Below are 54,575 nucleotides of genomic sequence, written 5' to 3'. Positions count from 1 at the left end.
GGGAGGCTCTGGTAGTGGGCCCGGGCGGCCTCGAGGGGAAAGGCCCGGAGAAGCTCCTCCCCCTTGCCCAGAGGCCGCCCCTTAAAGAGGGTGGCAAAAAGGCCGTAGAAGCCGAGAAGCTCCTCCGTGGCCCTGGGGTCGGCGCTGGCCCCCAGGTAGACCCCGCTTTGCAGGCTCCCGTAGCCCAGAAGGGCCATCTCCCGCCGGAAGCGCTCCCTCTCCCCCCGCTCCCTGGGGCCTTCCGGCAGGACCAGGAGGAAGCTCCCGTCCCAGGGGGGAAGGGGCTCGTAGAGGCGGCGGCGTACCTGGCGCACCTGCCAGAAGACCCGGTCGGAGAGGGCGTAGTGGACCACCCGGCCCCGCCTTTCCGGCGCCACCCAGCCCCGCCTGGCGCTCCGGGAAAGGGCCGCCCGCACCGCCGCCTCCGAGAAGCCCAAGGCCTCCATCATGGCGATGAGGGCCTTAAGGGGCGCCCGCCTTTCCGGGTAGACGTGCTCCACGAAGAGGGTGAAGATGGTGGAGCGGGCCCTCATCCGAAGACGGGTTCCAGCCGCCTTTCCCGGTACTCCCTGAGGGCGCCCTCCACGAAGGTGAAAAGGGGCATGACCCCCAGGTTGCCCCGGTGGCGGCGGCGCACGCTCACGGCGCCCTCGGCCTTCTCCTTCTCCCCCACCACCAGCACGTAGGGGACCTTCTTCAGCTCGGCGTCCCGGATCCGGGCCTGCATCCTCTCGGGCCTGGTGTCGGCCTCGGCCCTGAGGCCCGCCTCCTTGAGCCTATGGGTTACCTCCAGGGCGTAGTCCTCCTGCTTTTCCGATACCGGCACCACCACCACCTGCACCGGGGAAAGCCAGAGGGGAAAGTCTCCGGCGAAGTGTTCTATGAGGATGCCGATGAAGCGCTCCAGGGAGCCGAAGGGGGCCCGGTGGATCATGACCGGGCGGTGCTCCTCCCCGTCCTTCCCCACGTAGGTGAGGCCGAAGCGTTCGGGGAGGTTGTAGTCCACCTGGATGGTGCCCAGCTGCCACTCCCGTCCCAGGGCGTCCTTGACCACGAAGTCCAGCTTGGGGCCGTAGAAGGCGGCGTCCCCCTCCTCCACGGTGTAGTGGAGGCCGGCCTCGAGGGCCGCCTCCTCAATCTGCCGCTCGGCCAGGGACCACCGGGCCTCGTCCCCCACGTACTTGTCGCTCTTCGGGTCCCGGGTGCCGATGCGGGCCCGGAAGTCCTTTAGGCCCAGGGTGGCGAAGACCTTGAGGACCAGGTCCAAGACCCCAAGAAACTCCCCCTTCACGTCCTCGGGGGCGCAGAAGATGTGGGCGTCGTCCTGGGTGAAGCCCCGGACCCGGGTGAGGCCTAAAAGCTCCCCCGCCTTCTCGTAGCGGTAGACGGTGCCGAACTCGGCCAGGCGCAGGGGAAGCTCCCGGTAGGAGCGCTTCTTGTGGGCGTAGATGCGGATGTGGTGGGGGCAGTTCATGGGCTTGAGGAGGTACTCCTCCTCCTCGCCCCGCTCCTTGAAGCTGATGGGGGGGAACTGGCTTTCGGCGTAGTAGGGGTAGTGGCCCGAGGTCTTGTAAAGCTCCAGGCTGCCGATGTGGGGGGTGGTGACCAGCTGGTAGCCCCGCTTGATCTGCTCCTCCCGCATGAAGGCGATGAGCTCCTCCCGGATCACGTTGCCCTTGGGAAGCCACAGGACCAGACCCTTGCCCACCATGGGGTCAATGAGGAAAAGCTCCAGCTCCCGCCCCAGCCGGCGGTGGTCCCGCTTCTTGGCCTCCTCCAGCTGCCAGAGGTACTCCTTGAGCTCCTCGGCGGTGCGGAAAGCCACCCCGTAGACCCTCTGGAGCATGGGCCTCCGCTCGTCCCCTCGCCAGTAGGCTCCGGCCACGTGGGTCAGCTTGAAGTGGGGGGGGATCCTGCCCGTGGAGGGCACATGGGGGCCCCGGCAGAGGTCGGTGAAACCAAACGCCTCGTCCCCCTGCTGGTAAAAGCTGATTTCCTCGCCCTCGGGGAGGTCCAGGATGAGCTCGGTCTTGTAGGGGTCCTTGCCCTGGTAGCGGGCCAGGGCTGCCTCCCGGGGGAGGACGTAGCGCTTTAAGGGGAGGTCCCGCCTAAGGATCTCCCGCATCTTCTCCTCAATCTGGGGCAGGTCCTCGTCGGAGAGGGGCTCAGGGGCGTCTATATCGTAGTAAAAGCCCTTTTCAATGACCGGGCCCACCCCAAGCCTCACGCTCTCCGGGTCGTAGCCCTTCTCCCGGAAGAACTCCTTGACCGCCTGGGCCAGGACGTGGGCCAGGGTGTGGCGGAAGAGGAGCTGGTACTCGGGGTCCTTCTCCGTCAGGATGCGCACCGTGGCCCCCGGCGGGAGGGGTTTGAGGAGGTCGTAGACCTCCCCGTTCACGATGGCCCCCACCGCCCTTTTAGCCAGCCCGGGGCCGATGCGCTCGGCCACCTCCTTGGCGGTGGCCCCCTCGGGGACCTCGAGGGCCTTCCCATCCGGCAGGTAAACCGTCATGGGCCTTACTATACCCCCTTTTCCCGCTCCGCAGCTGGGTTTGCCTTGCAAAGGTCGGGATAATGGGTGTATATTCATTCCTACCCTGATGGGCAAGCGAGGCTTCCTTCGCAGGGAGGCAAGCCCCAAGGAGGTGCTGGAACACTGCCTGCGCCTGGCCCGGGAGGTGGCTCCACCCACCCCCAAGGGCCAGCGGGGCCGCCCCTGGCGCTACGACCACGGCCTTTACCTGGCCCTTCTTCTCAAGGTGTTCTCCTGACGGAGAAGCAACTTCCGCGCCTTCTTCCACCTCACCTACCGCAAGACGGAGGCTCTGCTTCAGGACCTCATGGAAGCCCCCTTCCCCTCCCATCAGTCCTTGGTCTGCTACGCGGTACAGCGCCTGGACCTCAAGCTCCTGGAGGCCCTACTGGAGAGGCTTTCCCGGGAGCTGGTCCGGGGGCACGCGCGGCTTCTGGCCCTGGTGCGGTGGGAGAGGGAGAGGAGGTTGCTCCTGCCCTGGGGTGGGGTGGCGGGGAGAGGTTACGCCCCGGACCCCCGGCTTGGGGGGAAGGCCAGGGAGGGGGCGCGGGTACGGGCGCGGGAGGGGTGGGACTCCGAGGTGTACCGGTTTCGCGGGGTGGTGGAGGGGTTGTTTGGGGGGATGAAGACCTGGCTGGGGGGGCCTACCTTTGGGGAAGCCTTGGACGGCCATGGTGCGGGCGTTTTTGGAGCTCATCGCCTGCGGCCTTAGGGTCCTTCTCTCCCTTCTGCCGCCGCCCCCTGGGTACGAGGCGGTTTGCTAGGCAAGCCCACCTGGGAACGGAGGCCTGCTTGACTTGATAACGCATTCTCAGTATTATCACCCCTGGAGGTGGAGGCATGTTCCGCAGCGCCCTCTCAGCCCTTTTCTTGACCCTCGTTTCCCTAGGCCTAACCCACGGCGCGGTCCCCGAGGCCCCAGAGGCCTACAGTTCCGAAGCCCGGCTCTTTGCTCTGGACAACCGCCCGCAGCACGCCCGCCTCCTGGCCTTGGACCTCCCTAGAGGCCAGGTGGTGGCCGAGCTCAGCCTTCCCCCAAGGGGGATGAGCCTGGTGGCCACCCCTTCGGGCCGGTACCTCCTGGTCTCTCGGGGCCGGGACACAGACCGGCAGTGGCTCACCGTGGTCTGGACCGGCAAGGAGGAGGGACGCTGGAGCCGGCCGGTCATCGCTAAGAGCCTCCTTCTGGGGCGGGGGTGGAACATCGGCCACGGGAGCGAGGCCTACACCCACGGGGGGCGGCTCCTGGCCTTTGCCGAACGGGACGCCGTGGCCTTCCTGTTCTCCGAGGAGGGCCTGGCCCCCGAGGCCGCCTTCCAGGCGGAAAGGGTCCGGCTTCCCAACCCCGACCACTACCACGTGGTGGAGGCCCCTGAGGGCACCTACCTCACCCTCTTGGCCCGGGGGCAGGTGGTCCTCTACCCCAAGGGCCTCGGGGGGGAGGAGGCCGGGCGCTTCCCCTGCCCCCTGGAGCACGGGGAGGCCTTCCACCCGGAGACGGGCCGGAGCTTCTTCGCCTGCGCCCGGGACGTTCTGGTCCTGGAGGGGGGCAAGGAGCGGGCCCGCCTGGCCTACCCCGTGGCCGGGGAGCGGATCGGAGCCTTCCTGAAGGGTGAAGGGGCCTTCTTCGGCTACTCCGACGGGGTGAAGCACCTCCAGCGCCTGGACCCCACGACCCTTAGCCTTACCCCCATCCCCCTGGGCGGGGTCTTCATCCGGGGAAAGTCCGATGGGAAACGGCTCTACATCCTCCTCACCGACGGCAGGCTCCAGGTACGGGAAGCCAGGAACGGGAACCTTCTCAAGGAGGTGCGGGTAGCGGCCAAGCCCTATCCTGAAATGGACGAGGACACGGGCGGGGCTATCTATCCCGACATAGCCCTCTGGCCCGAGAGGGGCCTCGCCTACGTGAGCCTGCCCCACCTGGGCCTGGTAGCCGAGGTGGACGTAGAGCGCGGCCGTGTGGCCCGCTACCTGCGGACCGGGGGTAACCCCACCCGCCTGGTCCTGGTCCGGCCATGAACCCCATGCCCGTGGTCATGTACCTCATGGGCCTCGAGGCCGAGCACGGCCTCCTCACGGAGCTGGGCTTCGCCAAGAGGCCCCACCCCGAGGGGATAGGCTCCAGCCTCTACCTAAGGGAAGAGGCCCTCCTCCACTCCACCGGCCTCTGGTACCGGGGGGTTCTCTACCACCGCCCCAGGGAGCGCTTCTACCGGGCTCCCATCCCCCCCTATCCTCCGGCGGTCCACCCCGAGGCCGAACCCCTGGACTTCGCGGAGGGCCTAGCCCACTTCCTCCCCTTCTTAAAGGCCTACGAGGACGCCGTGGCCCAGCTTCGGGGAGAGGGGCGGGAGCGCTTCCTCAGGCGGCTTCCCCCGGGAGCCAGGCGGCACCTCAAGGACTGGAAGGCCTTGTTCGCGGGAGGCACATATGCGCAGGCCTCTTAGCCTTTTGGCCTTGGCCCTGGGCTTAGCCCTGGCCCAGGCCCCGGTTGTGGCCACTACCCCGATCCTGGCCAGCATCGCAGGGGAGGTGGCGGGGAACCGGCTCCAGGTGGAGAGCGTGATCCCCATGGGGGCGGACCCCCACGCCTTTGACCTCCGGCCCTCCGTGGCCCTTCAGATCTCCCGGGCGAGGCTCCTTATCGCTAATGGACTGGGGCTGGAGCCCTACTTACCCAAGCTTAGGAACCTCCTTCCCCGTGGGGCTCGGGTGGTGGAGCTGGCCCCCCGGATGCCGGACCCTATCTGCGGCCTCCTGGGCCTCCGGGAGAAGGGAGTCCATCTCCACGGGGATTGCGACCCCCACATGTGGCTGGACCCTGCCTACGGTGTGCGGTACGCCGAGGAGCTGGCCAAGGAGCTCTCAGCCCTAGACCCCCGGGGAAGGGAGATCTTCCATAGAAACTTGGAGGCCTTCCGCAAGCGGGCCATGGAGGAGGATGCGCGCCTCCAAGCCTGCCTTGGGGAAAGGCGGCTTAGGGTGGTGGTGGCCCACCTTGCCCTTTCGTATCTGGCCCGCCGCTACGGAATGGAAATCGTAGGGGCCCTCCGCGACACCCACGGGCGGGACGAGGGGGTGCGGTCCCGCATCGCCCTCATCCGGGAGGCGGAGCTTAGGGGCGTGGACCTGGTGGTGGCCGAGCCCCAGTACGACCCTGGCCCCCTGCGCCTCCTGGCCCAGGAACTGGGGGCCAGGCTGGTGGTCCTCTACACGGATGTCCTGGACCGGAGGGTGCCCAGCTACATGGAGCTCCTCCGTTGGAACCGGGAAAGGATCTGCGAGGCGGTGAAAGGAGGTTAGGCATGTGGAAGAAGGTGGTCAGACAGGTTTTGGATATAGCGGTCCTGCAGGTTTTAGGCGTAGCGCTCCTGGGCCTTGCCCTAGCCCACGGTGAGGAAGAGCTCTTCACCCGCATCGCCGTGGCCGACGCCAAGGCGCCTGTGGTGGTGGTGCTGAACGAAGACGGCAAGGAGCTGGGCCGGTTTACGGTGCCCTCTCCCGCTACGCTCTACCCCGTACCCGGAGGGCAGTACGTTCTCACGGTCCACACCGAGGGCAACGCCGTGGGTTTCCTCTGGGGCGGCCTGCGCCTGGAGGACCACGGCGACCACAGTGACGTGAAGGAGGAAAACCCTTACGTGGCCGCCACCTTGCGCACCGGGCCCAAGCCCGCCCACGCCTTCGTAAGCCGGGAGTGGGTGGCCGTCCATCACGACGGGGACGGAACCGTGGCCCTCTTTGACCTCCGGCGGCTGGGCGTGGAGTTTACACCGCGCCTTATCCCCACGGGCGGCGCGGACCACGGGTCGCTGGCTGTTTTGGGGGAGGCCCTTCTGGTGGGAGGCATGGAAAGGGGCCGCCTCGAGGCCTACACCCTGGGGGGCCAGCGGGTCCTCGCCTTCCCCCAGGCCTGCCCCGGCCTTCATGGCCAGGCTGTCTTAGGGGAGTGGGCGGCTTTCGGCTGCGCTGACGGCGTCCTCCTGGTGCGGAGCCAAGGTCGGGGCCTAGTGGCGCAGAAGATCCCTAACCCGGCCAACGCTCCCCAAGGGGCCCGGGTAGGACGCCTGGTGGCCCACCCCAACCAGCCCTTCTTTGTGGGCAACTTCGGCCGCGGCTTGGCCTTCATCCACCCCCGGGAGGGCCGCATGGAGCCCTTCCCCCTCCCCGCCCCGCCCTGGCGCTCCCCCTACTCCATCCGCTTTGACCTCGAGGGCGAAGCCCTTTATGTGCTCACCGAGGACGGGAAGCTCCACAAGATAGACCCCGGGGCCAAGCGCCTCGTCTGGAGCCTGGAGGCCGTTACCCCCGCCAAGGAAGGGGCCCCTCGGGTAGGGATGGCCGTGGCCCACGGGGTGGCCTACCTCACCGACCCCCAGAAGGGGGAGGTGGTCAAGGTGGACCTGGAGGAGGGGAAGGTGAAAGCCCGCTTCCAAGTCGGAGGGGCGCCCTCGGGCATCGCCCTTTTCCAGGTGGAGGGAGTGAAGCACTGAGGAGGTGGGGGATGCGAGTGGCCTACATCCTGGCAAGCCCGCGGGCCGCCAGCCACAAGCTGGGCCAGATGATCCTACCCCAGCTGGAGGCGGGGATCCACGGCGTGGAGGTGGCAGGCATCTTCTTCTTTGACGACAACACCATGGTCTTGCAGAAGGGGAACCCCATTGGGGAGAGGCTCGCTCGGGTGGCCCGGGAGAAGGGTATCCTCCTCATGATGTGCGACTCGTGCGCCCTGGAAAGGGGTCTGGCCACCGGGGAACCCCGGTGGTGCACCCCAGGAGGGGAAGGGCGGAAGGAACCTGGGGACTGCCGGGTGGCCCCCCACGTGGTGGAGGGAGTGGAGGTGGGGTGCTTCCCCGACCTCTACGCTGCCTTGGCGGGCAAGGTGGACCAGGTGATCACCCTCTAGGGGGAAGGGAAACCCCGGGGGCGGCGGCCCCCGGGGCGGTTTTTGGGGCTAGGCGGCCCCCTTTTCACCCAACCTCCCTCCTCTTCTCCAAACCCTCCCATCCTGCTGTCAAAAGCCTATAGCTGTGGCGGGCCAGGCGGAGAAGATTTAGGTCGCAAAGCCCGAACTTCTGCCGGAGCCCCCTGAGGTGAAAACGGACCTGGTGCCCCTGCATCCCCGTGGCCTGGGCGAGATGAGTGGTCCTTAAGGAGCCCAGTCTGCCCATAGCCTCCCAGAGAACCCGCTCCCCAGGCCTCAGGGCAAGACCTGTCTGGCCCCGAAGGAGAGCCCGGGCCAAGCTCGTCGGATCGTCCTTGCGGGTAAGGAAAACCCAGTACCGGGCATCCCAGGCCCGGATGCCCTGAGGGGTCCGCCAAAGGACCACCTGGCCCTTCTCCATGTGCTCCAGATCCGCCAGAGCTTGGCCGCCTTCTTCTCGCCAAAGGACCTCAATCCCGTGCGCCATCAAAGCCCCCGCTACCAGGGCGTAAAGCTCCAGCTCACTCGCAAAGAGGGTAACCCGCAACGCCACCACCTCCCTTCGTCCAAAAGCCGAACCTTCCCAAAACCACCGCTTGGACGTGGGAGGGGGGCGGGGGGCCAAGACTTCCGGGAGGGGCTGGGAGTGGCCCAACCTGGCGAGGGGCTTAGCCCTAAGCCCCCTCGAGGGCCCAGAGGGGACCGGCTCCTCCACGAAAGGGAGGCCCGGGGCCACCTGAAGGCCGCAAAAGAGGGAGTGCTCCAGCGGCTTTTCCTCCCCCGGTGCCTGGCACAGGTCGGAACGAAGGGAAGGGTTTTGCACCTGCATGAGGTACATCTGCAGGGCCACCCCGGTGGAAGACGCCAGGGTGAGGGCTATGTAAAGCCCAACCAGGAAAAGCCTTTTGGAGCTTTTGGATAGCACCTCACACCCCAGGGTAGGGGGTCAAGGTGGGACGTTTGTCCTTTTTCCCCGTAAGGTTAGGTGCCCCTGGCACCTGCCCTACCCTAGGCGTAGGGTCCAACAGTGGGGACCTTCAAATGGAGGTGAAGAATGTACCCGGTCTGGGAAGGCTACCTAATCCACTCGGCCATAGTGGTGGCCATCATCGCTGTGGCTCACGTGCTCTTCTCCCACGTGACCGTGGCCGCCACTTGGTTCAACTGGTGGGTGGAGCGGAAGGCGCTTTTGGAAAACAAGCCCTACCTCCAGGACTACCTGAAAGCCTCCGCCCTGAGGCTCCTCATGCTGGCCTACACCCTTGGGGCCATGTTTGGGGTAGGCATCTGGTTTTCGGTCACCGCCAGCAACCCGAGGGGCATCTCTACCCTTATCCACAACTTCGTCTTCTACTGGGCAGCGGAGTGGTTTTGGTTCATCATTGACGTCTTCGGCATCGCCGTCTACTACTACACCTTCGGCCGGGTTACTCCCAAAACCCACGCCCGCATTGGCCTCATCCTGGCCCTAGCGGCGAGCGGCACCCTGGCCATCATCGTGGGTATCCTGGGCTTCAAGCTCACCCCAGGGGCGTGGCTCCAGACTGGCCTGAGCCTGGACGGCTTCTACAACCCCAGCTTCTGGCCCATGCTCTTCGCCCGCTTTGCCCTTATGTTTGCCCTCACCGCCCTGTACGCCCTCTTGGTGGCGGGCAGCCTCCCCAAGGACCATCCAGCGCGACAGGAAGTCATCCCCTTGGCAGGGAAGGTGGGGCTTGTAGGGCTACTGTTGGGCTCGGCCCTGGTGGTGTTCTGGTACGTGCCTAGCCTCCACGAGCACGCCAAGACTCTGCTCCGCATTCCTCAGGCCATCCAGCCCGTCTTCTACATCAAGATGGCGGCGGGGGTCATCGCCTCTGGTTTAGTGCTCATCACGGCCATCCTGTCCCCGAAGAGGGTCAGCGCTCCCTTGGGCTACCTGGCCTTGGCTCTGGCCTTCTTGGGGCTTTTTGGTGCGGAAAGGACCCGGGAAGTCCTCAGAAAGCCAGACGTGATCTATGGTTACATGGGCTCCAACCAGATCATCTTCGCCGAAAAGGCCCCTCGAGGGATCAAGGCCGAAGCTCCCCGGCTCAACGAAGAAGGGGTTTTGCAGCGCCTGCCTTTTGCTGTGGCCCCAGGAGCCAAGGGAGCCGGGCCCACAAGCGGTCAGGACCCTGTGGAGGCTGGGCGGGTCTTGGTAACCCTGCAGTGCTCCAGCTGCCACACGGTCAGCAAGAATACCGCCTTCCTAGGGGGTTTGCGCCCCTTGCCGGCCCTCCTGAAAAGGCGGGGGATGACCGATGCCCCGGCTATCCGCGCCTATCTGGAGGCGATTGGGGGGTTCCCCTACATGCACCCTACGGTTGGAACATCTGAGGAAAAGGAGTACATGGCCATGTACTTGGAGAGGCTGGTCAAGGAGTTTTTCCCCGAACTCAGGACGGAAGGAGGTGCCAAGTGAACCCGGAAGCCCTTCTATCCATGCGGGACCCGTTGGGAGCTCCCATCCACCCCCTGCCCATTCAGATTCTTTTGGTCGTCACCTACGTCCTGCACATCTTCTTTGTGACGGCTGCCATCGGTAGCCTGGCCGTGGGGCTGTATGGCCTCAGCCGGTCGGAGGAAAACTGGAAGCGCCTCGCCCAAGTGGCTGTGAGGCTGGCCACCCAGGCCACAGGGCTCGGCATCACCATGGGGATTGCCCCCCTCCTTTTCGTGCAGGTGATCTACGACCCCGCCTGGTACACGGCCACCACGGTCATGGGACTTTGGACCACCCTCTTCATCCCCGCCGTGGCCCTAGGCTACCTGTTCCTCTACATCCTGTACCTGAGGGGGAACATTGTCGGTGTGGGATACGTCTCCCTCCTTCTCCTCCTCCTGGCAGGCTGGATCATGCACAACCTATCCAGCTTCGGCCTTTACCCCTCCCGGTGGGTGGAGTGGTACGCCCCAGGCGGGGTGCCGGACACCCGCGGCGTGGCCTTCCACGGATACAACCTCCCTCGCTTCGGGGCCCTGCTCTTCGGCCAGGCCGCCCTTTCCTTGGGAGTGATGCTCTTCCTTTTCGCCTGGTACTTCCGCCGCCGCGAAGACGTGCCCCAAGCCTTTTTGGCCTTTGTGGAAAGCCAAGCCCGGGGAGCCCTGCGCCTGGGGTCTATCCTCTTCGGTCTCTTAGGAGCCGTTTGGGCCTTTAGCCAAGGGGCCGAGTTGGGAATGGCCCTCCCCGTTCTCATCGTCACCCTAGCCGTGGCCGCCACGTTCTTCCTCCACAGCCAGAAGGCCAGTTCCGAGAGGGCTTTGTCCACGTTGGGCCTTTACGGGCTGGCCCTCCTGGTAGTGGGAATCCTGCGGGAGGGGATGAGGACCGCAGCTTTGGGAAGGATGGGTTACGGCGTCTTGCAATACCCCTTTGTTTGGGACTGGGGTTCCATCCTCTTCTTTGTGGCCACGGCGCTGGCGGCTGTGCCGGTCATCGTCTACCTGGCCCAGGTGATTTACGCCTCCGGACTCAAAAAGGAAGGCGCTGACCCGGCGCCTAGCGTGGAACGGTTTGGGGATCTGGGAGTGCGCCTCCTGGTGGGGTGGTTCATCTTCTACTTCGCCCTTGGGCTTTACGTGCTGGCCCGCACCTTTTGAGAAAACCCGGGTCTGGGCCCTGGCCAAAGGCCAGGGCCCCTTCTATTCGGAGGGCTCCGATGAGACGGAAAAGGGCAGGCAAGGCCGGGAGTACGGCCCCCAAGCAGGTGGGGATAGCCTTGGGGTTGCCAGGCAGGTTGAGAATGGGGCTTTGTCCCCGCACCCCCGCTACCCCCCGGTAGAGGATGGCGGTGGGGGTGTCCAGGAGGCTCGCAGCCCGGATAGCCTCGGGCAGGCCGGGCATGGGCTTTTCCAGGAGGGGGAGGGTGGCCTCCGGGGTCACGTCCCGGGGCGCAGGCCCCGTGCCCCCCGTAGTCACCACGAAGCCCGAGGAGGCGACCAGGTCCAGAATGGCCCCCTGGATGGCCTCCACCTCGTCGGGGACCAGCAGGTAGCGGAACTCCAGGCGGTAGGGCAGGGCGCCTTCCAGGTAGGCCCGCACCGCGGGTCCGGAAAAGTCCTCGTAGACCCCCTGGCTGGCCCGGTCGGAAACCGTCAGGATGCCCACCCTAAGCAAGGGTTTTCCCTTCACGTCGCACCTCCGAAGACCCGCCTGGCCCCTTCGTCTAGGCTCCTGCGGTCCAGCCCCTCTCCGATGAAGACCAGGTGGTTCAGGCCGTCCCTGGCCTCGGCAAAACCCAGCTCCAGGTGGAAGACCAAGGGCTTGGGGGCCTCCCGGAGCCGGACCACCCCCTTGCCCCGGAGGAGACGGGAGCCGTGCAGGAGGAGGAGGACCCCTTTGAGCCAGGCTTCGAGGTCCCCCAGGGAGGCCTCCCCTGGGAGGACCACCACCCGGGCGTGGGCGTGGAGGTGGACCCCAGGGTGGAGGATGCGCAGGCTCCGGGGCGGGAAAAGGACCTCCTCCACCCCCACCCCCTCCCCCCGGACGATGGGCCGAACCTGGGCCGTGGGGTTCAACGCCTTGAGCCGGTCCAAGGCCTCCTCCCCTCTAGGGGCCAGGTCCACCTTGGAAAGGAGATCAGGTCGGCCAGGGCCAGCTGAGCCACGGCCTCTGGGTAGGCGAGGTGGGCCTCGAGGTGGAGGGCATCCGCCAGGGTCACCACCCCCGCCAGCCGGTAGGCCTCCTTGACCCCGGGAGAGGCCAGGGTGGCCAGCACGGGGCCGGGGTGGGCTAGGCCGCTGGTCTCCAGCAGGAGGTGGCCGGGGGGCTCCCCTCGGGCGAAACGGGCCAGGGCCCAGACCAGGTCCTCCGAGCGCCCACAGCACACACCCATCCGCTAGAGGGAGCACCTTTTCCCCGGCAATCAGGTCTCCGTCCAGAGGCACCTCTCCGAAATCGTTGACCAAGACCGCCATCCCAGGCCGCTCCCGGAGGAGGCGGTTCACCAGAGTGGTCTTGCCGCTTCCCAAAAAGCCTGTGATCAGGGTTGCGGGAATCCGCCCGCCTCCTCCCCCTTTGTCCGCGGCCATGGCCGAGCCTTCCCCCATTTGAGAAGAGATTATCATAATCATCCCGGGAAGACCAGGAGGGATAATGGGGCCATGCGGGTGGCGAGCCTGGTCCCCTCGGGAACCCTGATGCTCCGGGCCCTGGGCGTGGAACCCGTGGGGGTGAGCCACAGCTGCCCCAACCCCACCGGCCTTCCCGTGCTCACGGAAAGCCTCATCCCCGAGGGGCTCTCCCAGGAGGAGATAGACCAAAGGGTGCGGGAGGCCTACCGGAAGGGGCTTTCCCTCTACCGGGTGCGGGGGGAGGTGCTCTCCGCCCTGGCCCCCGACCTCCTCTTGACCCAGGGCGTCTGCGAGGTCTGCGCCCCCACCCCCAAGGAGGTGGGCCTGGCCCTGGGTTTCCTGACCCAGGCCCCCAAGGTGCTGGAGCTTCGGGGAACGCGCTTGGAGGACCTTTTCCGAGACCTGGAGGCCCTGGGCCGGGCCCTGGGCCGGGAGGACGAGGCCTTGGCCCTGGCGAGGGCCTTAAAGGAGAGGCTTGCGGCCCTCCCCCCACCCCCTTCCCCCAGGCCCCGGGTGGTCTTCCTGGAGTGGCTGGACCCCCCCTATTTGGGAGGCCACTGGGTGCCCGAGATGGTGGCCCTGGCGGGCGGGGCCTACCTGGGCCCGGGCCCGGGGGAGGCGAGCCGGAGGGCGAGCCCAGAGGACCTTCCCCAGGCCCAGGTGGTCTTCCTGGCCTTCTGCGGCTACGGCCTGGAGGCGGCCCGGGAAGCAGTGGAGGCCCATCTGGCCCGGGGCGGCTGGCTGGGGGAGTACCTAAAGGGGAAGAGGGGCTACCTCCTGGACGCCGCCCCCTTCCAGGCCCTCACCCCCTTGGTGGTGGAAGGGGTGGGCCTTCTGGCCCGGCTCCTGCGGGGGGAGAGGGTCCTCGGGGCCCTGGAGCTTAGCCTGCCCTGAGGGGTTTTGGAGGTGGTGAAGTGTTCGTGACCATGAACCGCATCCCCGTGAGGCCGGAGTACCGCGAGGCCTTTGAGGAGGCCTTCCGCCAGCGGGCCCGCCTGGCGGACCGGGCGCCGGGGTTCCTGCGCAACCTGGTCCTGAGGCCCAAGAACCCCGAGGACCCCTACATCGTCCTCACCCTCTGGGAGAGCGAGGCCGCCTTTTGGGCCTGGATGGAAAGCCCCGCCTTCCGCCAGGGTCGTGTAAGCATTTTGTGCGGCGGGGAGGCCGGAGCAGGTGGCTACCGATCAAAATCGCGGGCGTGGAGGCCCGAGTGTAAGGGCGGTAGGACCTCCCTCAGGGGGCAAGATACATCCAGTAAGGCTTCCTCAGCGGCTTGGCTCACGAGGACGTAGGTGTTCCCCCAGGGGGGCAGGTGGGGTAGACTGACCCCATGCTGCGGCTGGACACCCGCTTTCTGCCCGATTTTCCCGAGGCCTTGAAGGCCCACGCCCCCCTCCTGGAGGAGGCCCGAAGAAGCCTTCTGGCCAAGCGCAAGACCCCGGGGAGCATGCTGGGCTTTTTGGACCTCCCTGAGGACACGGAAACCCTTCGGGAGATCCGCCGCTACCGGGAGGCGAACCCCTGGGTGGAGGACTTCGTCCTAATCGGTATCGGGGGAAGCGCCCTAGGGCCCAAGGCCCTCGAGGCCGCCTTCAACGAGAGCGGGGTGCGCTTCCACTACGTGGACCACGTGGAGCCCGAGCCCGTCATCAAGCTCCTCCGCGCCCTGGACCCCAGGAAGACCCTGGTCAACGTGGTCTCCAAATCCGGCACCACCGCCGAGACCCTGGCCGGCTTCCTCGTCTTCCTGGACTGGCTCAAGGGCGCTCTGGGGGAGGCCTGGCGCCGCCACCTGGTGGTGACCACCGACCCCGAGGCGGGCCCCTTGCGGGCCCTGGCCGCGCGGGAGGGCTTGAGGGCCTTCGCCATCCCCAAGGAGGTGGGGGGGCGGTTTTCCGTCCTCTCCCCCGTGGGCCTTCTCCCCCTGGCCTTCGCCGGGGCGGACCTGGAGGCCCTCCTCATGGGGGCAAGAAAGGCCAACGAGACCGCCTTAGCCCCCGTGGAGGAAAGCCTCCCCTTGAAGACCGCCCTCCTCCTCCACCTCCACCGCCACCTGCCCGTCCACGTCTTCATGGTCTACTCGGAGAGGCTAAAGCACCTCCCCGAGTGGTTCGTCCAGCTCCACGACGAGTCCTTGGGGAAGCGGGACAAGGAGGGCAACCGGGTGGGCACCACCGCCCTCCCCGCCCTAGGGCCCCAGGACCAGCACGCCCAGGTCCAGCTCTTCCGGGAAGGCCCCCTGGACAAACTCCTGGCCCTGGTCGTCCCCGAGTCTCCCCTGGAGGACCTAAGGATTCCCCCCGCTGAGGGCCTCGAGGCTGCCTCCTACCTCTTCGGCAAGACCCTCTTTGGGCTTCTGAGGGCCGAGGCCGAGGCCACCTACCAGGCCCTGGCCGAGGCGGGGCAGAGGGTCTACGCCCTTTACCTCTCCCAGGTCTCCCCCTACGCCGTGGGCTGGCTCCTCCAGCACCTCATGTGGCAGACGGCTTTCCTGGGGGAGCTTTGGGGCGTCAACGCCTTTGACCAGCCCGGGGTGGAGCTGGGTAAGCGCCTCACCCGGGCCTTCTTGGAAGCGTGGAAATAAGCTCGTGATAAGCTAAACATAAGGAGGCGGCCATGCAGCGCCTGGAAAGCATTGGTATCAAGCCCCAAAAGCAGGTCTTCTGGAACACGGTCTCCCCGGTTCTGGTGGAGCACACCCTGGCCCGGGGGGAGGGGTTTTTGGCCCACAAAGGCCCCTTAGTGGTGGACACCACCCCCTACACCGGGAGAAGCCCCAGGGACAAGTTCGTGGTGCGGGAGCCGGAGGTGGAAGGGGAGATCTGGTGGGAGGAGGTGAACCAGCCCTTCCCGCCCGAGGCCTTCCAGGCCCTCTACGAGCGGGTGGCCGCCTACCTCTCCGGCCGGGACCTCTACGTCCAGGACCTCTACGCCGGGGCCGACCCCCGCTACCGCCTGCCGGTGAGGGTGGTCACGGAAAGCCCCTGGCACGCCCTCTTCGCCCGCAACATGTTCATCCTGCCCCGCCGCTTCGCCGAGGACGATGAGGTGGAGCACTTCGCCCCTGGCTTCACCGTGATCCACGCCCCCCACTTCCAGGCGGAGCCCGAGCGGGATGGCACCCGGAGCGAGGTCTTCGTGGGCATCAGCTTCGCCAGGCGCCTGGTCCTCATCGTGGGCACCAAGTACGCCGGGGAGATCAAGAAGAGCGTCTTCACCGTGATGAACTACCTCATGCCCAAGCGGGGGGTCTTCCCCATGCACGCCTCCGCCAACGTGGGGAAGGAGGGGGACGTGGCCCTCTTCTTCGGCCTCTCCGGCACCGGCAAGACCACCCTCTCCACCGACCCCGACCGCCCCCTGATCGGGGACGACGAGCACGGCTGGAGCCAAGAGGGGGTCTTTAACTTTGAGGGGGGGTGCTACGCCAAGGTCATCCGCCTCTCCCCGGAGTTTGAGCCCCTCATCTACAAGGCCGCCAACCAGTTTGAGGCCATCCTGGAAAACGTGGTGGTGAACCCGGAAAGCCGCCGGGTAGAGTGGGACGACGACACCAAGACCGAGAACACCCGCGCTTCCTACCCCATCACCCACCTGGAGAACGTGGTGGACTCGGGAAGGGCGGGCCACCCCAAAGCCATCTTCTTTCTCTCCGCCGACGCCTACGGGGTCCTGCCCCCCATCGCCCGGCTCTCCCCGGAGCAGGCCATGTACTACTTCCTCTCCGGCTACACCGCCCGGGTGGCGGGAACGGAGCGGGGGGTCACCGAGCCCAAGGCCACCTTCTCCGCCTGCTTTGGGGCGCCTTTCCTCCCCATGCACCCCGGGGTTTACGCCCGGATGCTGGGGGAGAAGATCGCCCAGCACGGGCCCAGGGTTTACCTGATAAACACCGGCTGGACCGGGGGGCCCTACGGGGTGGGGCACCGCTTTCCCCTTCCCGTGACCCGGGCCCTCTTAAAAGCCGCTCTGAATGGTCTTCTGGACGGGGTGGCCTACCGGAAGGACCCCATCTTCGGCTTTGAGGTGCCCCTCGAGGTTCCCGGGGTGCCCGCCGAGCTCCTGGACCCCCGGGGTACCTGGGCCGACAAGGAGGCCTACGACCGCCAGGCCCGGAGGCTTGCCCGGCTCTTCCAGGAGAACTTCCAGAAGTACGCCGACGGGGTACCCGAGGCCGTGCGCCAGGCGGGTCCTAAGGCGGGGTAGGCGCGCCTTTGGGGGTCGGGTCTGTGGGCCCGGCCCTTGTCCAATAGGGACCGGGGGTATTAGGCTTGGGGCCGGTGTGGGGCGAAGGGACAAATGTACCTCACCCTCGAGGACCTCTTTTTGGCAGAATGGAGGGCGCTAGCGCCTTGGGGAAGGGTGCCGCTATGAGCCAAACCTGGTTGAGCCGCTACGCCTGGGGGGTCTTGGTCTGGAACGCCCTGGTGGCCCTTTTTGGGGCCTACGTGCGGGCCACGGGCTCAGGGGCCGGGTGCGGGGCCCACTGGCCCACCTGCAACGGGGAGATCGTCCCCCGCGCCCCCCAGGTGGAGACCCTTATTGAGTTCACCCACCGGGCCACCTCGGGCCTGGCCTTCCTCTCCGTTCTCGCCCTTTTGGCCCTGTCCTTGCGGCTTCTGCCCAAGGGGCATCCCGCCCGCTTTGGGGCGGGCCTCGCCTTCCTCTTCATGATCACGGAAAGCCTGGTGGGGGCCTCCTTGGTCCTCTTCGGTTGGGTGGCCCACAACGTGAGCCCGGAGCGGGCCGTGGTGCAGATGGTCCACCTGGCCAACACCTACTTCCTCCTGGCCGCCCTTACCCTCACCGCCTGGTGGGCCTCTGGGGGTGCCCCCTTGCGCCTTCGGGGCCAGGGGGCGGTGGGCCTCGCCCTCCTTCTGGGCTTTCTCGCCCTCCTCTTTTTGGGCATGAGCGGGGCGGTCACCGCTCTTGGTGACCTCCTCTTCCCCGTGCGGAACACCCTCGAGGCCCTGGAGCGCTCCTTGACCCCGGGGGAGCACTTCCTGGTGCGCCTTAGGGTCCTCCACCCCCTGATCGCCGTGAGCGTGGGGCTTTACGTGGTCTTCGCCGGGTATCTGGTGGCCCACCTGCGCCCCTCGGAAAAGACCCGCCTCTTCGCCCATCTCCTGGCCTACCTCTACGGGGCCCAGCTCCTGGCGGGTCTGGTCAACGTGGCCTTGAAGGCCCCGGTCTGGATGCAGATCCTCCACCTCTTCTTGGCCTACGCCGTCTGGATTCTCTTCGTTCTCCTCTCAGCCGCCGCCTTGGCCCAGGGGGCCAGGCGGGTGGAGCTAGGCGAGGGGGGTGGCGAGGTCCACCGAGGGACCGGCGGGGCTACCTGGAAGGACTACCTGGCCCTCACCAAGCCCCGGGTCATCAGCCTCCTTCTCCTCACCACCCTCCTTTCCATGATCATCGCCGCCCAAGGCTGGCCGGGCACGGGCCTCTTTCTCCTGGTGGCCCTGGGGGGGTACATGATGGCAGGGGCCGCCAACGCCATCAACATGGTGGTGGACCGGGACATTGACGCCCGCATGAAGCGCACCGCCCAAAGGCCCACGGTCACCCAGAAGATCGGAAGCCGGGAGGCCCTCCTCTTCGCCTTCGTCCTGGCCCTCTTGGCCTTCCTCTTCCTCTGGTGGGGGGCCAACCTCCTGGCCGCCACCCTGGCCCTTATGGGCCTCATCTGGTACGTCCTGGTCTACACCTTCTACCTGAAGCGGCGCACCTGGCAGAACATCGTCATCGGGGGGGCGGCGGGGGCCTTCCCGCCCCTGGTGGGCTGGGCGGCGGTGACGGGGGAGCTCAACCTCTTCGCCTGGTACCTCTTCGCCCTCATCTTCTTCTGGACCCCCGTGCACTTCTGGGCTTTGGCCCTCATGATCCAGGACGACTACCGGGCCGTGGGGGTGCCCATGCTCCCCGTGGTCCTGGGGGAGCAGGTCACGGTGATGCAGATCGCCCTCTATGCCCTCCTCACGGCCATGATTTCCCTCATGCCCCTCTTTATGGGGGAGCTTGGCCTCCTCTACCTGGTTCTCAGCCTGGTCCTTAACGGCTTGCTTATCCTAAAGAGCTTGGCCCTCTACCGCCAGCCGGAGCGCAGGACGGCGGTTTCGCTGTATAAATACTCCATGCTCTATCTGGCCCTGCTCTTCTTGGGCATGGCGGTGGATCGGGCGCTATAGGGAGGGAGTGGATGAGAAGAGGTGTAGCGGCGCTGAGCTTTTTAGGTCTGGGTCTGGCCCAGGAAGCGCACCGGGTGGGCATCACCCGCCCCGGGGGCTCCTTCAACCAGGAGGTGGCCTTTCTCTGGCCATGGGTTTACTTCTTCTCCATCGTGATCTTTCTGGTGGTGGCCGGGGCCTTGGCCTACGTCACCTGGAAGTTCCGGGCCAGGCCGGGGCAGGAGGGGGAGCCGCCCCAGGTCCACGGGAACGACCGCCTCGAGGTCATCTGGACCCTCATCCCCTTGGGCATCATCCTGGTCCTCTTCGGCCTCACGGCCAAGGCCCTCATCCAGGTAAACCGCCCCATTCCCGGGGCCATGAAGGTGGAGGTCACCGGCTACCAGTTCTGGTGGGACTTTCACTACCCCGCCCTTGGCCTCAGGAACTCCAACGAGCTCATCCTGCCCGCTGGGGTTCCCGTGGAGCTGGAGGTCACCTCCAAGGACGTGATCCACTCCTTCTGGGTGCCGGGGCTTGCGGGCAAGCGGGACGCCATTCCGGGACAAAAGACTCTGATTCACTTCACCCCTAAAGAAGTCGGGAACTACTACGGCTTCTGCGCCGAGCTCTGCGGCCCCAGCCACGCCCGCATGCTCTTCCGGGTCCTGGTGGTGCCCAAGGAGGAGTTTGACCGCTTTGTGGAGGCGGCCAAGGCCTACACGCCCCCCGTGGCCGACGCCCGAGGCCATGAGGTCTTCCAGCAGAACTGCATGGCCTGCCACGGGGTCCAGGGCAAGATGCCCCCGGCGGTCATCGGGCCCGAGCTGGGCTTCGTGGGCAACCGCGTGAGCCTGGGGGCGGGGATCGTGGACTACACCCCGGAGAACCTGAAGGCCTGGATCAAAGACCCCGCCAGCATGAAGCCGGGGGTGAAGATGCCGGGCTTCCCCCAGCTGTCCGAAGAAGATCTGGATGCCCTGGTCCGTTACCTGGAGGGGCTTAAGGTGGAGGGCCTGGACTTCAAGGCTCTGCCCAAGTTCTAGGAGGTAAGGATGGCCATTACCGCCAAGCCAAAAGCCGGTTTCTGGGCGGTCCTTTGGGACCTCTTAACCACGGTAGACCACAAGAAGATCGGCCTCATGTACACGGCCACCGCCTTCTTCGCCTTCGCCCTGGCGGGGGTCTTCTCCCTCCTCATCCGGGCGCAGCTAGCGGTGCCCAACAACGGGCTCCTGACCGGGGAGCAGTACAACCAGATCCTCACCCTGCACGGGGCCACCATGCTCTTCTTCTTCATCATCCAGGCGGGGCTCACCGGTTTCGGCAACTTCGTGGTGCCCCTGATGCTGGGGGCCAGGGACGTGGCCCTGCCCCGGATAAACGCTTTCAGCTACTGGGCCTTTCTGGGAGCCATCATCCTAGCCCTCATGAGCTACCTCTTCCCCGGCGGGGCTCCCAGCGTGGGCTGGACCTTCTACTACCCCTTCTCCGTGCAGTCGGGGAGCGGGGTGGACTTTTACATGGCGGCCATCCTCCTCCTGGGCTTCTCCAGCCTCCTGGGCAACGCCAACTTCGTCGCCACCATCTATAACCTCAGGGCCCAGGGGATGAGCCTTTGGAAGATGCCCATCTACGTCTGGAGCGTCTTCGCCGCCAGCGTCCTCAACCTCTTCAGCCTGGCGGGGCTCACCGCCGCCACCCTCCTGGTCCTCCTGGACCGGAAGATCGGCCTCACCTGGTTCAACCCGGAGATCGGCGGGGATCCCGTTCTCTTCCAGCAGTTCTTCTGGTTCTACTCCCACCCCACGGTCTACGTGATGCTCCTGCCCTACCTGGGGATCCTGGCTGAGGTGGCCTCCACCTTCGCCCGTAAGCCCCTTTTCGGCTACAAGCAGATGGTCTGGGCCCAGATGGGCATCGTGGTCCTGGGGACCATGGTCTGGGCCCACCACATGTTCACCGTGGGGGAGAGCACCATCTTCCAGATCGCCTTCGCCTTCTTCACCGCCCTCATCGCCGTGCCCACGGGGGTGAAGCTCTTCAACATCATCGGCACCCTCTGGGGCGGGCACCTGCAGATGAAGACCCCCCTCTACTGGGTGCTGGGCTTCATCTTCAACTTCCTCCTCGGGGGGATCACTGGGGTCATGCTCTCCATGACTCCCCTGGACTACCAGTTCCACGACTCCTACTTCGTGGTGGCCCACTTCCACAACGTCCTCATGGCGGGCTCGGGCTTTGGGGCCTTCGCTGGGCTTTACTACTGGTGGCCCAAGATGACGGGCCGCATGTACGACGAACGCCTGGGCCGGCTCCACTTCTGGCTCTTCCTGGTGGGCTACCTCGTCACCTTCCTGCCCCAGTACGTCCTGGGCTACCTGGGCATGCCCCGGCGCTACTACACCTACAACGCCGACATCGCCGGCTGGCCCGAGCTGAACCTGATCTCCACCATCGGGGCCTTCATCCTGGGGCTGGGCGGCCTGGTCTGGATCTACAACATGTGGAAGAGCCTGCGCTCCGGGGAGAAGGCCCCCGCCAACCCATGGGGCGGCTACACCCTGGAGTGGCTCACTGACTCCCCGCCCAAGGCCCACAACTTTGACGTGAAGCTCCCCGCCGACTTCCCCTCCGAGCGGCCCCTTTACGACTGGCAGAAGAAGGGGGTGGAGCTGAAGCCGGAGGACCCAAGCCACATCCACCTGCCCAACAGCTCCTTCTGGCCCTTCTACTCGGCCGCCACCCTCTTCGCCTTCTTCGTCAGCGTGGCGGCCCTGCCGGTGCCCAACGTCTGGATGTGGGTCTTCCTGGCCCTCTTCGCCTACGGCCTCGTCCGTTGGGCCCTCGAGGACGAGTACAGCTACCCGGTGGAGCACCACACCTTAACCGGCAAGTCCAACGCCTGGATGGGGATGGCCTGGTTCATCGTCTCGGAGGTGGGCCTCTTCGCTATCCTCATCGCCGGGTACCTGTACCTGCGCCTCACCGGGGCGGCCACGCCCCCTGAGGAGCGGCCCGCCCTCTGGCTCGCCCTCCTCAACACCTTCTTCCTGGTGAGCTCCTCCTTCACCGTCCACTTCGCCCACCACGACCTGAGGCGGGACCGTTTCAACCCCTTCCGCTTTGGGCTCCTCGTCACCATCATCCTGGGCGTTCTCTTCTTCCTCTTCCAGGCCTGGGAGTTCTACCAGTTCCACCACCACTCCTCCTGGCAGGAGAACCTCTGGACAGCGGCCTTCTTCACCATCGTGGGCCTCCACGGTCTGCACGTGGTCATCGGTGGCTTCGGCCTCATCCTGGCCTACCTCCAGGCCCTCCGGGGCAAGATCACCCTGCACAGCCACGGCACCCTCGAGGCCGCCAGCATGTACTGGCACCTGGTGGACGCGGTCTGGCTCTTCATCGTGGTCCTCTTCTACATCTGGTAGCGGTCCTAACCAGGCCCCCTGCCCTAGGGGCGGGGGGCTTTGCTATTTCTTGAGGCATGCGGCTTCTGGTGGTGGACTTTGACTACTTCTTCCCCCTGCCCCAGGGCCCCGATCCCCTTTTCGCCTGGGCCCACTTTGAGACCCCCTACTATCTCCTCGAGGCCTGGGAGGAGCGGGCCCTGGCCTTTCTTCTGAGGGGGCTTCCCCTGCCGGAGGCCCGGGGGTGGGAGGGGTTTTGGGACCGCTTCGCCTTCGCCCCGGGGGCGGTGCTCTACTATGCCGATTCCAACGCCTTGGCCTTTCACGAGAGGGTGCGCCAGGGGGTGGAGGAGGTGGTTCTCTTTGACCCTCACCACGACGCGGGCTACCGGCCCCTGGGAACAGAGCCCGCCTGCGACGACTGGATGGTCTACTACCACCGCCTGGGAGCCCGCCTAAAGGTCTTTTACCCGCCCTGGCGGGACCCGGCCCAGGAGCCCGAGCCCAGGGTGCCCCTAAGGCGGGAGGTGGACCCAGGGGGCAGGGTGGAGGGGGTCTTCCACCGGGTCTTCCTCTGCCGGAGCGGGGCCTGGGTGCCTCCCTGGGTGGATCCAGCCTTCTTCGCCTTCTTGGAGTCGGCCCCCCTGCCCAAGGAGGCCCTGGAGCCCCTGGCCCCCCGCCCTTTTGACCTGGAGGCCCTGAGGTCCCGGGCCCGGGAGGAGGCCTTGGGCCTCTTCATCATGGAAACCTTGCGCAGGTCCTCTTAGCCCCCTATAATCGGGAAGGCCTTGGGCCGTTAGCTCAGCTGGCAGAGCAACCGACTTTTAATCGGTAGGTCGCAGGTTCGAATCCTGCACGGCCCACCACCTGCCCCCTTCTAGGGGGCCCGCTTTTTGGGAGTTGCGGGTCCGGCCCCAAGGCCCTAAACTGGGTAGGCGCGTGGGCCCTTTGGGTGTGCGTGGCCCCATCGTCTAGCGGTCAGGACGCGGCCCTCTCAAGGCCGAAACGGGGGTTCGATTCCCCCTGGGGTCACCATGGGCGGCTAGCTCAGCTGGTCAGAGCGCTCGCCTTACAAGCGAGAGGCCAGAGGTTCAAGTCCTCTGCCGCCCACCAGGGTCTGGTCTTTCCCCCGCCCCTTGGGCGGGGTTTTTGAGTACCCCACTGCGGTTTTCGCCGCGGTGGGGGCCCCAGAAAAGCCTTTAGGCCCGACTTGGGCGCCCTACGGTGCGCCACCAAAGTGCGGGCACCTAGGACCTCTGTAGGAGGCTTCTGATCCCTTCGGGAAGGGGTTCCTCGGGGAAGAGGGCCTGGAAGCGCCGGGCCAGGTCCTGGAGGAGGGGCCTAAGGGCCTCGTCCCGAAGGGCCTCGGGGTAGAGGTCCTGCATCTCCCTAAGAAGGGCTTCCCGGGCCAGGTGCCGGGCCACCAGGAGGGCCTCGCCTTCTAGGGCGCTCGCCCTTCCCCGCTTGAGGCGCTCCGCCTCCTTGCGCACCCAGGGGGCCTCGAGGAGGCGGCGGCAGGTGGGGCAGGGGTGGGTTTCGCTGGGCGTTTGGCAGATGGGGCAGGGGCTTCCCCTCTGCCTACCAAAGAGGGCCAAGGCGGCCCGGGCCACGGCCTCCCGCATCTCCGGGGGGGCCTTTTGCGCCAGCTCCAGGGCCTTGCGGCCCGCCTCCGGGCCTGGTCCGGAAGAAGGGGCCTCGGCCTCTTTCCTTGGCCTTGGGGCCTCGCTTCCCACCTGAAAGCGGATCTCCTTGACCATCCCGGGAAAGCGCTCCTCGTAGCGCCTGAGGAGGGCCAGGCGGCTGTAGGTGAGCTGGTGGGCCACCACGGGGTCGGGCACCTGGACCAGGAGGACCCCCCCTTCCAGGGCCACGGGCTCGGTGATCTGGGCCAGCTCCCGGCCCACCACCTCCCGCCAGGCGGCCAGGACCAGACCCCGCTTGAGCCTCTCCTTTCCCCCGGCCCGCTTCAGGGCCTCGGGGATGACCTCCTTCACCCGCCAGGGCACAGGACCACCCCCTCCTGCACCCAGCATACCGGCACCCCCTCCGGGGCCAGAAGCCCGGCCAGAATGGCCTGGGGAAGGCTTTTGGCGTAGGCCAGGAGGGCGGCGCGGCGGGCCTCGTCCAGCTCCTCGCTCCACTCGTCCACCAGAAGGAGGGGAGGCTCCCCGTGGTGCTCGCTGAGGAGGCGGTGCTCCGCCAGGCGCAGGGCCAGGGCCAGGGCCTTGGCCTCCCCCCGGCTGGCGAAGCGGTGGGCGGGGCGGCCCCCAAGGAGGAAGACCAGGTCGTCCCGGTGGGGCCCCACCAGGGTCTGGCCCCGGAGGCGCTCCTCCTCCCGCCTGGCCGCCAGGGCCTGCAGGAGGCCCTCAGGGGCGGTCTCCTCCAGCCTAAGGCCCACCTCTCCCGGGGCCAGGGTCTGGTGGACGCTCTGGAAGAGGGGCAGGAAGCGCTTCAGGAAGCGGCGCCGCAGAAGCGTGATCTCCTCGCCGTAGCGGGCGAGCTCCTGGTCCCAGACCGAGAGGCTGTTGCCCCCCGTCTTCAGGAGGGCGTTTCTCTGGCGGAGGGCCTTCTCGTAGGCGGAAAGGAGGGCGGCGTAGCGCCGGGAAAAGCGGGCCAGGAGGTGGTCCAAAAACCCCCGCCTTTCCTCTTTGGGACCCAGGACCACCTCCACGTCCTCGGGGAGGATGAGGACCGACCCCGGAAGCTCGTAAAGGGCCCTGAGGCCGACGGGCCTTTCGTTTAGGCGGATCTCCCGGCCCTCGAGGCCGATTCGCTGCTCCACCCGAAAGACCCCGAGCTCCGTCTCCACCTCCGCCTGAAGCCAGGCCTCCTTCTCCCCAAAGCGGATCAGGTCCTCGAGGGTCCCCCGCACCTCCCCCCCCAGGGCCAGGTGGATGGCCAGGAGGAGTCCCGTCTTCCCCTGGGCGTTTCCCCCCACCAGGGCCAAGGGGCCAGGAGGGGGGCGGAACAGGGAGAAGGCCAGGTTGCGGAAATGCCGCTGCCGAAAGGCCAGAAGCCGCATCAGAGCCGAACCCTGCGGAAAAGGGCGGGGAGGAAGAGGAGGGTGAGGGCAAGGAGGATGGCCCCCAGGAGGTAGGGGGCCTCCGGGGCCAGGCGGTAAAGCCCCGTGCCCAGGATGGGGCCCAGCATCCGCCCCAGGGCCTGGGCCGAGCCGTTGAGGCCCGCCACCAGGCCCTGCTCCCCCTCACCCACGGCCAGGGAGAGGCCCGCCGTGACCCCAGGCCCGGCCAGGGCCGCCCCTGCCCCCTGCAGGGCCAGGCCCAGGGTGAGGGCGAAAAAGCCCTTCGCCTGGACCAGGATCAAAAAGCCCAGGATGCCCACGGGAATCCCCGCCAGGAGGAGCGTCTTGGGCGGCCAGGAAAAGCGGCGCACCAAAAACCCCTGGATGAAGACCGCCACCAGGCCGTAAAGGACCAGGGCCGTTCCCACCGCCTTGGCCGTGGCCACCCCGGAAAGCCCCAGGCGGTCTTGGAAGTAGAAGGCGATGGTCTGCTCCAGGGCCACGCTGGAGACGTTCAGGGCGAAGCCCAGAAGGAGCAGGGGGAAGACCCTGGGGTCCAGGGGGGAAAGCCCGCCCACTCCTTGGTGTCCGCCCGGCCTGGACTCGGGAAGGACCAGGTAGACGAAGAGGGCGTTTAGGAGGGCGATCCCCGCCGAGAAGAAGACCGGGGCCAGGAGGCCCAAGGCCGCGGCGAGGCCCGCGCCTAAGGCCGGCCCCAGGATCACCGCCAGGCCAAAGGCCGCCCCCAGAAGGGCCATGCCCCCGGTGCGGCTTTCCCGGCCCGTGATGTCGGCCACGTAGGCCTGGGCCGTGGGCAGGGTAGCCGAGCTGAAGGCCCCGCCGAGGAGCCGGGTGAGGAGGAGCAGGGGGAAAAGAAGGCCCTGGGGAATAAGCCCTTTCTGCCCCAGGAGGGCGAAGAGGCCAAAGAGGAAAAAGCTTAGGGCAAAGCCCAGGATGCCCAGGAGGAGGATGGGCTTACGCCCCCGCTCGCTCCGGCGGCCCCAGTAGGGGGAGAGGAGGAACTGCATGAGGGCGTAGCCCGTGGAGAAGAGGCCCACCTGGACCTCGCTTAGGCCCAGCTCCCGGGCCAGCGGCCCCAGGATGGGGAAGAGGATGGATAGGCCCAGGATGCTGTTGAAGAGGGTCAGGAAGAGGAGGCCCAAGGGCGACATGCCGGGCGACATGCCCAAGAGTTTACCCGAAGCGCCCGGTGATGTAGGCCTCCGTGTAGGGGTGTTTGGGCTTGGTGAAGATCTCCTCCGTGGGCCCCTCCTCCACCAGCACCCCCAGGTGCATGAAGAGGGTGCGGTCGGAAACTCGGGCGGCCTGCTGCATGTTGTGGGTGACGATGATCACGGTGTAGCGGCTCTTGAGCTCCAGGATCAGGTCCTCAATGGCCTGGGTGGCGATGGGGTCCAGGGCGCTGGTGGGCTCGTCCATGAGGAGGAGGGGGGGCTCCACGGCGATGGCCCGGGCGATGCAAAGGCGCTGTTGCTGGCCTCCGGAGAGCCTCAGGCCGCTTTGTTTCTTGAAGACCTCCCTCACCTCCTCCCAAAGGGCCGCCCGCTTCAGGGCCGCCACCACCCGGTCCTCCAGCTCGCTCCCCTTTACCCCCATGAGGCGCAGGCCGAAGGCCACGTTCTCAAAGATGGTCTTGGGGAAGGGGTTGGGCTTCTGGAAGACCATGCCGATGTGCCGGCGCACCGCCACCGGGTCCACCCGGGGATCGTAGATGTTCACCCCCTCGTAGAGGACCTCCCCCGTGACCCGCACCCCGGGGATGAGGTCGTTCATGCGGTTGAGGGAGCGCAAAAGGGTGCTCTTGCCGCACCCCGAGGGGCCGATGATGGCGGTCACCTGGTTCCTGGGAAAGCGCACGCTGATGTCAAAGAGGGCCTGCTTGTTCCCGTAGAAGAGGCTGAGGTTGCGGACATCCACCAGGGCCTCGGCCTCGGGGACGGGAGCGGTGCGCACCGTCTCGTGGTTTTGCAGAATCTCTAGCTTCACCATTCCCTCCTGAAGCGGTTCCTAACGTACAAGGCGGCCAGGTAGAGCCCCGAGAGCACCAGGAGCATGACCAGGATGCCCGCTGCGGCCACCCGGGCGAACTCGGGCTGGGGCTGGCTGACCCAGAGGTAGATCTGCACCGGGATCACCGTGTACTCGGAGAGGACTCCGGTGGGGTAAAAGGGCACGTAGGCGGCGGCGCCCACCAGGAGAAGGGGGGCGGCCTCGCCGATGAGGCGGGCGGCGGAGAGGATGACCCCGGTCACCACGCCGGGGAGGGCGGCGGGGAGGACCACCTGGAAGACCACCTGCCTGCGGGTAGCCCCCAGGGCGAAGGCCGCCTGCCGCTGGGACTCGGGCACGGCCCTCAGGGCCTCCCGGGCGGTCACCGTGATCACGGGGATGCCCAAGAGGGCCAGGGTGAGGGCGGCGGCCAGGACCGTGGGGCCAAAGCCCATCTCCCGCACGAAGAAGGCCAGGCCCAAAAGCCCGTAGACGATGGAGGGCACCCCGGCCAGGTTGCGGAGGTTGACCTCGAGGATGCGGTTCAACCTACCCTCCCGCAGGTACTCCTCCAGGAGGATGGCCGTGCCCACCCCCACGGGGATGGCGATGAGCAGGGCCAAGGTGAGCACCCAGACCGTGCCCGCCACGGCCACCCCCATCCCGGCGATCAGGGGGTTCCGGGAGGGAAAGCGGGTGAGGAAGGTCTGGTCCAGCCAGGGGTTGAGGACCAGGCGCTCCCCTTCCCCCAGGCCCGCCTTGAGCTCCTCCCACCGCCTTAGGCCCTGGAGGAGGGGGAGGTCCAGAACCCGCTCATCGTAGGAGCCCGTGACCACGTAGCGGAGGGGCCCCTCGTGGGTGTTCCACATGAGCTCCACCCGGTTTTGGTTGAGGAGCGCCCGGAGCTCCTTGGGGTCCTTCAGCATGGCCTCCGCTTCCTCTTCCGTGTACCCCTCCTGGAGGAGGGCCGCTCTTAGGGCCTCCTGCCAGGCAGTGCCCAGGGGAAAGGTTTGGGAAAGGCCCACATCGGAGCGCACCACCTGCACGGAGAAGCTCCGGTAGAGGGTGTCCAGGAGGAGCCAGGAGAGGAGGGCCAAGGCCAGGAAGAGGGGAAGGACCAAGGCGCGGGCGAAGACCCGGTCTATCCGCGCCTTCCAGGGGTCGCCGCCTTGGGTCTTTGACAAGAGGGGCTCACTCATAGCGCTCCCGGTAGCGTTCCACCACGTACTGGGCCAGGATGTTGAGGCCCAGGGTCATGAGGAAAAGCGTGGCCCCCACGGCAAAGAGGGCCAGGGAGGCCGTGGAGCCCGCGGGCTGGTCCCCCGTGGCCGCCTGCACGATGAAGCTGGTCATGGTGGCGATGGTCTCCCGGGGGTCCAGGGTGAGGGTGGGGCGCTGCCCGGCGGCGATGGCCACGATCATGGTCTCCCCGATGGCCCGGCTGGTGGCCAGGATGATGGCGGCGATGATGCCGGAGATGGCCGCGGGGAAGACCACCCTTAGGGCCACCTCGTAGGGCCTAGCCCCCAGGGCGTAGGCGGCCTCCCGGATGGCCCGGGGCACGGACTGCATGGCGTCTGCGGCCACGTTGGAAACGTAGGGGATGATGGCGAAGCCCATCACCAGCCCTGCGGAAAGGGGGTTGAAGATCTGCAGGCCGGGGATGAACTTCTGCAGGAAGGGGGTGACGGTGAGGAGGGCGAAGTACCCCAGGACCACCGTGGGGATGCCCTCAAAGAGCTCCAGGACCCCCATGACCCGGGCCCGCACCCGGTGGGGGGCCACCTCGGAGATGTAGATGGCCAGGGCGAGCCCCAGGGGGATGGCCACCGTGAGGGCGATGGCCGTGACCAAGAGGGTTCCGGCGATGAGGGGGGCGATGCCGTAGCGGGGCTCGGCGAAGAGGGGGGTCCATTCCGGGGCGAAGAGGAACTCCGTGAGGGGCACCCTGCGGAAAAACTCCACCACCTCTCCCAGGAGGCTCAAGACCACCCCCAGCGTGGTGAGGAGGGTCACGGCGCCGAGGAGAACCAGGAGGGCGAAGGTGAGGACCTCCTTGGGGTTGCGGGAAGGGGCTTGGCGTAAGAGCTCCATGCCGTCGTCCATTCTAAGGGGGGTGGGGGCGGGGCTTGCCCCCACCCCCACCCTTGCCCGGCTTACCTCAGTTCCTTCCTAAGCTCCTCCACGAACTTGGAGAGGGGGGTGCCGATGGGCAGGTCCATGAAGAAGGTGCCCGTCTTCCTCCGCTTCACCAGCTCCTGGCCGATGGCGTAGGCCTCGGCGGGGAGCTCAATGTACCCCGTGCTGCGGATGGCCCGCCGGGCCGCAGGGGACAGGTAGAAGTCCACGAAGTCCTGGACCTCCTTGCGCTCCAGGCTCTTCACGTTCACGTAGATGAAGAGGGGTCGGGCGAGGGGCTGGTAGGAGCCGTCCAGCACGGTTTCCCTAGTGGGAAGGACGCACCCCTTGCCGTTATCAATGGCCACGGGCTTCACCTTGCCCTTGTTCTCCTCCACATAGGCTAGACCCAGGAAGCCCATGGCGTAAAGGCCTGCGGCAACCCCCCGGATGGTCACGTTGTCGTCCTCCGTGGGCTGGTAGTCCTTGCGGATAGCCCCCGACTTGCCCATGATGGCCTCGGTGAAGTAGTCAAAGGTGCCGGAGTCCGTGCCCGCTCCGAAGAGGACGATGCGGGCTTTGGGCCACTCCTTGCGCACGTCGGACCAGAATTGCACCTTGGAGTTGGGCTCCCAGATGGCCCTGACCTCGCTCGTCTTCAAGCAGGTGGCCCAGGTGTTCCTGGGGTTCACGATGACGGAGAGGGCATCGTAGGCCACGGGGATTTCAATGAACTTGATCCCGTTCTTCTCGCACTCCTCCAGCTCCGCCTTTTTGATGGGGCGGCTGGCGTTTTGGATGTCGGTTTCCCCGCGGCAGAACTTCTTGAACCCGCCCCCGGTGCCGGAGAAGGCCACGGCGACCCTGACCCCGGGGTTCCGCTGGGTAAACTCCTCCGCCACCGCCTGGGTGACGGGGTAGACGGTGGAGGACCCGTCTGCCCGGATCTGGGCCATCCCCAAGCTAGCCAGCACCGCCATCAACAGTCCCGCTACCAGTTTCTTGCCCATAGCTAACCTCCCGAACTAAAGGATGCCAACCCTTTGTCAGGAGAGTGTCAGGGCTACGTTCGTCAAGGCTTCGTCAAGGCCCGCCAGGTTGTAAAGCCCCCGCCGGATCACCGCCCCGCCCAGAAGCCTCTCCCCGCGGTAGAAGGCGGCGCTCTGCCCCGGGGTCACGGCGAAGACGGGGGTGAGGAAGCGGAGGCGAAGAGGGCTTGAAGACTCCACCACCGCCCTCACCGGGGGCGTGCGGTAGCGGACCTGGACCTCCACCTCCTCCGGGAGTTCCTCGAGGAGGTTTTCCCCTTCGGCCTCCATCCCCTCCCAAAGGGCGGCCTCCTTGGGCCCCACGTAGACCACGTTCCGCTCCACGTCCAGGCCCACCACGTAGCGCTCCAGGTGGGTCTTCCAAAGGCCCAGGCCCTTCCGCTGGCCTAGGGTGTAGAGGCTCGCCCCCTCGTGCTGGCCCACCACCTCCCCGGTAAGGATGTCCACCAGGGGGCCGGGCCGCGCCTTCAGGCGCTCCTTAAGGAAGCCCTTTAGGTCCCCGGCCACGAAGCAGAGGTTCTGGCTTTCCGGCTTCCTGGCCGTGGGGAGGCCCGCCTCTTGGGCGATCTGCCGCACCTCCTTCTTGGTCAGGTGGCCCACGGGGAAGAGGAGGTGGGGAAGGGCCTCCTTGGGGGTACCCCAGAGGAAGTAGCTCTGGTCCTTCTCCTTGTCCAGGCCCCTCAGGAGGGCCTCGCCCTTGCGCCGCACGTAGTGGCCGGTGGCCACGTAGTCCAGGCCCAGGCGCCTGGCCTGCTTCAGGAGGGCGCCGAACTTGACGAAGGTGTTGCACCGGGCGCAGGGGTTGGGGGTGCGCCCCCGGGCGTAGTCCTCCAGGAAGGGGGCGATGATGGCCTCCTCAAAGACCTCCCGGTAGTCCAGGAGGTAGAAGGGGATGCCCAGGAGGTCCGCCACCCTCCTCGCCTCGTAGGCGGCGTCCGGGGTGCAGCAGCTCTCCCAGGCCCGGGCCGCGCCCGTTTCCAGGCTCACGGGGGGCAGGTCGGGCCAAAAGCGCATCATGGCCCCCACCACCTCGTAGCCCGCCTCCTTCAGGAGGTAGGCGGAAACGGAGGAGTCCACCCCTCCGGACATGGCCACCAGGACGCTTCGCCTCATGCCACCACCTTTTCCCCCACCGCCGCCTCCGTGCTCCTGATGGCCACCTCCACCATGTCAGGCGTGGGCTCGGCCACGGTGAGGGCCTGGAAGCGGAAGCCTAGCCCCCGGAGGAGGCGGGAGACGGGGTCGTCGTGCCGGGCGGAGAAGTAGAGGAGCTCAAAGGCCAAGGCCGCCACCAGGGGCAGGAAGAGGACCCGGGCCAAAAGCCGCCACCAGAGGACCTCCGGGGCGGGGATGAGGCTGTAGACCAGGACGGAGACCACGATGACGAAGGCGATGAAGGTGGTGCCGCACCGGGGGTGGAAGCGGGGCTGGGCCATGACGTTTTCCACCGTGAGGGGAAGCCCCTTTTCGTAGGCGTGGATGGCCTTGTGCTCCGCCCCGTGGTACATGAAGAAGCGGCGGATCTCCGGCATGCGGCCGATGAAGAGGAGGTAGCCCACCAGGATCCCCACCTTGATGAGGCCCGCCAGGAGGTTGTAGAGGACGGGGTAGCGGGCCGGGTCCAGAAGAAGGCCGGAGAGAAAGCCGGGAAGCACGATGAAAAGCCCCAGGCCCAGGAGGAGGCTGAAGGACACGGTGGCCCAGAGGGCCCCCTTGGGCATCTCTTCCTCTCCGCCCGCGAGCTCGGCGCTCCGGGCCAGGGCCCGGTAGCTGACGGAGAGGGCGTCAAAGAGGGCCACCACCCCCCGGAGGAGGGGGAGCCTGGCCCAGGGGTAGCGCTCGGATAGCGCCTTTTCCTCGTGGCGCTCCACGTGGATCTGTCCGCCGGGGAGGCGCACCGCCAGGGCCCAGGCCCAGGGGGCCTTCATCATGACCCCCTCGAGGGCCGCCGCCCCGCCGAGAGCCGCCTGCTTGGCCAGAAGAAGAAGCCGCATCCCCCCCATTCTGCCACGCCCGGGCGTGGTATAACCCAGGGCGTGATCACGCTGACGCGCGCCGAGGGTTCTTTGGCAGAAGGCCAGGCGCCCCTCAAGGTGGCCTGGGTGAAGGAGGGCCGGCTCCTTTCCAAGGGGGAGGCCCTGGACGCCCGGCTGGGTGGGCTTTTGCGGCGGGCTCTGGAGGGGGTCTCCCTGAAGGAGGGGGAGAGCCTCCTGGTGGCCGCGCCGGAGGAACAGGTCCTCCTCTTCGGCCTGGGGGAGGACGCCAGGAGTAGCGGGGGAAGGCTGGCCCAGGCCCTCCTGAGGCTCCGCTTCCCCGAGGCCCTGGTGGAGCCCTTGGAGGATGCTTACGCCCTGGCGGAAGGCCTCCTCCTTGGGGCCTACCGCTTCCAGCGCCACAAGTCCGAGAAGGAGGAAAAGGCCCTCACCCTCCGCCTCCCCGGGGTGACGGAGGGGGTCCTGGAAAGGGCCAGGAAGGTGGCGGAAGGGGTCTATCTGGCCCGGGACCTGGTGAACGAGCCCCCGAACCTCCTCACCCCGGAGGCCCTAGCGGAAAGGGCCCTGGAGCTTCGGTCCCTAGGCGTTGAGGTGGAGGTCCTGGACGAGGAGGCCATCGCCAGCCTGGGCATGGGGGCCTTTTTGGCCGTGGCCCAGGGCTCGGCCAACCCGCCCCGCTTCATCCGGCTCCGCTACGCCCCTCCTGGCGCCAGGGCCCGGCTGGACCTGGTGGGGAAGGGCCTCACCTTTGACTCCGGGGGCTACTCCCTGAAGCCCACCGAGAGCATGACCACCATGAAGGGCGACATGGCCGGGGCGGCGGCGGTCCTCGGGGCCATGAAGAGCGCCGCCCTTTTGGGCCTTCCCGTGGAGATCAGGGGCTACATCGCCGCCTGCGAGAACATGATCTCCGGCCGGGCCTACCGGGTGGGGGACGTCCTCAAGACCCTCTCCGGCAAGACGGTGGAGGTGATGAACACCGACGCCGAGGGCCGCCTCACCCTGGCGGACGCCCTCTTCTACGCCGAGCGGGAAGGAGCGGAGCGCATCCTGGAGCTCTCCACCCTCACCGGGGCCGCCGTGGTGGCCCTGGGGGAGGAGGTGGCGGCCCTCTTCGCCACCGAGCCCGCCTGGGGGAGCCTGGTCCAGGAGGCGGCCCATAGGGCAGGGGAGAAGGTCTGGCCCATGCCCCTGGAGAAGGCCTACCGGGAGAAGCTCAAAAGCCCCGTGGCCGACCTGAAGAACGTGGGGGACCGGAACGGCGGGGCCATCACCGCCGCCCTCTTCCTCTCGGAGTTCGTCCGCGTGCCCCTGGCCCACCTGGACATCGCCGGCCCCGCCTTCGCCAAAAAAGGCCACCCCCTGGGCCCCGAGGGGGGAACGGGCTTTGGGGTGCGGACCATCCTGGAGGTGGCCCAGGCCCTGTAGAAAAGGCCCGGGGGCTTCCCCGGGCCCTAGGCCTTTTCCGGCTACTTCTGGCAGTTGGGGCACTTGCCCCTGAACTCCAGCCGGAAGCCCTCCAGCGCCCAGCCCGAGCGCTCCGCCGCCGCCTGCATGGCGGGGCTGAGGTCCAGCTCGGGCAGGTTCTTCAGGAGGAAGTCCTCCACCTTGCCGCAGGAGGTGCAGACCAGGTGGACGTGGGGCTCGGTGTAGCCGTCGTAGCGGGTGTAGCCCTTGGGGTCCTTGAACTCGTAGATGAGGCCGTGCTCCCGGAGGACGTGGAGGTTCAGGTAGACGGTGGAGAGGCCGATGTCGTAGCCCCGCTTCTTCAGGCCCTGGTAGAGCTCCTCGGGGGTGGGGTGGACGTTCTTCTTGTCCAGGAAGCTCAGGATCCGCTCCCTGGGCAGGGTGTGCCGCAGACCCACCGCCTTTAGCCGCGCCCGGTAGTTCTCCTTTTCCTTGGTCCTTGGCATAGCTCCTCCTTCCTTTCGGTTCCAGTATACACCTGGGGTGTGCAAATGCAACATCCCTAAGGTTCTCCAGGAGATAAAATCAAAGATTTTTGCCCATCTGATGGGCTTTCTGCACCTGTTCCTTCCGGACGCCCTATTGCTATTTTGAAGGGAATCCCTGTTCTTTGCAAGGCGCGAAGAGGGTATAATGGGGCCACCTTGGAGCGGCCCATCTACCGCCTCCTCCACCTGGTCTTCGCCCTGGGCCTGGCCCACGCCCTCTTCCTCCTGGCCCAGGAGGGGGTGCGGGCCCAGAAGCTGGCCCAGGAACGGGCCCGCCTCGAGGCCGAGCTTGAGAAGAAGCGGGCCGCTATAGCCCGCCTTGAGGCCCTGGTGGCCGCCGCCAAAGACCCCGAGCACCTGGAGGCTCTGGCCAGGAGGCTTGGCTTTGTGGGCCAAGAGGAGATACTGAAGAGGCGATGAGGGAGGACCCCGCCCACCTTCTCCTGGAAGACGAGGCCCTGACGGAGGGCCTCACCGACGAGGAAGCCCAGGTCCTGCTTTCCTGGCTTCTGGACCTGGCCAAGGACGCCGACCCCGCCCAGATTGCCCACCTGCGCCGCCTGGGCCACGAGATCACCCGGCTTTCCCTGGACTACGGGGTTCCCGTGGAGGAGGTGATCGGACTGGTGGAGCTGGCCTGGGGCGGGGATGAGGTCCAGGGCCTAAAGGCCTAAGGGGCCCAGGCCCGGAGGAGGGCCCGCACCTCGCCTAGCCTCGGGGGCGGGGGGTCTTTGCGGTAGATGAGGGCCACCTGCAGGCTGGCCTCCTCCTCCAAAGGCCGCAGGACGGTGCCCGGGTGGGGGAAGACCCGGTAGGGGGCCAGGGTCAGGTGGACGCCCAACCCCGCCGCCACCAGGCTCACCGCCTGGGAGAAGCGGGAGACCTCCCGCACCACCCGGGGGGCGAAGCCTGCCCGGCGGAAGACCTCCAGGAAGGCCTCGTGGAGGGGAGGGAGGGTCTCCCGGGAAAGGAGGAGAAAGGGCGCTTCCCTTAGCTCTGCCAAAGGGACCCGTTCCTGCCCCGCCAGGGGGTGGTCCTCGGGGAGGAGGACCACGATGGGCACCTTGAAAAGGGGCTCCTCCTCTATGGCGGGGTCCGCCACCTTGAGGCCCGCCAGGCCGTAGTCCAGCCGCGCCTCCTTGAGGGCCTTGACCTGCTCGGGGGTGTGCATCTCCAGGACCTCCACCGCCTCCCCCAGCCCCCGGCGCAGGTGGTCCAGAAGGGGCATGAGGTCGGGGAGGAGGTTCTCCGGCACCCCAAAGCGCAGGCTCTCCCGCCCCGCCCGGCGCACCCTTTCCTTCAGGGCCTCCACCTCCCGCAAAAGGGCTTTCCCCTCCCGGGCCAGGGCCTCCCCCGCCGGGGTCAGGCGGAAGGGGCGGCGCTCCAAGAGCCTCACCCCCAGCTCCCGCTCCAGGGCCTGGATCTGCTGGGAGAGGGCGGGCTGGGAGAGGTAGGCCCGCTCCGCCGCCCGGTGAAAGTTTTTCTCCTCGGCCAGGAGCAGAAAGAGGCGGAGCCGCCGCAGGTCCATGATAGGAAAATCTTATCACCTGCCCAGCCCCTTGGCTATTGGACAAAGGGGCCCCGTCTGCCCCAGACTGAAGGGTGGGTCGGTGTAGTGTACTTTTGGTCAAGGGGGGAGCATGACGGAACGGGAGCTTAAGGAAGCTTGGGCCAGGCTTTCGCCGGAGGAGCGGGCCCGGCTTAAGGAGATAGAGAACCGGGAGTGGCGGGAGTCCTTGGAGTACGTGCTTAAGGTGGAAGGCCCGGAGCGGGTGGAGGAGCTTCTGCGCCACCTGGACGAGTACCTCTACCTCCAGGGCTTCTTCCCGCAGAACCGCCTCAACACCCCCTACCTCAACACCATCCCCAAGGAGCTGGAGCCCCCCTATCCCGGGAACCTGGAGCTAGAGCGCCGCATCGCCAACATCCTCCGCTGGAACGCCGCCATGATGGTCGCCCGGGCCAACAAGAAGGCGGACGGCATCGGCGGCCACATCTCCACCTACGCCTCCATCGCCGAGCTCTATGAGGTGGGCTTCAACCACTTCTTCCGGGGGCCGGAAGCGGGTCTGGACCGGGACCTGGTCTTCTTCCAGGGCCACTCCTCCCCCGGCATCTACGCCCGGGCCTTTCTGGAAGGCCGGCTTTCTCAAGCGGACCTGGAGAACTTCCGCCGGGAAGTCCACCCCCCGGTGCCGGGAGGCCGGGGGCTTTCCAGCTACCCCCATCCCTGGCTCATGCCGGACTTCTGGGAGTTCCCCACGGTCTCCATGGGGCTTGGGCCCATCCAGGCCATCTACCAGGCCCGCTTTATGCGCTACCTGGAGGACCGGGGCCTGAAGCCCAAGAGCTCCGCCAAGGTCTGGGCCTTCCTGGGGGACGGGGAGCACGACGAGCCCGAGACCGTGGGGGCTTTGCACCTGGCCGCCAGGGAGAACCTGGACAACCTCATCTTTGTGGTGAACTGCAACCTCCAGCGCCTGGACGGGCCCGTGAGGGGCAACTCCAAGATCATCCAGGAGCTGGAGAGGCTCTATAGGGGTGCGGGCTGGCGGGTCATCAAGGTGGTCTGGGGCTCGGCCTGGGACCAGCTCCTCGCCAAGGACCGGGAGGGGCACCTCCTCCGCCGCTTTGAGGCCCTGGTGGACGGGGAGAGCCAGCGCTACGCCGCCTTCGGGGGGAAGGAGCTTAGGGAGCGCTTCTTCAACACCCCGGAACTCAAGCGCCTCATAGAGGGCATGACGGACGAGGAGCTCACCGAGCTCACCCGGAGCCGGGGCGGCCACGACCTGGAGAAGATCTACGCCGCCTATAAGGCGGCGGTGGAGCACAAGGGGAGCCCGGTGGTCATCCTGGCCCGCACCATCAAGGGCTACGGCATGGGGCCCACGGCCATGGCCAAGAACGTGGCCCACCAGGTGAAGAAGCTCACCGAGGAGGACCTGAAGGAGGCCCGGGCCTTTTTGGGGATCCCCATCCCCGGGGAGAAGCTGGCCGAGCTCCCCTACTACCACCCCGGGCCGGACTCCGAGGAGGTGCGGTATCTCCTGGAGAGGAGGAGGGCCCTGGGGGGCTTCGTGCCGGAAAGGCGGGTGCGCTTTACGGGGGGCCTCGAGGTCCCGGGGGAGGAGTTCTTCCGGGAGTTCTACGAGGGCTCGGGCGGCCGGGAGATCTCCACCACCATGGCCTTCGTGCGTATCCTGGCCAAGCTGCTCCGCCACCCCGTCATCGGCAAGCTCATCGTCCCCATCGTTCCCGACGAGGCCCGTACCTTCGGCATGGAGGCCCTGATCGCCCAGGTGGGGGTCTACTCTCCCCAGGGCCAGCTCTACATCCCCGTGGACGCCGGCACCCTCACCGCCTACAAGGAGAGCAAGGAGGGGCAGATCCTGGAGGAGGGCATCACCGAGGCCGGAGCCATGGCGGAGTTCATCGCCGCCGGCACGGCCTACGCCCACTATGGCATCCCCACCATCCCCTTCTTCATCACCTACTCCATGTTCGGCCTGCAGAGGATCGGGGACCTGGTCTGGGCCGCCGCCGACCAAAGGACCCGGGGCTTCTTCCTGGGGGCCACGGCGGGGCGGACCACCCTGGAGGGGGAGGGCCTGCAGCACCAGGACGGCCAGAGCCACATCTACGCCCTGGCGGCCCCCAACCTCCTGGCCTACGACCCGGCCTTCGCCTACGAGCTCGCCGTGATCCTGGAAGACGGCCTCCGGCGCATGTACAAGGAGGGGGAGGACGTCCTCTACTACATCACCATTGAGAACGAAAACTACCCCCACCCCCCCATGCCCGAGCCCCGGGAAGGGGTGAAAGAGGGGATCCTCAAGGGGCTTTACCTCTTCCGCCAAGGGGAGGGGAAGGGCAAAAGGGTGCAGCTCTTCGGCACCGGCCCCCTGCTCAGGGAGGCCTTGAAGGCCCAGGAGCTCCTTTTGGACTTCGGGGTGGTGGCCGACGTCTGGAGCGTTACCAGCTACAAGGCCCTGTACCTGGACGCCGTGGAGGCGGAAAGGGAAAGGCGGCTTCTGGGGAAGGCCCGCAAGCCCTACGTGGCCCAGGCCCTCGAGGGCCACGAGGGGCCGGTGGTGGCGGTGACGGACTACCTGAAGGCCCTGCCCAGCCTGGTGCGGGACCATGTGGGCCGCCCCTTCTGCGCTCTGGGCACCGACGGCTTTGGCCGATCGGACACCCGGGAGGCCCTGAGGGACTTTTTTGAGGTGGACGCCCGGCACATCGCCTACGCCGCCTTGGCCCTTTTGGCGGAGGAAGGCCAGTTGCCCGAGAAGACCCTGAAGGCGGCCAAGGAGCGCCTTGGGCTTAGGCTGGAGGAGAGGCCGCCCCACAGGCGGTAAAGGCAGTACAGGAGGCGGTATGGAGCTTAGGATTCCCGAACTGGGCGACAACGTGGCCGTGGCCACCGTGGTGGGGGTTCTGGTCCGGGAGGGGGACCGGGTGGCCCCCGGCCAGCCCCTTTTGGAGCTGGAGACCGACAAGGCGGTCATGGAGGTGCCCGCCGAGGTGGGCGGGGTGGTGAAGCGGGTTCTGGTCCAAGTGGGGGAGGAGGTGCGCCCTGGACAGCCCTTCCTGGAGCTTGCGGAGGAGGAGGCTCTGGAGGTTTCCCAGGTCGCCCAGCGTGCGCCCGAGGCTAAGTACCCCACCGCGGCTTTTGCCGCGGTGGGGGCCCCAGAAAAACCTTTCCTCAGCCCCGACTTGAGCACTCCCTATGGCGAAACCAAAGCGCAGGCACTAAGGCCCGAGCCCGCTCCCGAACTGGCGCTGCCCAGGGCCCCCCAGGCGCCCTCTGAAGGGCGCCTCGTCCCCGCCGCGCCCTCCGTGAGGCGGCTCGCCCGGGAGCTGGGCGTGGACATCCGGGAAGTGCGGGGGACCGGCCTCGCCGGGCGCATCACCGAGGAAGACGTGCGCCGGGCGGCGGGGCTGGCCCCGGCGGCCCTCGAGGCCCCGCCCCCCACGCCCAGGCTTCCCGACTTCAGCCGGTGGGGCCCGGTGCGCCATGAGCCCATGAGCGGGGTGCGCAAGGCCACCATGAGGGCCATGGCCCAGGCCTGGGCCCAGGTGCCCATGGTCACCCACTTTGACGAGGCCGACATCACCGAGCTCGAGGCCCTGCGCAAGGGCTACGCCAGAAAGGCCGAGGAAAAGGGCTTCCGCCTCACCCTCACCGCCTTCTTGCTCAAGGCCCTGGCCCTCACCCTGAAGGCCTTCCCCAAGTTCAACGCCTCCATTGACCCCGAGAAACAGGAGGTCATCTACAAGGACTACGTCCACATCGGCGTGGCCGTGGACACCCCCCACGGCCTCCTGGTGCCGGTGATCCGGGACGTGGACAAGAAGGGCATCCTGGCCCTGGCCCAGGAGCTTCAGGAGGTCTCGGAGAGGGCCAGGGCCAGGAAGCTTTCCCCCGAGGAGATGCAGGGGGGCACCTTCAGCCTCTCCAACCTGGGAGGGATCGGGGGCACGGGCTTCACCCCTATCGTCAACTGGCCGGAGGTGGCCATCCTGGGGGTTTCCCGCTCCCAGATGAAGCCCGTGTGGGACCCGGAAAAGGAGGCCTTCCTGCCCAGGCTCTACATGCCCTATAGCCTCACCTACGACCACCGCCTCATTGACGGGGCCGAGGCCGCCCGCTTCTGCCGCCACCTGGCCGGGCTTCTGGAAGACCCCGTGGGCCTGGCCCTGGCCTAAGTACCTCACCGCGGCTTGGGCCACGGCGGGGGCTCCAAAGCGGCCACGTATACCCTTGTTTCCTGTTTTCTTCGGCCCACCATGCCTGGGCCCCCATGCTGGCGCAAGCCAGCATGGGGTGGTATTAGGCCTATACTGGGAAGGTATGCGCGTCATCGTGGTGGGAACCCGGGGTAGCGCCCTGGCCCTGGCCCAGACCCGATGGGTGGTGGAGCGCCTCAAGGAGAGCTGGCCCGAGGCCGAGTTCAAGGTGAAGACCATCAGGACCCGGGGCGACGGGGGGGCGGACCCCAGGGAGCAGGCCATCTTCGTCAAGGAGCTTCAGGAGGCCCTCCTTGCCCGGGAGATTGACATCGCCGTCCACTCCCTCAAGGACCTGCCCACCGAGGAGCCCAAGGGCCTCAAGATCGCCGCCATCCCCAGGCGCCAGGACCCCCGGGACGCCTTCCTGGGCAAGGCCTTTAAGCGCCTGGAGGACCTTCCCCCTGGGGCGGTGGTGGGGACCAGTTCCATAAGGCGCAAGGCCCAGATCCTGGCCCACCGCCCGGACCTTGTGGTCAAGGACCTCCGGGGCAACGTGGACACCCGCTTGGCCGCTCTGGGCAATGGGGAGTACGACGCCATCATCCTGGCGGCGGCGGGGCTCATCCGGCTGGACCTCAGGAACCGCATAGACCAGTTTCTGGAGCCCGAGGTCATGCTCCCGGCCCCGGGGCAGGGGGCCCTGGCCCTGGAGGTGCGCCAGGGGGACGACCTGGCCGAGGAGCTCAGCTACGCCCTGCACCACCACGCCTCCCACGACCGGGTGCGCGCGGAGCGAGCCTTCCTGAGGGGCCTAGGGGCGGGGTGCCTGGCCCCCGTGGGGGCCCTGGCCCAGGTGGGGGAGGACGGTACCTTGGTCCTGGAGGGGGGGATCTTCGCCCCCGACGGCAAGAGCTTCATCCGGGCGGAGATTGAGGGGGAGGCCTCCGAGGCCGAGGAGCTGGGGCTGGAGCTGGCCCGGGACATCCTGGAGCAGGGGGGGCGGGAGATTATGGCCCTAACCCGACCGCTTTAGTGGGGATTGAGCTATAGTGGTGTAGATGGCGCTGAAGCGCTTGACCCGCCAGCGTAAGGCCGTTTTGGAGGTGGTGCAGAAGGCCCACCACCACCCGGACGCCGCCTGGATCTACCAGGAGGTGCGCAAGCTGGTGCCCCGGGTGAGCCTGGCCACCGTCTACCGCACCCTCGAGGCTCTGGTGGCGGAGGGGTACCTGGTCCCCATCACCAAGGCGGGGGAGGCCACCCGGTACGACGCCAACCTCCACCCCCACCTCCACCTCCTCTGCGAGGGGTGCGGAGTCATCGTGGACCTGGAGGTGGACCTGCCCGACCTCTTAGGCCCCGCCCAGAGGGCCCACCCCGGCGTGGAGGTGCGGAGCGTGGAGGTGACCTACAGGGGCCTCTGCCCCCAGTGCAAGGCGGCCCTGAAGGGCTAGATGGATCCCCTGGCCTGGCTTTACGCCCGCCAGAGCGCCGTGACCCTGGGCCTGGAGCGCATCCGGGCCCTTCTTGCCCGTCTGGGCCAGCCGGAGGAGGCCTACCCGGCGGTTCTGGTGGGCGGCACCAACGGCAAGGGGAGCGTCTCCAGGGCCCTGGCCGCCATCCTGGAGGAGGCGGGCCTTAGGGTAGGCCTTTACACCAGCCCCCACCTGGTGCGCTTTTCCGAGCGGGTCCAGGTCCAGGGCAGCCCCATTCCCGAAGAGAAGCTCCTTGCCCTCTTGGAGGAGGTCCGCCCCCACGCCGAAGCCCTGGGGGCCAGCTTCTTTGAGGTGGCCACCGCCTTGGCCCTCCTCCACTTCGCCCGGGAGGGGGTGGAGCTGGCGGTGTTGGAGGTGGGCCTGGGGGGCAGGCTGGACGCCACCAACGCCGCCGAGCCCGTCCTCTCGGTGGTCACCAACATCGGCCACGACCACCTGGAGGTCCTGGGGCCCACCCTGAAGGACGTGGCCCGGGAGAAGGCGGGGATCTTCCGAAAGGGCGTCCCCGCCCTCACCGCCGCCAGGGGGGAAGGCCTCGCCGCCCTGAAGGCGGAGGCCAGGGCCCGGGGGACGCCCCTTTGGGTTCTGGGGGAGGACTTTGGGGTGGGGGACCTGGAGGCCCTGGAGGAGGGTCTGGGCTTCACCCTCTACCTCCCCAGGACGGGCGAGGAAAGGCCCTTCAGGGCGAAGCTTCTTGGCCCCCACCAGGCTGAGAACCTGGCCCTGGCCGCCTTGGCGGGCCGCCTCCTTGGGGCCTCCTGGGAGGCGGTGGAGAGGGGCCTCCTTAGGGCGGAGAACCCCGGGCGGCTCCAGCGGCTTTTTTATGGAGGGAAGGAGCTCATCCTGGACGGGGCCCACAACCCGGAAGGGGCCCTGGCCCTCAAGGAGGCCCTCCGCTTCCACGGGCTTCTTCCCGCCGCCTTGGTCCTGGCCTTCTCCCGGGACAAGGACCACGCCGCCATGGCCGAGGCCCTAAGGGGCCTGGCCCCTGTGGTCCTCACCCGCTACGCCTCCCCCCGGAGCCAGGACCCCAGGGCCCTCCTCCCCCTCTTCCCCGGGGCTTTGGTGGAGGAAGACCCCCTCAAGGCCCTAGAGCGGGCCTTTGGGTTTGCGGACCGGGCGGTGGTGGCGGGGAGCCTCTACCTGGTGGGGGAGGTCCTGAGGGCCCTGAGGGGCCTCCCCCCGGAGGAACGCTGGCAATAGAATGGGTGCGTGCTCCGCACCCTGGGGGGACTGAGGTTAGAGGGGGCCTCTTTTAGCAAGAAAAAGCCCCTCCTCCTGACGGCCTACCTGGCCCTCGAGGGCCCCAAGTCCCGCCGCCACCTCCAGGAGCTCTTCTGGCCCCGGGCCGAAGACCAAAAGAACAGCCTCTCCGTGGCCCTTTCCCAACTCAAGCGGGCCGGGGTGGCGATCGTGGGGAATGAGGTCCTGGAGGCCCGGGTAGCCTGCGACGCCCTCCTCCTTAAGGAGGTCCTGGCCCAGGGCCGCTTGGACGAGGCCCGGGCCCTCTACCGGGGCCGCTTCCTGGAAGGGGCTGACGAAGACCTTTCCGAGGAGCTGGAGGAGTGGGTCTGGTCCACCCGGGAGGCGTTGGCCGAGGCCCTCTATAGCGCCCACCTCCGGGAGGCGGGAAAGCGCTTCGCCCTGGGGTTAGAGGAGGAGGGCGAAGCCCTTTGGCGGGCGGCGCTGGCCCTGCCCGGGGTGGCCGAGGTGGCGGAGGAGGCGCCTCGCCGGGAGCTCCTGCCCCCGGAGGCGCGCCGGGCTTTTTACGGGGTGGCCTTCCTGGGGCCGGTTCAGGCGGGTGAGGTCCTGGAGGTGAGCGCGGAGGCCCTGGAGCTTCTCTGGAAGCGGGGCCTTCTCACCTCCACGGGTGAGCCCACCTTCCGGCCGACCCTTACCCTCGAGGCCCGCAGGGTGGCCCTGGAGCTGGCCCGGAGGCTCCCCCTGCCTGAGGCCGCCCCCTACTACCGCCTGAGCCTTCCCCTCTGGCAGGAGGAGGACGCAGCCCGGGGGAAAAGGGCCCTTCTGGACCTGGCCCGGAAGGAGGTGGAGGAGAATCCCAAGGAGGCCCTGGAGCTCCTCCTGGAACTGGCCCCCGACCTCGAGGTCCTCCTCCTCCGGGCCCGGGTCCTGGAGCGCCTGGGGCGGTACGCCGAGGCCCTCTCCTTGCTGGAGGAGGTGCCCGAGAGCCCGGGAAAGAGCGCCCTCAAGGGGGTCCTCGCCTTCCGCATGGGGGATCGGCCAAAAGCGGCGGCGGAGGCGGAAAAGGCGCTAAAGGGCGACGCCTACGCGCAAGGGGAGGGGTGGAACCTCCTAGGCCTCCTCCATATGGGGGAGGGGCGCTTCCAGGAGGCCGCCGAGGCCTTTAGCCGGGCGGCGGTGCGCTTCCTGCTGGCGGGGGAAAGGGTCCGCCACCTGGGGGCCCTGGGGAACCGGGCCGTGGCCCTGGCGGAGCTGGGCCAGGGGGAGGAGTCCTTCCGGGAGGTCCTAGAGGCGGCGGCGGACCATCCCCTCCTGCAGGCCCGCCTTCTTTTGAACCTGGGGGTGGTCAAGGAGCGCCAGGGCCTTATAGAGGAGGCCAAGGGGCTTTACCGAGAGGCTTTGGCCCTGGCGGAAAGGGTGGGGAACCTGGAGGCCATGGGCCGGGCCTGGAACAACCTGGGGGCCCTCTACCACCGCCAAGGCAGGAAGGAGGAAGCCCAGAGTGCCTACGAGAAGGCCCTGGAGCTGGCCCAAAGGGCGGGGGAACACCTCCTTCTGGCGGCGGCCCTGGCCAACTGGGCGGAGCTCCGCGGGGACCGGGCCCTTCTGGAAGAGGCCATAAGGGTTCTGGAGGAAGCCGGCCACCAGGCCCTGGCCCAGCGCTACCGGGCCCGCTTGCAGGACCTCTAGGCGTTCAGGCTCCGTTCAGACCCCTTTCCCTATCCTCCCTTCATGCCCCTAAGCCTCTGGGACCTGGACGGCTACAGCTTCCCCGCGGAGGTGGTGGTATGAGGAAGCTTTTTCTGTTTCTCGCCTTGCTTTTCTCTTCGGCCTGCGGTCCGACCCCCTTGCAGGTGAGCCTTTCCCCGCAAAGGGCCTTGGTGGGGGAGGAGGTGACGGCTACCCTCACCGGGGCCCGGGCGGAGGGGGCGAGGGTTTGGGTGGGGGGTGAGGAGGCGGAGGTGGTGCGGGCCTCGGGAAGCGCCCTGGTCTTCCGGGTGCCGGCGGTGGCGGGGGGTCCTAAAGAGGTGGAGGTCCAGACCTCGAGGGGCACCGCCACCGCCACCCTGGGGGTCCTGGGCCAGGTGGCCCGGGACCGGGTCCTCCTGCGCCTGCCCCTGGGCCAAGCCCTCCGCGACCTACCCCAGGGCTTTTCCCTCATCCGGAGGGATGACCTTAGGGGCTGCGGCTTCGCCCTGGCGGAGCTGGGCTACACCGGGGAGGCCCTGGGCCGCGCCCTGGAGGAGCTGGAGGCCCTGGACCCCAGCTACAAGGCCGACCCGGAAAGCCTGTGGAGCTTTGACAGCTGGGGTGCGGAGGCCATAGGGGCTTTCCGGGCCCACCAGCGAGGCCTTTCCGGCCAAGGGGTGGCCGTGGCCGTCCTGGACACCGGGGTGGACCCCGTAGTCCCTCAGCTTCTCGGCTACGACTTCGTGGAAGACGACACCGTGCCCCAGGACGCTTTTCCCGGCGGCCATGGCACCGGGGCGGCGGGCCTGGTGAAGGAGGTAGCCCCGGATGCAGATATCCTCCCGGTGCGGGTCTGCGACCAAAGCGGCGTCTGCCGGGCAAGCCGGGTGGTGCGGGGGGTGTGCTGGGTGGTGCAAAACCGTCAGGGGCCCACGGTCCTCAACCTGAGCCTGGGGGGCGACACCCCGGTGGAGGCCCTGAAGCTGGCCCTGGAGGCGGCCCTCTCCCAGGGCATCCCGGTGGCCGCGGCCGCGGGCAACCAGGGGAACCAGGGAAGTCCGGCCCACTATCCTGCTGCCTTTGACCTGCCGGGGCTGGTGGCGGTGGGGGCGCTGGACAAGGACCTGCGTCCGGCTCCCTACAGCACCCGGGGGACCTACGTGGATCTGGCGGCCCCGGGTACGGATTTGGAATGCATGACCCCAGGTGGTGGACAAAGGCTTTGCACCGGCACCTCCTTCGCCACCCCCCTGGTGGCTGGGGCTATGGCCCTGTGGCTTTCGGCCCAGCTGAACCTCACCCCGGCCCAGCTCCAGCAGCGCCTGGAGGAGAACGCCCAGCCCCTACCCTTCCCCCCGCAGGAGGTGGGGAAGGGGATGCTGGACCTCTCTCAGAAGCCCTGAGGTCCTGCCTCCCAAGGCCCCCGGGGGCCCTCCCCGGGGGTTTCCTTTGTTCCCTTAGGCGTTCATCCACCGTTCAGGCTCCGTTAAGGGGGTCTGCGCTACCTTTGGCCTCGAGGCCAGCTTAAGGCGAACCGAGCTTCCCCCAAAATCCGCCTAGGCTCCTCAGAGAGGAGAAAGCCATGTGGAAGAAGTGGACGGCTATAGCCCTTTTGGCGGCCCTGCTCCTGGCAGGGTGCGGGCCCAATGGGCCGGGCGGGGGTACCGGTACACAGTGCACCCGGGCTACAGTGCAGCTCAACCTGAACACGGGGTACGATCAGTCTGCGGGGACCATTATCCCTGGCGGGCAACTGGATAATGAGTGGTGGGTCACGGTGGATCCGACCCCAGGGGCCACAGTTCCGCGCCAAGCCCACGTTACCAGCCTCAGCTTTCCCATTAGCTTCCCCAACGCCCAGTACATAGGCATCAACCCTAACGGGACGGCCTACAACGATCCAAACAATCCTCCCCCCAACCCCATCATTTACGAGTACACCTACTACTTCACCCTTCCCAACGGCGCTTCATCCCCGAGTCTCAACCTTAAGCTCTCGGCCGATGACGCAATAGAGGAGGTTCGCCTTAATGGGAACGTTCTTCACACCTTCTCTCCTAGCAACCCAGGCAACATGTTGCAGGACTTCGTCGCGATTTCTATCAGCAACCCTGCCTTGTTCAACTTCGGTGCCCAGATAAACATTCTCCAGGTTCGGGTAAGGGACACTTACCGCAGTAGCACCGGCCTTATCGTTGAGGGCTCGGTTCGCTACACCGATTGTTGCCGCGAGCCCATCCGCACGAGGAGCGGCTTGCAGTCGTTGAGCTTTTTGGAAAAGTCTGGCGCTGTCCAAACTGTTACCTTCCCTAGCGGATCGGCGCAGCTGACCACGAGGCTCACGGGCAACTTGGGTCCGGCCAACCGGGATTTTGAGGGAGTTCAGAGTGCGGAGTTTTACGATGTCTTCTACTCTGATTGGGATGGAACTCCCAATCCCAATGGAGCCTTCATCACTGTGGAAGCAACTTACGAGCGTCAGCTGCCAGCGGGGGGAGGCCTGAACATCGCCAAGGTTCTACTCAACACCACCACGGGAAGCTTAGCTGCGGATTCCGTTATGAGCTTTGTAGGTCTGGGGGATAACTTCCTACCCCTGAGCGTGGTCAACGCTATAGACGGAAGCAACTCAACGGTTACTACCATGGGAAATACCTCTGGACAAGGGGGGAAGCGTCTTCGCATAACCTTGGGCTTCCCCTGCTGCCAGCCGTAGGTTAGAAGTTACATGGAGAGGGTCAGAGTCTGGGCCCTCTCCACAAACTTTTGCCCAGGCTTAACTCAAAGCCTCTCGGATAACCTGCGCCGCCTGAAGAAGCTCCGCCAAGGGCCGCACCAGGGCGATGCGGACAAACCCCCTCCCCCCGGGCCCGAACCCCCGCCCGGGGGCGAGGGCCACCCCCTCTTCCACGAGGCTTAGGGCGAACTCCAGGTCGTCCACCCCCTTGGGAAGCCTTCCCCAGAGGTACATGGTGGCCTTGGGGGGAAGGAGGTCCAGGGCTCCCTTAAGGGCCTCGGCCATGCCCAAGGCCCGCTCCCGGTAGACCCGGGCGTAGCCCCTTAGCGCCTCCCTGGGGATTTTCAGGGCCGCCACCCCCATCCGCAGGATGCCGGCGTACTGGTTGAAGTCTATGACCCCCTTGACCCGCTCCAGCCTGGCGATGGCCTCCTCGCTCCCCAGGGCGAAGCCCAGGCGGAAGCCCGCCAGGTGGTAGCTCTTGGAGAGGGAGAAGAGCTCCACCACCCGCTCCCTGGCCCCGGGGAGGGCCAGGGGGGAGGGGGCCTCTCCGTCATAGACTTGGTCCACATAGGGGTTGTCGTGGACCAGCCAAAGCCCGTGCCTTCGGGCGAGGGCCAGGGCCTCCTCAAAGTAGGCCCAGTCGGCCACGGCCCCCGTGGGGTTGTTGGGGTAGTTGAGGAGGAGGACCCTGGCCCTTTTCCAGACCTCTTCGGGGACCTGGGCGAGGTCGGCGAGGCCATCCGAGCGGAGGGGGATGTAAAAGGTTTCCAGGGAGGCCACCCGGGCCGCCCCGAAGTAGCTGGGGTAGGCCACGGCGGGAAGGAGGAGGAGGTCATGGGGCTCGGTGAGGGCCAGGAGGAGGTGGGCCAGGCCCTCCTGGCTTCCGATGAGGGCTAAGGCTTCCCGCCTGGGGTCAAGCCGCACCCCGTAGCGCCCCTCGTACCAGCGGCCCGCCTCCTCCAGGAAAGGGAGGGTGCAGCTTTTCAGGCAGTAGCCGTAGGTGGCGGGGTCCTCGAGGGCCTCCCTTAGCGCCTCCAGGGGGGCCTTTGGGGGGAGGAGGTCGGTGGAGCCGATGGAGAGGTCTATGAGGGGAACCCCCCTCTCCCGGGCCTTCCTTTTGGCCTCGTCCACCACCAGAAAGACCGAGGCCTCGGGCACCCTACTCATGGTGCCCCTCCCGCCACGCCTTGCCGGTCACCAGGGAGAGGGCGTGGGGCAGGGCGGGGAGGACGGCCTCTAAGGACTCCCGGGCCCCCTTGGGGCTTCCCGGAAGGTTCAGGATCAGGGTCCTCCCCCGCACCCCGGCCACGCCCCGGGAGAGGGCGGCCATGGGGGTCTTCTCCAGGCCCTTAAGGCGCATGAGCTCGGCCAGGCCCGGGACCTCCCGCTCCAGGACCTCCTTGGTGGCCTCGGGGGTGCGGTCCCGGGGGGCGAGGCCCGTGCCCCCGTTGGTGAGGATGAGGTCCAGCCCCTCCCGGTCCGCCCAGAGCCTGAGGACCTTCTTGATCATGGGGGGCTCGTCGGGGACCAGCTCGTAGAGGACCACCTCGTAGGGCCCGCCCCTCAGGGCCTCCCGGATGGCCAGGTGGGTGGTGTCCTCCCGCTCCCCCCGGTAGCCCTTGTCGGAGATGGTGAGAATGCCCACGCGGAACATTGCCCTTAGCCTATCACGATTCCCGGAAGACCTTTTCAAGAAGGCTTCTGGCGTAGACCAGGGTGCCCTCCAGGGCTCCCTCGTCCAGGCGGGCGAAGGTGTCGGTGGGCCAGTGCCAGTCCGGGGGGAGGCCGCCCTCGAGGCGGACCAGGGTCAGGCAGGAAAACCCCCGCTGCGTGAGGGGCAGGGTGTCAAAGTAGGCCAGGCGGTAGCGGACGGGCCTGGCTCCCGGGGTCTTCCGCGCCGCCTCCAGGAGGGGACCCCGGTAGGGGAAAAAGAGGAGCATCCCCTCCCCTTCGGCATAAAAGAGCTCTCCCCAGCCCACGTTGTCCAGGTTGAGGACGAGGGCCCCCGTGGGCAGGTGGGGGAGGAGGGCCTTGGCCCCCAGGGCCCCCACCTCCTCGCACCCCGTAAGGGCCAGGCCGAGGCGCCACCCGGGAGGGGGCTCGGCCTCCAGGAAGAGGGCGGTGGCCACGGCTACCCCGCTTCCGTTGTCGTTGCCCCCCTCCACGTAGGGGGCGGAAAGCTCCCGGTGGAGGAGGAGAGCGGCCTGGAGGAGGAAGTAAAGGCCCAAGGGCCAGGCCAGGGCGGTGAAGGCCAGGAAGGGGGCCAGAAAGGCCAGGCCCGCGTTGACCAAAAAGGCCAGCCGGAAGCCCCGGACCCTCCCGGGGTGGTAGAGGAAGTAGGTCTTGGCCGTGTCCACGTGGGCCATGAGGACCAAAGCCCTTTCCCCCTCACCCTTCCAGGCTAGGAGGTTCTGGGAGGGAAAGCGGTCCAGGAGGAAGGCCCAGGGGCGGATCCCGTGGAAGTAGAGGAAAAACCCCAAGGCCCCCAGGAGGGGGAAGAGGGGGGAGAAGGGGGTGAGGGCCAGGAGGAGGCTGATGAAAAGGAGTTCCCACCCGTAACTGGGCACTCCCCGGAAGGGGATGGCGGCCGGGGCCAGACCCCTTTCCTCCAGAAGGGCCCGGAGGCGGCGGAAGGCCTCGGCCTCCAGGGGCGTGGCGCTTCCCCGGTGGGGTAGCTTGAGGAGCGCCAAAACCTCTTCCAGGGGGTTCACCCTTCCAGGATAATGGTGCCATGTGGACCTTTCCCGAGGTCCTCACTGGGCGGTACGTGCGCCTCGAGCCCCTTTCCCTGGCCCACCTCCCCGAGTTTCTCAAGCGGTACGACCCCGAGGTCTTCCGCTACATGAGCCGCTCGCCCGAGGGGACGGAGGAGGCCATGAGGGCCCACCTCGAGGCCCTTTTGGCCGAGCCCGGCCGGGTCAACTGGGCCATACGCCCCACGCCCGCCCTCCCGGCCCTGAGGCCTTTTCCCGGCCTGGTGGGCAGGATCTCGGTGATCGCGCCCGATGAGGCAAACGCCAGGCTGGAGCTGGGCACCCTGATCTTCAAGCCCTTCTGGGGTAGCCCCGCCAACAAGGAGGCCAAGTACCTCCTCCTGGCCCACGCCTTTGAGGTCCTGAAGGCCCAGCGGGTCCAGTTCAAGGTGGACCTGAGGAACGAGAGGAGCCAAAGGGCCCTCGAGGCCCTGGGGGCGGTGCGGGAGGGGGTCTTGCGGCGAAACCGCAGGCTCCCCGACGGGGGCTTCCGCGACGACGTGGTCTACAGCCTCCTCCACGAGGAGTGGCCGGGGGTGAAGGCCCGGCTTCTGGCCAGGCTCTATGGACCCGAGGGCCGCCCTTAGCCTCCTCGTCCTCCTCCTCACCTACCTGGGCCTGGCTCTGGGAGGGCTTCCCGGCTACCGCATGAACCGGGCCGGGGTGGCCCTGGTGGGGGCGAGCTTCCTTCTGCTTCTCGGCACCCTGGATCTGGAGGCCGCCTGGGAGGCCCTAGACGCCCCCACCCTGGTTTTCCTCTTCGGGGTCATGGTGCTGAACGCCCAGCTCTCCTACGCCGGCTTCTTCGCCCTGGCCGCCCAGGGGCTCTTGCGCCTGGCCCGAAGCCCTTTGGCCCTTTTGGTCCTCCTCACCTTCGGGGCCGGGGGGCTTTCCGCCCTCTTCCTCAACGACACCATGGCCCTCCTCCTCACCCCCCTCCTCCTCCGCCTCCTCAAGGCCTTGGACCTGAACCCCGTGCCCTACCTCCTCGCCCTCATGGGGGCGGTCAACACGGGAAGCCTCATGACCCCCACCGGCAACCCCCAGAACATCCTGGTGGCGAGCCTCTCGGGGATCTCCTATCTGGGCTTTCTGGCAGCGCTGTGGCCCGTGGCCCTCTTGGGCCTGGCCCTCCAGGTCCTCCTCCTCGCCCTCCTCTACCCCGAGGTCAGGAGCCTGAAGCCCCTCCCGCCCCTGCCCCCGGTGCGCTCCAGGGTCTACCCCGCCCTTCTCCGCAAGGGGCTTCTGGTGGCCCTGGGCCTTCTTGTGGCCTTCCTCCTGGGCTACCCCATGGCCCAGGGGGCCATGGTGGCGGCGGGCCTCCTCCTCTTTACCCGCAGGCTCCGCTCCGAGCGCTTCTTCCTGAGGGTGGACTGGGAGCTTCTGGTGATGTTCTCGGGGCTTTTTGTGGTGACCGAGGGGGTGAGGCGGCTTGGGCTCGCCGAGGGGCTTCTTCCCCTGGCCCAAAGCCCTTTGGGCCTTCTCCTTTCCGCCACCCTTCTTTCCCTCCTCATCTCCAACGTGCCCGCCGTCCTCCTCCTGGCCCACCACGTAAAGGGGGAGGCCTCCTGGCTCCTCCTGGCCGGGGCCAGCACCCTGGCGGGCAACCTCACCCTTCTCGCCAGCGTGGCCAACCTGATCGTGGCCGAGGGGGCGGGGAAGGAGGGGGTGAGGATCTCCTTTGCCGAGCACCTCCGCTTCGGCCTTCCCCTCACCCTTCTGACCCTGGCCTTCCTCTACCTCTGGCTCACCTGAGGCGGGCCTCCAGCCAGCCCCCGATGGCCAGCACCCTGCCGTCCTCGGCGTAGGGGCCCACCACCTGGAGGCCCACGGGCATCCCCTCCACCTTGGCGAAGGGCAGGGCGAGGGCGGGCACCCCCAGGAGGCTGAAGGGCAGGGTCAGGGTGATGAAGGCCTCCCGGTGGCTCTTCCTGCCCGACTCCAGCTCCACCTCCTCCGCGCCCAGGGGGGGAGCGGGGAGGGGCTGGGCGGGAAGGAGGAGGGCGTCCACCCCCCTAAGGGCCTTCACCAGCTTTAGCCTTAAGACCTCCCGCTCGGCCACGGCGTCCCGGTAGTCCTTCTCGGTGAGGGCGAGCCCGGCCAGGAGGGCCTCCCGCACCTGGGGGGAGAAGCCCTCGGGGTGCTCTTTAAGGGCCTTCTCGTGGATGCGGGCCGCCTCGTAGCGCACCAGGCGGGTGTAGACCTCGTAGGCCCCCTCGAGGGGCAAGGAGACCTCCTTCACCGTGGCCCTGAGGCCCGGGAGGTCTTCCAGAAGCCTGGTAAAGGCTTTCCGCACCCCCACGCCCAGCCGCCCCTCCAAAAAGTCCAGGGGGACGCCGAAGGTGGGGTTCTGGGGGCCTTCTAAGGGGATGCTCTCCCCGGCCAGGATCTCCGTAAGGAAGTGGGCGTCCCGCACCGTCTTGGCGAGGGGCCCCCCGTGGTCGGTGGAGCGGGAGAGGGGGAGGGCCCCTTCCAGGCTCACCCGGCCGTAGGAGGGCTTGAAGCCCACCACCCCGTTGAAGGCGGCGGGGATGCGGATGGACCCCCCCGTGTCCGAGCCCAAGGAGGCCAGGCCGATCCCCAGGGCCACGGCCACGGCGCTCCCGCCGCTGCTTCCCCCGGCCTGGCGGGTGGGGTCAACGGCGTTCCTGACGGGCCCGGTCCAGGGGTTCTCCCCGGTTATGCCCAGGGCCACCTCGTGCATGTTGGTCTTGGCGAAGATGAGGGCCCCGGCCTCCTTAAGCCGCCCCACCGCCAAAGCCTCCTCGGGCAGGGGCGGGAGGGGAGCCCGGGTCCCGGCCCGGGTGGGCATCCCCTTCACCGGGAAGAGGTCCTTGGCCGTGAGGGGAAGCCCGTGAAGGGGGCCCCTCGTCTGGCCCCGCTTTAGCTCCTCGGTGAGGCGGAGGGCCTCCTCCCTGGCCCTCTCCTCGTCCAAATAGGCCAGGGCGTTGCGGTCGGCGTAGGCTTTGGCCCGTTCCAGGGCCTCTTCTAAAAGGGCCAGGGGGGTGGTTTTGCCCGTTTCCAGGAGGTGCTTGGCTTCAAGCAGGTCCATGCTCCATTATAAAAGCCCGGGAAGCCCCTTCCTCCAGGGCCTTCCGCCCCGGCCAGGTGAAGAGGGCCACCTCCCGGTCCTTCAGGGCCAGCTCCAGAAGCTCCTCGGTGGGGAGGCGGGCTTCGGTGTCCAGGACCACGGAGAGCTCCGCGCGGGTCACCGGGTGCTTGGGGGCGAAGAGGGTGCAGCACTCCTCGTCGGGCAGGATGGAGATGGGGTAGGTGCCGATCTTCTGGGCCTCCTTCACGATCTCCCCCTTGTCCAGGCCGATGAGGGGGCGGAAGACGGGGAGGGTGGCCGCCTGGTTGACCACATAGAGATTTTCCAGGGTCTGCGAGGCCACCTGGCCCAGGCTGTCCCCGGTGACCAGGGCCAAGGCCCCCTCCTCCTTGGCGATGGCCTCGGCCAGGCGGAGCATGTAGCGGCGGTAGAGGACCACCCGGTAGGCCTTGGGGGCCTCGAGGATGATGCGCCGCTGGACCTCGCTGAAGGGGACCAGGTGCAGGCGGACGCGGTGCTGGAAGCGGGCCAGCCTCTCGGCGATGGCCCTGGCCTTCTCCCGGCTGGCCCCCGAGAGGAGGGGGAAGGGGTGGAAGTGGACCAGGACCACCTCCGCCCCCCGGCGCATGAGGCGGTAGGCAGCTACGGGGGAGTCTATGCCCCCCGAGAGGAGGGCCACCACCTTGTCGGAAACCCCGGGAGGAAGCCCCCCGGGCCCCGGGTGGCGGGCCACCTCCAGAAGGGCCGCCCCGGGCAGGATGCGGACCACGAACTCCCTTTCCGCCCCCTTGAGGCGCACCTTGGCCCCGGTCCTCTCCTGGATGAAGGCCCCCAGGCGCCGCTCCAGCTCCGGGGAGGTGAGAGGGAAGGTCTTGTCGGCGCGCTTGGCCGTCACCCGGAAGGTGGCGAAGCTTTCGCCTTCCAAAGCCTTCGCCAAAGCGGCCTCTATGGCCTTAAGGTCTGGGGGGAGGCGCAGCACCTGGGCGAAGGTTTCCACGCCCAGGGTGGTGGAAAGGCGCTCCTGGGCTTCGGGCCAGGCCCCCTGGGGGAGGCGGAAGAGGAGGGCCATGGGCCACTGGGCCTCCAGCCTGGCCTCCAATCCCTTCAGGGCCCGCTTGACGTGGGCCTTGGCCTTCTTCAGGAAGAGGGGCCGGTTTTCCCCTTTGAGGGCCAGCTCGTGGAAGAGGTTCACCAAGAGGTGTTCCATCTCAGCACCCCACCTTCACCGCCAGGTAGAGGCGGCTGCACAAGGAGCCCGTCCTGGCCGCCTCCTTGAGGTCCTCGGGGCGGCCGAAGCGGAAGGCGGTGTAGTAGGTCTTGCCCGGCCTGGGCTCGGGCAGGCTTGGGGGGAAGAGGAGGTCGGCCTCGTAGACCCAAAGCTCCAGGGTGTACCCGGGCCGCTCCTCCCTGCCGAAGGCCACGGGGTAGCGGAGCCGGACCTCGGTGGACAGCTTTTCCCGGGCCACCCTCCTGGCGGCCGCCTCCAGGCTTTCCCCCTCCTCCTGGCTCACGGCGGGGAGGCCGTAGACCCCGGGGAACTCCGGGTCCTCCTCGGGCCTTTTCACCAGAAGAAGCCCCTCCTCTCCCCAGGCGGCCAGGGCCACGGAACGCTTCACCATTCCCCAAGCCT

51 protein-coding genes, 3 tRNA genes and 2 pseudogenes (1 of these 56 running past the window's edge) are annotated in these 54,575 nt (G+C 67.5%); 33 read left to right on the top strand and 23 right to left on the bottom strand.

Annotation, left to right across the window (positions count from 1 at the left end):
- Both BVI061214_RS03080 and thrS read right to left on the bottom strand, forming a co-directional pair.
- Positions 1–533: the 5' portion of a PaaX family transcriptional regulator gene (locus BVI061214_RS03080; RefSeq protein ID WP_053767246.1), read on the bottom strand. The gene continues 247 nt to the left of window position 1, outside the view; 533 of the gene's 780 nt are visible here — the first part of the coding sequence; its start codon is at positions 531–533; its stop codon lies beyond the left edge, outside the window.
- Complete coding sequence (gene thrS, locus BVI061214_RS03075) at positions 530–2,512, bottom strand: threonine--tRNA ligase (RefSeq protein WP_053767245.1); 1,983 nt, start codon at positions 2,510–2,512, stop codon at positions 530–532. The genes BVI061214_RS03080 and thrS overlap by 4 nt, the downstream gene beginning before the upstream one ends.
- Positions 2,513–2,600: 88 nt before the next feature.
- Here thrS and BVI061214_RS13285 point away from each other — a divergent pair, with 88 nt between their 5' ends.
- From BVI061214_RS13285 to BVI061214_RS03050, 7 genes and pseudogenes are all read left to right on the top strand, one after another.
- Positions 2,601–2,771 carry a hypothetical protein gene (locus BVI061214_RS13285; RefSeq protein WP_003049007.1) on the top strand — a complete coding sequence of 57 codons (171 nt, stop codon included), beginning with the start codon at positions 2,601–2,603 and terminating at the stop codon, positions 2,769–2,771.
- A 174-nt stretch (positions 2,772–2,945) separates the two neighbouring features.
- Positions 2,946–3,297 (top strand): annotated as a pseudogene (locus tag BVI061214_RS12845) (hypothetical protein); the annotation flags it as partial.
- 76 nt (positions 3,298–3,373) lie between these two features.
- The gene (locus BVI061214_RS03070; RefSeq protein WP_053767244.1) at positions 3,374–4,555 is read left to right on the top strand and encodes a hypothetical protein; all 1,182 of its coding nucleotides are present in this window, start codon (positions 3,374–3,376) and stop codon (positions 4,553–4,555) included.
- Entirely contained in the window at positions 4,552–4,983 is a 432-nt protein-coding gene (locus BVI061214_RS03065; protein ID WP_156303211.1) for a hypothetical protein, read from the top strand. The genes BVI061214_RS03070 and BVI061214_RS03065 overlap by 4 nt, the downstream gene beginning before the upstream one ends.
- Positions 4,967–5,839, top strand: a complete 873-nt coding sequence (locus tag BVI061214_RS03060; RefSeq protein WP_053767242.1) for a metal ABC transporter substrate-binding protein — start codon at positions 4,967–4,969, stop codon at positions 5,837–5,839. Before BVI061214_RS03065 ends, BVI061214_RS03060 begins: the two co-directional genes overlap by 17 nt.
- A gap of 2 nt (positions 5,840–5,841) precedes the next feature.
- The gene (locus tag BVI061214_RS03055) at positions 5,842–7,029 is read left to right on the top strand and encodes an outer membrane protein assembly factor BamB family protein (RefSeq protein ID WP_053767241.1); all 1,188 of its coding nucleotides are present in this window, start codon (positions 5,842–5,844) and stop codon (positions 7,027–7,029) included.
- An 11-nt stretch (positions 7,030–7,040) separates the two neighbouring features.
- A complete protein-coding gene (locus BVI061214_RS03050; protein WP_053767240.1) occupies positions 7,041–7,442 on the top strand; it encodes a SaoD/DsrE family protein in 402 nt (133 codons plus the stop codon).
- Positions 7,443–7,506: 64 nt separating this feature from the next.
- On the opposite strand, the gene BVI061214_RS13200 is transcribed toward BVI061214_RS03050, so the two are convergent.
- Positions 7,507–8,013: a hypothetical protein gene (locus BVI061214_RS13200; RefSeq protein WP_211256773.1), complete on the bottom strand. Its 507-nt coding sequence runs from the start codon at positions 8,011–8,013 to the stop codon at positions 7,507–7,509.
- Positions 8,014–8,514: 501 nt separating this feature from the next.
- On the opposite strand from BVI061214_RS13200, the gene BVI061214_RS03040 reads away from it, so the two are divergent.
- Positions 8,515–9,903 (top strand): hypothetical protein, encoded by a 1,389-nt coding sequence (locus BVI061214_RS03040; RefSeq protein WP_053767239.1) that lies wholly within the window; start codon positions 8,515–8,517, stop codon positions 9,901–9,903.
- Positions 9,900–11,081: a hypothetical protein gene (locus BVI061214_RS03035; protein ID WP_053767238.1), complete on the top strand. Its 1,182-nt coding sequence runs from the start codon at positions 9,900–9,902 to the stop codon at positions 11,079–11,081. The genes BVI061214_RS03040 and BVI061214_RS03035 overlap by 4 nt, the downstream gene beginning before the upstream one ends.
- On the opposite strand, the gene mog is transcribed toward BVI061214_RS03035, so the two are convergent.
- From mog to BVI061214_RS13715, 3 genes and pseudogenes are all read right to left on the bottom strand, one after another.
- Positions 11,032–11,613 (bottom strand): molybdopterin adenylyltransferase, encoded by a 582-nt coding sequence (gene mog / locus BVI061214_RS03030; RefSeq protein ID WP_082333113.1) that lies wholly within the window; start codon positions 11,611–11,613, stop codon positions 11,032–11,034. The two genes, BVI061214_RS03035 and mog, sit on opposite strands and share 50 nt — an antisense overlap.
- Positions 11,610–12,017, bottom strand: coding sequence for a GTP-binding protein (locus BVI061214_RS13405; protein WP_248841714.1), 408 nt, complete (start codon positions 12,015–12,017; stop codon positions 11,610–11,612). Before BVI061214_RS13405 ends, mog begins: the two co-directional genes overlap by 4 nt.
- Positions 11,996–12,512 (bottom strand): annotated as a pseudogene (locus tag BVI061214_RS13715) (GTP-binding protein). Before BVI061214_RS13715 ends, BVI061214_RS13405 begins: the two are co-directional and overlap by 22 nt.
- Positions 12,513–12,584: 72 nt before the next feature.
- Between BVI061214_RS13715 and BVI061214_RS03015 the strand changes: the two are divergent.
- The 11 genes from BVI061214_RS03015 to BVI061214_RS02965 all read left to right on the top strand — a co-directional run bounded on the left by BVI061214_RS03015 (position 12,585) and on the right by BVI061214_RS02965 (position 23,244).
- A complete protein-coding gene (locus tag BVI061214_RS03015) occupies positions 12,585–13,448 on the top strand; it encodes an ABC transporter substrate-binding protein (protein ID WP_053767235.1) in 864 nt (287 codons plus the stop codon).
- Between the two features lie 20 nt (positions 13,449–13,468).
- Entirely contained in the window at positions 13,469–13,846 is a 378-nt protein-coding gene (locus tag BVI061214_RS13710) for an antibiotic biosynthesis monooxygenase family protein (protein WP_248841713.1), read from the top strand.
- Positions 13,847–13,884: 38 nt separating this feature from the next.
- Positions 13,885–15,138 (top strand): glucose-6-phosphate isomerase, encoded by a 1,254-nt coding sequence (gene pgi / locus BVI061214_RS03005; protein WP_053767234.1) that lies wholly within the window; start codon positions 13,885–13,887, stop codon positions 15,136–15,138.
- Between the two features lie 32 nt (positions 15,139–15,170).
- Entirely contained in the window at positions 15,171–16,760 is a 1,590-nt protein-coding gene (gene pckA, locus BVI061214_RS03000) for a phosphoenolpyruvate carboxykinase (ATP) (protein WP_053767233.1), read from the top strand.
- A gap of 164 nt (positions 16,761–16,924) precedes the next feature.
- Positions 16,925–18,742 carry a heme o synthase gene (locus BVI061214_RS02995; RefSeq protein WP_053767232.1) on the top strand — a complete coding sequence of 606 codons (1,818 nt, stop codon included), beginning with the start codon at positions 16,925–16,927 and terminating at the stop codon, positions 18,740–18,742.
- Between the two features lie 11 nt (positions 18,743–18,753).
- On the top strand, positions 18,754–19,767 hold the full coding sequence (gene coxB, locus BVI061214_RS02990; RefSeq protein WP_053767231.1) for a cytochrome c oxidase subunit II: 1,014 nt from the start codon (positions 18,754–18,756) through the stop codon (positions 19,765–19,767).
- Positions 19,768–19,776: 9 nt separating this feature from the next.
- On the top strand, positions 19,777–22,152 hold the full coding sequence (gene ctaD / locus BVI061214_RS02985) for a cytochrome c oxidase subunit I (protein WP_053767230.1): 2,376 nt from the start codon (positions 19,777–19,779) through the stop codon (positions 22,150–22,152).
- Positions 22,153–22,208: 56 nt separating this feature from the next.
- Positions 22,209–22,898, top strand: coding sequence for a hypothetical protein (locus BVI061214_RS02980; protein ID WP_003046636.1), 690 nt, complete (start codon positions 22,209–22,211; stop codon positions 22,896–22,898).
- A 23-nt stretch (positions 22,899–22,921) separates the two neighbouring features.
- A tRNA-Lys gene (locus BVI061214_RS02975) sits at positions 22,922–22,997 on the top strand.
- Positions 22,998–23,091: 94 nt separating this feature from the next.
- Positions 23,092–23,166: transfer RNA gene (locus BVI061214_RS02970), tRNA-Glu, on the top strand.
- 1 nt (position 23,167) lies between these two features.
- A tRNA-Val gene (locus BVI061214_RS02965) sits at positions 23,168–23,244 on the top strand.
- A 134-nt stretch (positions 23,245–23,378) separates the two neighbouring features.
- Here the strand turns inward: BVI061214_RS02965 and BVI061214_RS02960 are convergent.
- The 9 genes from BVI061214_RS02960 to BVI061214_RS02920 form a co-directional block, all read right to left on the bottom strand.
- Complete coding sequence (locus BVI061214_RS02960; protein ID WP_053767229.1) at positions 23,379–24,137, bottom strand: DciA family protein; 759 nt, start codon at positions 24,135–24,137, stop codon at positions 23,379–23,381.
- Entirely contained in the window at positions 24,122–25,153 is a 1,032-nt protein-coding gene (recF, locus tag BVI061214_RS02955; protein WP_053767228.1) for a DNA replication/repair protein RecF, read from the bottom strand. Before recF ends, BVI061214_RS02960 begins: the two co-directional genes overlap by 16 nt.
- Positions 25,153–26,325, bottom strand: coding sequence for an MFS transporter (locus tag BVI061214_RS02950; protein WP_053767227.1), 1,173 nt, complete (start codon positions 26,323–26,325; stop codon positions 25,153–25,155). The genes recF and BVI061214_RS02950 overlap by 1 nt, the downstream gene beginning before the upstream one ends.
- Before the next feature lie 22 nt (positions 26,326–26,347).
- Positions 26,348–27,163 (bottom strand): phosphate ABC transporter ATP-binding protein PstB, encoded by an 816-nt coding sequence (pstB, locus tag BVI061214_RS02945; protein WP_053767226.1) that lies wholly within the window; start codon positions 27,161–27,163, stop codon positions 26,348–26,350.
- A complete protein-coding gene (gene pstA / locus BVI061214_RS02940) occupies positions 27,157–28,362 on the bottom strand; it encodes a phosphate ABC transporter permease PstA (protein WP_053767225.1) in 1,206 nt (401 codons plus the stop codon). Before pstA ends, pstB begins: the two co-directional genes overlap by 7 nt.
- Positions 28,355–29,257 carry a phosphate ABC transporter permease subunit PstC gene (gene pstC / locus BVI061214_RS02935; RefSeq protein ID WP_053768565.1) on the bottom strand — a complete coding sequence of 301 codons (903 nt, stop codon included), beginning with the start codon at positions 29,255–29,257 and terminating at the stop codon, positions 28,355–28,357. Before pstC ends, pstA begins: the two co-directional genes overlap by 8 nt.
- Positions 29,258–29,319: 62 nt before the next feature.
- Positions 29,320–30,291 (bottom strand): PstS family phosphate ABC transporter substrate-binding protein, encoded by a 972-nt coding sequence (locus BVI061214_RS02930; RefSeq protein WP_053767224.1) that lies wholly within the window; start codon positions 30,289–30,291, stop codon positions 29,320–29,322.
- Positions 30,292–30,327: 36 nt separating this feature from the next.
- Positions 30,328–31,443, bottom strand: a complete 1,116-nt coding sequence (mnmA, locus tag BVI061214_RS02925) for a tRNA 2-thiouridine(34) synthase MnmA (RefSeq protein ID WP_053767223.1) — start codon at positions 31,441–31,443, stop codon at positions 30,328–30,330.
- Positions 31,440–32,324 (bottom strand): DUF1385 domain-containing protein, encoded by an 885-nt coding sequence (locus tag BVI061214_RS02920; RefSeq protein WP_053767222.1) that lies wholly within the window; start codon positions 32,322–32,324, stop codon positions 31,440–31,442. Before BVI061214_RS02920 ends, mnmA begins: the two co-directional genes overlap by 4 nt.
- A 42-nt stretch (positions 32,325–32,366) precedes the next feature.
- On the opposite strand from BVI061214_RS02920, the gene BVI061214_RS02915 reads away from it, so the two are divergent.
- Positions 32,367–33,752, top strand: coding sequence for a leucyl aminopeptidase (locus BVI061214_RS02915; protein ID WP_053767221.1), 1,386 nt, complete (start codon positions 32,367–32,369; stop codon positions 33,750–33,752).
- 41 nt (positions 33,753–33,793) lie between these two features.
- Here BVI061214_RS02915 and BVI061214_RS02910 read toward each other — a convergent pair whose 3' ends face one another.
- Complete coding sequence (locus tag BVI061214_RS02910; protein WP_053767220.1) at positions 33,794–34,237, bottom strand: Fur family transcriptional regulator; 444 nt, start codon at positions 34,235–34,237, stop codon at positions 33,794–33,796.
- A 198-nt stretch (positions 34,238–34,435) separates the two neighbouring features.
- Here BVI061214_RS02910 and BVI061214_RS02905 point away from each other — a divergent pair, with 198 nt between their 5' ends.
- Together BVI061214_RS02905 and BVI061214_RS02900 are read left to right on the top strand one after the other, a co-directional pair.
- Positions 34,436–34,699 carry a septum formation initiator family protein gene (locus tag BVI061214_RS02905; protein WP_053767219.1) on the top strand — a complete coding sequence of 88 codons (264 nt, stop codon included), beginning with the start codon at positions 34,436–34,438 and terminating at the stop codon, positions 34,697–34,699.
- Positions 34,696–34,953: a hypothetical protein gene (locus tag BVI061214_RS02900; protein WP_053767218.1), complete on the top strand. Its 258-nt coding sequence runs from the start codon at positions 34,696–34,698 to the stop codon at positions 34,951–34,953. Before BVI061214_RS02905 ends, BVI061214_RS02900 begins: the two co-directional genes overlap by 4 nt.
- On the opposite strand, the gene BVI061214_RS02895 is transcribed toward BVI061214_RS02900, so the two are convergent.
- Positions 34,950–35,807, bottom strand: coding sequence for a LysR family transcriptional regulator (locus tag BVI061214_RS02895; RefSeq protein ID WP_053767217.1), 858 nt, complete (start codon positions 35,805–35,807; stop codon positions 34,950–34,952). The two genes, BVI061214_RS02900 and BVI061214_RS02895, sit on opposite strands and share 4 nt — an antisense overlap.
- A gap of 112 nt (positions 35,808–35,919) precedes the next feature.
- On the opposite strand from BVI061214_RS02895, the gene aceE reads away from it, so the two are divergent.
- The 8 genes from aceE (at position 35,920) to BVI061214_RS02855 (ending at position 47,116) form a co-directional block, all read left to right on the top strand.
- On the top strand, positions 35,920–38,637 hold the full coding sequence (gene aceE / locus BVI061214_RS02890; protein WP_053767216.1) for a pyruvate dehydrogenase (acetyl-transferring), homodimeric type: 2,718 nt from the start codon (positions 35,920–35,922) through the stop codon (positions 38,635–38,637).
- Between the two features lie 19 nt (positions 38,638–38,656).
- Positions 38,657–39,988, top strand: a complete 1,332-nt coding sequence (locus BVI061214_RS02885) for a 2-oxo acid dehydrogenase subunit E2 (RefSeq protein ID WP_053767215.1) — start codon at positions 38,657–38,659, stop codon at positions 39,986–39,988.
- Positions 39,989–40,133: 145 nt separating this feature from the next.
- Positions 40,134–41,045: a hydroxymethylbilane synthase gene (hemC, locus tag BVI061214_RS02880; protein WP_053767214.1), complete on the top strand. Its 912-nt coding sequence runs from the start codon at positions 40,134–40,136 to the stop codon at positions 41,043–41,045.
- 25 nt (positions 41,046–41,070) lie between these two features.
- The gene (gene perR / locus BVI061214_RS02875; RefSeq protein WP_003046731.1) at positions 41,071–41,466 is read left to right on the top strand and encodes a manganese-dependent transcriptional regulator PerR; all 396 of its coding nucleotides are present in this window, start codon (positions 41,071–41,073) and stop codon (positions 41,464–41,466) included.
- Positions 41,467–42,711: a bifunctional folylpolyglutamate synthase/dihydrofolate synthase gene (locus tag BVI061214_RS02870; RefSeq protein ID WP_053767213.1), complete on the top strand. Its 1,245-nt coding sequence runs from the start codon at positions 41,467–41,469 to the stop codon at positions 42,709–42,711.
- Positions 42,712–42,720: 9 nt separating this feature from the next.
- The gene (locus tag BVI061214_RS02865) at positions 42,721–44,400 is read left to right on the top strand and encodes a tetratricopeptide repeat protein (protein ID WP_053767212.1); all 1,680 of its coding nucleotides are present in this window, start codon (positions 42,721–42,723) and stop codon (positions 44,398–44,400) included.
- Between the two features lie 98 nt (positions 44,401–44,498).
- Positions 44,499–45,803, top strand: a complete 1,305-nt coding sequence (locus BVI061214_RS02860; protein ID WP_053767211.1) for a S8 family serine peptidase — start codon at positions 44,499–44,501, stop codon at positions 45,801–45,803.
- Positions 45,804–45,982: 179 nt separating this feature from the next.
- Positions 45,983–47,116, top strand: a complete 1,134-nt coding sequence (locus BVI061214_RS02855) for a hypothetical protein (RefSeq protein WP_053767210.1) — start codon at positions 45,983–45,985, stop codon at positions 47,114–47,116.
- Between the two features lie 60 nt (positions 47,117–47,176).
- Here the strand turns inward: BVI061214_RS02855 and BVI061214_RS02850 are convergent, their stop codons facing one another.
- Genes BVI061214_RS02850 through BVI061214_RS02840 form a run of 3 tightly spaced genes read right to left on the bottom strand, consistent with a single transcriptional unit; the run spans position 47,177 to position 49,851 of the window.
- Complete coding sequence (locus BVI061214_RS02850) at positions 47,177–48,307, bottom strand: aminotransferase class I/II-fold pyridoxal phosphate-dependent enzyme (RefSeq protein WP_053767209.1); 1,131 nt, start codon at positions 48,305–48,307, stop codon at positions 47,177–47,179.
- Positions 48,300–48,794 carry a MogA/MoaB family molybdenum cofactor biosynthesis protein gene (locus BVI061214_RS02845; protein ID WP_053767208.1) on the bottom strand — a complete coding sequence of 165 codons (495 nt, stop codon included), beginning with the start codon at positions 48,792–48,794 and terminating at the stop codon, positions 48,300–48,302. Before BVI061214_RS02845 ends, BVI061214_RS02850 begins: the two co-directional genes overlap by 8 nt.
- 13 nt (positions 48,795–48,807) lie before the next feature.
- A complete protein-coding gene (locus BVI061214_RS02840; protein ID WP_053767207.1) occupies positions 48,808–49,851 on the bottom strand; it encodes a M28 family peptidase in 1,044 nt (347 codons plus the stop codon).
- 20 nt (positions 49,852–49,871) lie between these two features.
- Between BVI061214_RS02840 and BVI061214_RS02835 the strand changes: the two genes are divergently transcribed.
- On the top strand, positions 49,872–50,480 hold the full coding sequence (locus BVI061214_RS02835; protein ID WP_053767206.1) for a GNAT family N-acetyltransferase: 609 nt from the start codon (positions 49,872–49,874) through the stop codon (positions 50,478–50,480).
- Positions 50,458–51,648 carry an SLC13 family permease gene (locus BVI061214_RS02830; RefSeq protein ID WP_053767205.1) on the top strand — a complete coding sequence of 397 codons (1,191 nt, stop codon included), beginning with the start codon at positions 50,458–50,460 and terminating at the stop codon, positions 51,646–51,648. Before BVI061214_RS02835 ends, BVI061214_RS02830 begins: the two co-directional genes overlap by 23 nt.
- On the opposite strand, the gene BVI061214_RS02825 is transcribed toward BVI061214_RS02830, so the two are convergent.
- From BVI061214_RS02825 to BVI061214_RS02815, 3 genes are read right to left on the bottom strand one after another with little or no spacing between them, the layout of a single operon-like run.
- Positions 51,641–52,945, bottom strand: a complete 1,305-nt coding sequence (locus BVI061214_RS02825) for an amidase (protein WP_053767204.1) — start codon at positions 52,943–52,945, stop codon at positions 51,641–51,643. The genes BVI061214_RS02830 and BVI061214_RS02825 overlap by 8 nt on opposite strands.
- On the bottom strand, positions 52,932–54,152 hold the full coding sequence (thiI, locus tag BVI061214_RS02820) for a tRNA uracil 4-sulfurtransferase ThiI (RefSeq protein ID WP_053767203.1): 1,221 nt from the start codon (positions 54,150–54,152) through the stop codon (positions 52,932–52,934). The genes BVI061214_RS02825 and thiI overlap by 14 nt, the downstream gene beginning before the upstream one ends.
- 1 nt (position 54,153) lies before the next feature.
- Positions 54,154–54,564 (bottom strand): NUDIX hydrolase, encoded by a 411-nt coding sequence (locus BVI061214_RS02815; protein ID WP_053767202.1) that lies wholly within the window; start codon positions 54,562–54,564, stop codon positions 54,154–54,156.
- Positions 54,565–54,575: the final 11 nt, after the last annotated feature.

Origin of the sequence: Thermus aquaticus, from assembly GCF_001280255.1 — a bacterium.
Taxonomy (GTDB): Bacteria; Deinococcota; Deinococci; order Deinococcales; family Thermaceae; genus Thermus; species Thermus aquaticus.
This window is presented reverse-complemented; position numbering and strand designations above follow the sequence as displayed.

Excerpts from the sequence above, each read along its gene's own strand:
- BVI061214_RS02995 (WP_053767232.1), top strand. The coding sequence starts at position 16,925 with ATGAGCCAAACCTGGTTGAGCCGCTACGCCTGGGGGGTCTTGGTCTGG.
- mnmA (WP_053767223.1), bottom strand. The coding sequence starts at position 31,443 with ATGAGGCGAAGCGTCCTGGTGGCCATGTCCGGAGGGGTGGACTCCTCC.
- BVI061214_RS02830 (WP_053767205.1), top strand. The coding sequence starts at position 50,458 with ATGGACCCGAGGGCCGCCCTTAGCCTCCTCGTCCTCCTCCTCACCTAC.
- pstB (WP_053767226.1), bottom strand. The coding sequence starts at position 27,163 with ATGGTGAAGCTAGAGATTCTGCAAAACCACGAGACGGTGCGCACCGCT.
- BVI061214_RS02900 (WP_053767218.1), top strand. The coding sequence starts at position 34,696 with ATGAGGGAGGACCCCGCCCACCTTCTCCTGGAAGACGAGGCCCTGACG.
- BVI061214_RS02855 (WP_053767210.1), top strand. The coding sequence starts at position 45,983 with ATGTGGAAGAAGTGGACGGCTATAGCCCTTTTGGCGGCCCTGCTCCTG.
- pgi (WP_053767234.1), top strand. The coding sequence starts at position 13,885 with ATGCTGCGGCTGGACACCCGCTTTCTGCCCGATTTTCCCGAGGCCTTG.
- BVI061214_RS02920 (WP_053767222.1), bottom strand. The coding sequence starts at position 32,324 with ATGCGGCTTCTTCTTCTGGCCAAGCAGGCGGCTCTCGGCGGGGCGGCG.
- BVI061214_RS02845 (WP_053767208.1), bottom strand. The coding sequence starts at position 48,794 with ATGTTCCGCGTGGGCATTCTCACCATCTCCGACAAGGGCTACCGGGGG.
- BVI061214_RS02825 (WP_053767204.1), bottom strand. The coding sequence starts at position 52,945 with ATGGACCTGCTTGAAGCCAAGCACCTCCTGGAAACGGGCAAAACCACC.
- BVI061214_RS03060 (WP_053767242.1), top strand. The coding sequence starts at position 4,967 with ATGCGCAGGCCTCTTAGCCTTTTGGCCTTGGCCCTGGGCTTAGCCCTG.
- coxB (WP_053767231.1), top strand. The coding sequence starts at position 18,754 with ATGAGAAGAGGTGTAGCGGCGCTGAGCTTTTTAGGTCTGGGTCTGGCC.
- BVI061214_RS02910 (WP_053767220.1), bottom strand. The coding sequence starts at position 34,237 with ATGCCAAGGACCAAGGAAAAGGAGAACTACCGGGCGCGGCTAAAGGCG.
- BVI061214_RS02850 (WP_053767209.1), bottom strand. The coding sequence starts at position 48,307 with ATGAGTAGGGTGCCCGAGGCCTCGGTCTTTCTGGTGGTGGACGAGGCC.
- BVI061214_RS02815 (WP_053767202.1), bottom strand. The coding sequence starts at position 54,564 with ATGGTGAAGCGTTCCGTGGCCCTGGCCGCCTGGGGAGAGGAGGGGCTT.
- BVI061214_RS13285 (WP_003049007.1), top strand. The coding sequence starts at position 2,601 with ATGGGCAAGCGAGGCTTCCTTCGCAGGGAGGCAAGCCCCAAGGAGGTG.
- BVI061214_RS02950 (WP_053767227.1), bottom strand. The coding sequence starts at position 26,325 with ATGTCGCCCTTGGGCCTCCTCTTCCTGACCCTCTTCAACAGCATCCTG.
- perR (WP_003046731.1), top strand. The coding sequence starts at position 41,071 with ATGGCGCTGAAGCGCTTGACCCGCCAGCGTAAGGCCGTTTTGGAGGTG.
- BVI061214_RS03050 (WP_053767240.1), top strand. The coding sequence starts at position 7,041 with ATGCGAGTGGCCTACATCCTGGCAAGCCCGCGGGCCGCCAGCCACAAG.
- pstA (WP_053767225.1), bottom strand. The coding sequence starts at position 28,362 with ATGAGTGAGCCCCTCTTGTCAAAGACCCAAGGCGGCGACCCCTGGAAG.
- BVI061214_RS02835 (WP_053767206.1), top strand. The coding sequence starts at position 49,872 with ATGTGGACCTTTCCCGAGGTCCTCACTGGGCGGTACGTGCGCCTCGAG.
- thrS (WP_053767245.1), bottom strand. The coding sequence starts at position 2,512 with ATGACGGTTTACCTGCCGGATGGGAAGGCCCTCGAGGTCCCCGAGGGG.
- aceE (WP_053767216.1), top strand. The coding sequence starts at position 35,920 with ATGACGGAACGGGAGCTTAAGGAAGCTTGGGCCAGGCTTTCGCCGGAG.
- hemC (WP_053767214.1), top strand. The coding sequence starts at position 40,134 with ATGCGCGTCATCGTGGTGGGAACCCGGGGTAGCGCCCTGGCCCTGGCC.
- pstC (WP_053768565.1), bottom strand. The coding sequence starts at position 29,257 with ATGGAGCTCTTACGCCAAGCCCCTTCCCGCAACCCCAAGGAGGTCCTC.
- recF (WP_053767228.1), bottom strand. The coding sequence starts at position 25,153 with ATGCGGCTTCTGGCCTTTCGGCAGCGGCATTTCCGCAACCTGGCCTTC.
- BVI061214_RS02930 (WP_053767224.1), bottom strand. The coding sequence starts at position 30,291 with ATGGGCAAGAAACTGGTAGCGGGACTGTTGATGGCGGTGCTGGCTAGC.
- BVI061214_RS02895 (WP_053767217.1), bottom strand. The coding sequence starts at position 35,807 with ATGGACCTGCGGCGGCTCCGCCTCTTTCTGCTCCTGGCCGAGGAGAAA.
- BVI061214_RS03040 (WP_053767239.1), top strand. The coding sequence starts at position 8,515 with ATGTACCCGGTCTGGGAAGGCTACCTAATCCACTCGGCCATAGTGGTG.
- BVI061214_RS03015 (WP_053767235.1), top strand. The coding sequence starts at position 12,585 with ATGCGGGTGGCGAGCCTGGTCCCCTCGGGAACCCTGATGCTCCGGGCC.
- BVI061214_RS02885 (WP_053767215.1), top strand. The coding sequence starts at position 38,657 with ATGGAGCTTAGGATTCCCGAACTGGGCGACAACGTGGCCGTGGCCACC.
- pckA (WP_053767233.1), top strand. The coding sequence starts at position 15,171 with ATGCAGCGCCTGGAAAGCATTGGTATCAAGCCCCAAAAGCAGGTCTTC.
- BVI061214_RS02870 (WP_053767213.1), top strand. The coding sequence starts at position 41,467 with ATGGATCCCCTGGCCTGGCTTTACGCCCGCCAGAGCGCCGTGACCCTG.
- BVI061214_RS03055 (WP_053767241.1), top strand. The coding sequence starts at position 5,842 with ATGTGGAAGAAGGTGGTCAGACAGGTTTTGGATATAGCGGTCCTGCAG.
- BVI061214_RS02860 (WP_053767211.1), top strand. The coding sequence starts at position 44,499 with ATGAGGAAGCTTTTTCTGTTTCTCGCCTTGCTTTTCTCTTCGGCCTGC.
- ctaD (WP_053767230.1), top strand. The coding sequence starts at position 19,777 with ATGGCCATTACCGCCAAGCCAAAAGCCGGTTTCTGGGCGGTCCTTTGG.
- BVI061214_RS03070 (WP_053767244.1), top strand. The coding sequence starts at position 3,374 with ATGTTCCGCAGCGCCCTCTCAGCCCTTTTCTTGACCCTCGTTTCCCTA.
- BVI061214_RS03065 (WP_156303211.1), top strand. The coding sequence starts at position 4,552 with ATGAACCCCATGCCCGTGGTCATGTACCTCATGGGCCTCGAGGCCGAG.
- BVI061214_RS02980 (WP_003046636.1), top strand. The coding sequence starts at position 22,209 with ATGCGGCTTCTGGTGGTGGACTTTGACTACTTCTTCCCCCTGCCCCAG.
- thiI (WP_053767203.1), bottom strand. The coding sequence starts at position 54,152 with ATGGAACACCTCTTGGTGAACCTCTTCCACGAGCTGGCCCTCAAAGGG.